Source organism: Caulobacter hibisci, assembly GCF_016135805.1.
GTDB lineage: Bacteria > Pseudomonadota > Alphaproteobacteria > Caulobacterales > Caulobacteraceae > Caulobacter > Caulobacter hibisci.
Map to the genome: position 1 here is coordinate 112631 of NZ_JADWOX010000002.1, position 57289 is coordinate 169919.

Annotated in this window: 46 protein-coding genes and 1 pseudogene (2 of these 47 cut by a window edge); 16 read left to right on the plus strand and 31 right to left on the minus strand. The window is 69.8% G+C overall.

The window, feature by feature from the left end:
• From I4Q42_RS03725 to I4Q42_RS03740, 4 genes are all read left to right on the plus strand, one after another.
• Nucleotides 1–20, plus strand: partial view of a helix-turn-helix domain-containing protein gene (locus tag I4Q42_RS03725; protein ID WP_198574722.1) — the final stretch only. It extends 565 nt beyond the left edge of the window; only the last 20 of its 585 coding nucleotides appear in the window; its start codon lies off the left edge, out of view; the stop codon is at nt 18–20.
• Between the two features lie 214 nt (nt 21–234).
• Nucleotides 235–756 carry a Dps family protein gene (locus tag I4Q42_RS03730; protein ID WP_198574723.1) on the plus strand — a complete coding sequence of 174 codons (522 nt, stop codon included), beginning with the start codon at nt 235–237 and terminating at the stop codon, nt 754–756.
• Nucleotides 757–813: 57 nt separating this feature from the next.
• A complete protein-coding gene (locus I4Q42_RS03735; RefSeq protein ID WP_198574724.1) occupies nt 814–960 on the plus strand; it encodes a hypothetical protein in 147 nt (48 codons plus the stop codon).
• Between the two features lie 21 nt (nt 961–981).
• Nucleotides 982–2637, plus strand: a complete 1656-nt coding sequence (locus I4Q42_RS03740; protein ID WP_198574725.1) for an FAD-dependent oxidoreductase — start codon at nt 982–984, stop codon at nt 2635–2637.
• Between the two features lie 83 nt (nt 2638–2720).
• Here the strand turns inward: I4Q42_RS03740 and I4Q42_RS03745 are convergent, their stop codons facing one another.
• The 6 genes from I4Q42_RS03745 to I4Q42_RS03770 all read right to left on the minus strand — a co-directional run bounded on the left by I4Q42_RS03745 (nt 2721) and on the right by I4Q42_RS03770 (nt 9209).
• Entirely contained in the window at nt 2721–3431 is a 711-nt protein-coding gene (locus I4Q42_RS03745; protein WP_198574726.1) for a hypothetical protein, read from the minus strand.
• Nucleotides 3432–3524: 93 nt separating this feature from the next.
• The gene (locus I4Q42_RS03750) at nt 3525–4034 is read right to left on the minus strand and encodes a hypothetical protein (protein WP_198574727.1); all 510 of its coding nucleotides are present in this window, start codon (nt 4032–4034) and stop codon (nt 3525–3527) included.
• Between the two features lie 120 nt (nt 4035–4154).
• A complete protein-coding gene (locus I4Q42_RS03755; protein WP_198574728.1) occupies nt 4155–4463 on the minus strand; it encodes a UBP-type zinc finger domain-containing protein in 309 nt (102 codons plus the stop codon).
• 143 nt (nt 4464–4606) lie between these two features.
• Entirely contained in the window at nt 4607–7051 is a 2445-nt protein-coding gene (locus tag I4Q42_RS03760) for a TonB-dependent receptor plug domain-containing protein (RefSeq protein ID WP_198574729.1), read from the minus strand.
• Nucleotides 7052–7149: 98 nt separating this feature from the next.
• Entirely contained in the window at nt 7150–7626 is a 477-nt protein-coding gene (locus tag I4Q42_RS03765; protein WP_198574730.1) for a RidA family protein, read from the minus strand.
• A complete protein-coding gene (locus I4Q42_RS03770; RefSeq protein ID WP_198574731.1) occupies nt 7623–9209 on the minus strand; it encodes a flavin monoamine oxidase family protein in 1587 nt (528 codons plus the stop codon). Before I4Q42_RS03770 ends, I4Q42_RS03765 begins: the two co-directional genes overlap by 4 nt.
• Nucleotides 9210–9696: 487 nt before the next feature.
• Between I4Q42_RS03770 and I4Q42_RS03775 the strand changes: the two genes are divergently transcribed.
• Nucleotides 9697–11013 (plus strand): O-acetylhomoserine aminocarboxypropyltransferase/cysteine synthase family protein, encoded by a 1317-nt coding sequence (locus tag I4Q42_RS03775; RefSeq protein ID WP_198574732.1) that lies wholly within the window; start codon nt 9697–9699, stop codon nt 11011–11013.
• A gap of 252 nt (nt 11014–11265) precedes the next feature.
• On the opposite strand, the gene I4Q42_RS03780 is transcribed toward I4Q42_RS03775, so the two are convergent.
• The 12 genes from I4Q42_RS03780 to I4Q42_RS03835 all read right to left on the minus strand — a co-directional run bounded on the left by I4Q42_RS03780 (nt 11266) and on the right by I4Q42_RS03835 (nt 23679).
• Nucleotides 11266–11790: a flavin reductase family protein gene (locus tag I4Q42_RS03780; RefSeq protein ID WP_198574733.1), complete on the minus strand. Its 525-nt coding sequence runs from the start codon at nt 11788–11790 to the stop codon at nt 11266–11268.
• Entirely contained in the window at nt 11790–12896 is a 1107-nt protein-coding gene (locus tag I4Q42_RS03785) for an LLM class flavin-dependent oxidoreductase (protein ID WP_198574734.1), read from the minus strand. Before I4Q42_RS03785 ends, I4Q42_RS03780 begins: the two co-directional genes overlap by 1 nt.
• A 45-nt stretch (nt 12897–12941) precedes the next feature.
• Complete coding sequence (locus I4Q42_RS03790; protein WP_198574735.1) at nt 12942–13589, minus strand: glutathione S-transferase family protein; 648 nt, start codon at nt 13587–13589, stop codon at nt 12942–12944.
• 11 nt (nt 13590–13600) lie between these two features.
• The gene (locus tag I4Q42_RS03795; protein ID WP_198574736.1) at nt 13601–15181 is read right to left on the minus strand and encodes a rhodanese-like domain-containing protein; all 1581 of its coding nucleotides are present in this window, start codon (nt 15179–15181) and stop codon (nt 13601–13603) included.
• The gene (locus I4Q42_RS03800; protein WP_198574737.1) at nt 15178–15792 is read right to left on the minus strand and encodes a cysteine dioxygenase family protein; all 615 of its coding nucleotides are present in this window, start codon (nt 15790–15792) and stop codon (nt 15178–15180) included. Before I4Q42_RS03800 ends, I4Q42_RS03795 begins: the two co-directional genes overlap by 4 nt.
• 4 nt (nt 15793–15796) lie before the next feature.
• Complete coding sequence (locus I4Q42_RS03805; protein ID WP_198574738.1) at nt 15797–17977, minus strand: TonB-dependent receptor; 2181 nt, start codon at nt 17975–17977, stop codon at nt 15797–15799.
• Nucleotides 17978–18109: 132 nt separating this feature from the next.
• Entirely contained in the window at nt 18110–19123 is a 1014-nt protein-coding gene (locus I4Q42_RS03810) for an ABC transporter substrate-binding protein (protein WP_198574739.1), read from the minus strand.
• Nucleotides 19123–19965, minus strand: coding sequence for a class II aldolase/adducin family protein (locus I4Q42_RS03815; RefSeq protein ID WP_198574740.1), 843 nt, complete (start codon nt 19963–19965; stop codon nt 19123–19125). The genes I4Q42_RS03810 and I4Q42_RS03815 overlap by 1 nt, the downstream gene beginning before the upstream one ends.
• 18 nt (nt 19966–19983) lie before the next feature.
• Entirely contained in the window at nt 19984–20934 is a 951-nt protein-coding gene (locus I4Q42_RS03820; RefSeq protein ID WP_198574741.1) for a D-isomer specific 2-hydroxyacid dehydrogenase family protein, read from the minus strand.
• Nucleotides 20931–22133: an acyl-CoA dehydrogenase family protein gene (locus I4Q42_RS03825; RefSeq protein ID WP_332873014.1), complete on the minus strand. Its 1203-nt coding sequence runs from the start codon at nt 22131–22133 to the stop codon at nt 20931–20933. Before I4Q42_RS03825 ends, I4Q42_RS03820 begins: the two co-directional genes overlap by 4 nt.
• Nucleotides 22130–22957 carry an ABC transporter ATP-binding protein gene (locus I4Q42_RS03830; RefSeq protein ID WP_408611048.1) on the minus strand — a complete coding sequence of 276 codons (828 nt, stop codon included), beginning with the start codon at nt 22955–22957 and terminating at the stop codon, nt 22130–22132. Before I4Q42_RS03830 ends, I4Q42_RS03825 begins: the two co-directional genes overlap by 4 nt.
• Complete coding sequence (locus I4Q42_RS03835) at nt 22954–23679, minus strand: ABC transporter permease subunit (protein ID WP_332873015.1); 726 nt, start codon at nt 23677–23679, stop codon at nt 22954–22956. The genes I4Q42_RS03830 and I4Q42_RS03835 overlap by 4 nt, the downstream gene beginning before the upstream one ends.
• Nucleotides 23680–23915: 236 nt before the next feature.
• On the opposite strand from I4Q42_RS03835, the gene I4Q42_RS03840 reads away from it, so the two are divergent.
• Nucleotides 23916–24752: a LysR substrate-binding domain-containing protein gene (locus I4Q42_RS03840; protein WP_198574744.1), complete on the plus strand. Its 837-nt coding sequence runs from the start codon at nt 23916–23918 to the stop codon at nt 24750–24752.
• A gap of 338 nt (nt 24753–25090) precedes the next feature.
• On the opposite strand, the gene I4Q42_RS03845 is transcribed toward I4Q42_RS03840, so the two are convergent.
• Complete coding sequence (locus I4Q42_RS03845) at nt 25091–26092, minus strand: hypothetical protein (protein WP_198574745.1); 1002 nt, start codon at nt 26090–26092, stop codon at nt 25091–25093.
• Nucleotides 26093–26321: 229 nt separating this feature from the next.
• Here I4Q42_RS03845 and I4Q42_RS03850 point away from each other — a divergent pair, with 229 nt between their 5' ends.
• A complete protein-coding gene (locus I4Q42_RS03850) occupies nt 26322–26633 on the plus strand; it encodes a hypothetical protein (protein ID WP_198574746.1) in 312 nt (103 codons plus the stop codon).
• Between the two features lie 68 nt (nt 26634–26701).
• On the opposite strand, the gene I4Q42_RS03855 is transcribed toward I4Q42_RS03850, so the two are convergent.
• Nucleotides 26702–28051, minus strand: a complete 1350-nt coding sequence (locus tag I4Q42_RS03855; protein WP_198574747.1) for an FAD/NAD(P)-binding protein — start codon at nt 28049–28051, stop codon at nt 26702–26704.
• Nucleotides 28052–28350: 299 nt separating this feature from the next.
• Between I4Q42_RS03855 and I4Q42_RS03860 the strand changes: the two genes are divergently transcribed.
• The 4 genes from I4Q42_RS03860 to I4Q42_RS03875 all read left to right on the plus strand — a co-directional run bounded on the left by I4Q42_RS03860 (nt 28351) and on the right by I4Q42_RS03875 (nt 35005).
• On the plus strand, nt 28351–30987 hold the full coding sequence (locus tag I4Q42_RS03860; protein ID WP_232792843.1) for a TonB-dependent receptor plug domain-containing protein: 2637 nt from the start codon (nt 28351–28353) through the stop codon (nt 30985–30987).
• Between the two features lie 12 nt (nt 30988–30999).
• Entirely contained in the window at nt 31000–31950 is a 951-nt protein-coding gene (locus I4Q42_RS03865; protein ID WP_198574748.1) for an ABC transporter substrate-binding protein, read from the plus strand.
• Nucleotides 31951–31979: 29 nt separating this feature from the next.
• Entirely contained in the window at nt 31980–32657 is a 678-nt protein-coding gene (locus I4Q42_RS03870) for a peroxiredoxin-like family protein (protein WP_198574749.1), read from the plus strand.
• Nucleotides 32658–33670: 1013 nt separating this feature from the next.
• Nucleotides 33671–35005, plus strand: coding sequence for an LLM class flavin-dependent oxidoreductase (locus I4Q42_RS03875; protein ID WP_198574750.1), 1335 nt, complete (start codon nt 33671–33673; stop codon nt 35003–35005).
• Nucleotides 35006–35020: 15 nt separating this feature from the next.
• On the opposite strand, the gene I4Q42_RS03880 is transcribed toward I4Q42_RS03875, so the two are convergent.
• The 6 genes and pseudogenes from I4Q42_RS03880 to I4Q42_RS03905 all read right to left on the minus strand — a co-directional run bounded on the left by I4Q42_RS03880 (nt 35021) and on the right by I4Q42_RS03905 (nt 47710).
• Nucleotides 35021–37177 (minus strand): TonB-dependent receptor, encoded by a 2157-nt coding sequence (locus I4Q42_RS03880; protein ID WP_198574751.1) that lies wholly within the window; start codon nt 37175–37177, stop codon nt 35021–35023.
• A 78-nt stretch (nt 37178–37255) separates the two neighbouring features.
• Nucleotides 37256–40110, minus strand: a pseudogene (locus tag I4Q42_RS03885) (M16 family metallopeptidase).
• A gap of 209 nt (nt 40111–40319) precedes the next feature.
• Nucleotides 40320–41663 (minus strand): LLM class flavin-dependent oxidoreductase, encoded by a 1344-nt coding sequence (locus tag I4Q42_RS03890; RefSeq protein WP_198574752.1) that lies wholly within the window; start codon nt 41661–41663, stop codon nt 40320–40322.
• Between the two features lie 168 nt (nt 41664–41831).
• The gene (locus I4Q42_RS03895) at nt 41832–44132 is read right to left on the minus strand and encodes a molybdopterin guanine dinucleotide-containing S/N-oxide reductase (protein WP_198574753.1); all 2301 of its coding nucleotides are present in this window, start codon (nt 44130–44132) and stop codon (nt 41832–41834) included.
• 8 nt (nt 44133–44140) lie between these two features.
• Nucleotides 44141–46531 (minus strand): TonB-dependent receptor, encoded by a 2391-nt coding sequence (locus tag I4Q42_RS03900; protein WP_198574754.1) that lies wholly within the window; start codon nt 46529–46531, stop codon nt 44141–44143.
• A 228-nt stretch (nt 46532–46759) separates the two neighbouring features.
• Nucleotides 46760–47710, minus strand: coding sequence for an aliphatic sulfonate ABC transporter substrate-binding protein (locus I4Q42_RS03905; RefSeq protein ID WP_198574755.1), 951 nt, complete (start codon nt 47708–47710; stop codon nt 46760–46762).
• Between the two features lie 330 nt (nt 47711–48040).
• On the opposite strand from I4Q42_RS03905, the gene I4Q42_RS03910 reads away from it, so the two are divergent.
• The 5 genes from I4Q42_RS03910 to I4Q42_RS03930 all read left to right on the plus strand — a co-directional run bounded on the left by I4Q42_RS03910 (nt 48041) and on the right by I4Q42_RS03930 (nt 53781).
• Complete coding sequence (locus tag I4Q42_RS03910) at nt 48041–48538, plus strand: RNA polymerase sigma factor (RefSeq protein WP_332873029.1); 498 nt, start codon at nt 48041–48043, stop codon at nt 48536–48538.
• Between the two features lie 97 nt (nt 48539–48635).
• On the plus strand, nt 48636–49583 hold the full coding sequence (locus I4Q42_RS03915) for a FecR family protein (protein ID WP_198574757.1): 948 nt from the start codon (nt 48636–48638) through the stop codon (nt 49581–49583).
• A gap of 190 nt (nt 49584–49773) precedes the next feature.
• Complete coding sequence (locus I4Q42_RS03920; protein ID WP_332873016.1) at nt 49774–52092, plus strand: TonB-dependent receptor; 2319 nt, start codon at nt 49774–49776, stop codon at nt 52090–52092.
• A 103-nt stretch (nt 52093–52195) separates the two neighbouring features.
• Complete coding sequence (locus tag I4Q42_RS03925; RefSeq protein ID WP_198574759.1) at nt 52196–53029, plus strand: glycosyltransferase family 2 protein; 834 nt, start codon at nt 52196–52198, stop codon at nt 53027–53029.
• A complete protein-coding gene (locus I4Q42_RS03930; RefSeq protein ID WP_198574760.1) occupies nt 53026–53781 on the plus strand; it encodes a polysaccharide deacetylase family protein in 756 nt (251 codons plus the stop codon). Before I4Q42_RS03925 ends, I4Q42_RS03930 begins: the two co-directional genes overlap by 4 nt.
• On the opposite strand, the gene I4Q42_RS03935 is transcribed toward I4Q42_RS03930, so the two are convergent.
• The 5 genes in view from I4Q42_RS03935 to I4Q42_RS03955 are tightly spaced (at most 14 nt apart) and all read right to left on the minus strand, a layout consistent with a single transcriptional unit that may run on beyond the window.
• Nucleotides 53778–54470, minus strand: coding sequence for a sugar phosphate nucleotidyltransferase (locus I4Q42_RS03935; RefSeq protein ID WP_198574761.1), 693 nt, complete (start codon nt 54468–54470; stop codon nt 53778–53780). The genes I4Q42_RS03930 and I4Q42_RS03935 overlap by 4 nt on opposite strands.
• On the minus strand, nt 54467–55561 hold the full coding sequence (locus I4Q42_RS03940; RefSeq protein ID WP_198574762.1) for a GHMP family kinase ATP-binding protein: 1095 nt from the start codon (nt 55559–55561) through the stop codon (nt 54467–54469). The genes I4Q42_RS03935 and I4Q42_RS03940 overlap by 4 nt, the downstream gene beginning before the upstream one ends.
• A complete protein-coding gene (locus tag I4Q42_RS03945; protein WP_198574763.1) occupies nt 55558–56559 on the minus strand; it encodes a GHMP family kinase ATP-binding protein in 1002 nt (333 codons plus the stop codon). The genes I4Q42_RS03940 and I4Q42_RS03945 overlap by 4 nt, the downstream gene beginning before the upstream one ends.
• A 10-nt stretch (nt 56560–56569) precedes the next feature.
• Nucleotides 56570–57190 carry an SIS domain-containing protein gene (locus tag I4Q42_RS03950; protein WP_198574764.1) on the minus strand — a complete coding sequence of 207 codons (621 nt, stop codon included), beginning with the start codon at nt 57188–57190 and terminating at the stop codon, nt 56570–56572.
• Between the two features lie 14 nt (nt 57191–57204).
• Nucleotides 57205–57289, minus strand: the 3' portion of a protein-coding gene (locus tag I4Q42_RS03955) for a D-glycero-alpha-D-manno-heptose-1,7-bisphosphate 7-phosphatase (protein ID WP_198574765.1). 467 nt of this gene lie beyond the right edge of the window; the window shows 85 of its 552 coding nt (coding positions 468–552); its start codon lies off the right edge, out of view; its stop codon occupies nt 57205–57207.

Consider the following 57289-nt stretch of genomic DNA (forward strand, 5'->3'; position numbering starts at 1 on the left):
GCTCGCTGAAGCGGGCCTGAGCCGGCGGGCAAAGCGTTCGGCGAGGTCTGATCGGGGCGCATGGACCTTGCGTGACCACGCCGCCGCCGGACGTCTTGTCGAAACCCCGCATCCCGGCGCCGCCCCGGCGCGCCCGTCCGAGAGAGCGCGGCCGTACAAGCCGGCCCACGCATCGCCAAGAGATCATCCCCGTCCGGCGCCAGACTGGCCCCACGACCTTTCCAGGAGAAGACCATGGACATCGACACCGCGCGCTCGCGCCGCCTGGCCCCGCTGACCACGCCCACGGGCCTGGGCGAGGCCGCCGCCAAGGACATCTCGGCCGCCCTGACCGCGCTGCTGGCCGACGTCTTCGCCCTCTATCTGAAGACCAAGAACTTCCACTGGCACGTCTCGGGCCCGCACTTTCGCGACTATCACCTGATGTTCGACGAGCAGGGCGACGAGCTCTACGCCATGACCGACCCGATCGCCGAGCGGGTGCGCAAGCTGGGCGGCACGACCCTGCGCTCGATCGGCCATATCGCCCGCAGCCAGCGCGTGCTCGACAACGACGCCGACTATGTGGAGCCGCACGACATGCTGGCCGAGCTGCGCGAGGACAACGGCGGCCTGGTCGCGGCCATGCGCGCCGTCCACTCGGCCTGCGACGAGCATGGCGACATCGCCACCGCCAGCCTGCTGGAGAACTGGATCGACGAGGGCGAAAAGCGCGTCTGGTTCCTGTTCGAATCCGGCCGTCGCGACCGGGGCTGAGTGTCCGGCGCCGTCCGCCCACGCGGGCGGCGCCGACCGACATCGGGAGCCGTCGCCATGAACGACATCCAGAAACTGGCCCTGAGCACGGCTACCGCCGCCATGCTCGCCCTTGCGGCCTTCGTCGCGGTGATCCCTCATGGCCGGGCGGCCGGTTCCGGCGTTTCCGTTCAAGACGCGGAGACGTCACGCACCCCGCATTAGGGCCGCCGCCAGGAAGACCCCATGACCAAGCCGCTCGCCGCCGACGATCCCTACGCCCGCACCGCCCAGATCTTCCCGGTGCTGGCGCCCGAGCAGGTCGAGCGGCTTTCGGCCTATGGCGCCGTCGAGACGATCGCGCCCGGCCAGGTGCTGTTCCGCCGCGGCGACCGCCGGGCCGACTTCTTCCTGGTGCTGGAAGGCCAGGTCGGGATCACCCGCACCGGCGAGCACGGCGACGACGAGATCCTCACCGTTCACGCTCCCGGCCAGTTCAGTGGCGAACTCGACCAGGTCAGCGCCCGCGCCCTGCTGGTCGGGGCGGTGGCGCTGGTCCCCGGCCGGGTGGTGCGTGTCGCCCACAAAGACGTCGCCCACATGATGGCCGCCGAGCCGGACATCGGCGAGATCATCATGCGGGCCTTCATCCTGCGGCGGATGGGCTTCCTGCATCACGGCCACGTCGGCATCGTGCTGATCGGCCGGCCGGACGATCCCGACACCCTGCGCATCGAGCGCTTCGCCGTTCGCAACGGCTATCCCCTGCGGCTGGTCGATGTCGACAACGACCCGGACGCCTCCAGCTGCCTTGGCCAGCACGGCCTGACCCTGGGCGACCTGCCGGCGGTGGTCACGCCCGACCGCGTCGTGATGCTCAATCCCCAGACCGCCGTCCTGGCCGACCGCCTGGGCATGACCGAGCGCTTCGATCCTGACCAGGTGTTCGACGTCGCCGTGGTCGGGGCGGGGCCGGCGGGCCTGTCGGCGGCCACCTATGCGGCCTCGGAGGGGCTGTCGACCGTGATCATCGAGGGCCTGGCGCCCGGCGGCCAGGCCGGCGCCAGCTCCAAGATCGAAAACTATCTGGGCTTTCCGACGGGAATCTCCGGCCAGGCCCTGGCCGGCCGCGCCCAGGTCCAGGCCCAGAAGTTCGGCGCACGGCTGGCGGTGTCGCGCGCCGTGGTCGGCGTCGACTGCGAAAGGCATCCCTACCGGCTGAAGCTCGAGGACGGCCAGACCCTGCAGGCCCTGTCGGTGGTGATCGCCTCGGGCGCCCGCTACCGCAAGCTCGACGTGCCGGATTACGACCGTTTCGACGGCCAAGCCATCCACTACGCCGCCACGGCCATGGAGTCCGACCTCTGTCGCGGCCAGTCGGTGGTGGTGGTCGGCGGCGGCAACTCGGCCGGCCAGGCGGCGATGTTTCTCTCCCGCACTGTCGGCCACGTGCACATGCTGGTGCGCTGCGAAGGGCTGGCGGCGACCATGTCGGACTATCTGGTCCAGCGCATCGAAAGCTCGGCCCGCATCACGCTGCATCCGTTCAGCGAGGTCACCCGCCTGGAGGGCGACCGCACCCTGCGCCGCATCGGCTGGACCCATCGCAAAACCAAGGCGGAGACGGTGGTCGACGCCGGCGCCCTGTTCGTGATGATCGGCGCCGAACCCAATACCGACTGGCTGCGCGGCTGCTTCGACCTCGACCAGCAGGGCTTCGTCCTGACCGGCGAAAGCGGCGTCGCCGGCGCCCGCTCGGCCTACGAGACCGAGAAGCTGGGCATCTACGCCGTCGGCGACGTGCGCTCCGGCTCGATCAAGCGCGTGGCGGCCGGTGTGGGCGAGGGCTCGGTCGTGGTCTCGGCCATCCACCGGCACCTGGAGGAGGCGCGGGCGCGGTAGGGGGGAGGGCCCATACTTCTTGCCCTGGACCAATAAGCATCGACCTGCGGCGACAATCGTCGAACAGGCGACGGAGGCAGGGTTCAGCGAGGCGTCAGGCTCCCGGTAGCGCCCGTCAGTTTGCCCTTGGCGTCCTTCACGGCCGTCAGGGTCATTGTTCCCAGGTCGCCAAGCCAGATGCTCTGCCCCCAGAAGTAGGTGCGATCGCTCGACTTTTCGATCGCCCCTTGCGTCCTGATCGTCGTCACGGTCACGCCGGTCGGCTCGATCGATTTGACAACCATCAGCTCTTCGCCGGGGTCGATTGAAGCCTTTTCCTCGACGAGTTTTGGTTCTGGCGCCGCTATCCAGCCGCGGACGAGTGGGCTCCGATCCTGGATCGGGTCGTCGGTGGCGGGCGAATATTCCACCCGCCCCACGCCATTCCAGCGGAAACACGCATGGGGCGGCGTGGTGGCCGCTGCGCACCATGTCAGATCATTGTCCCGCCGCTCTGGCAGCGGCGAGCTCCCGACACCCTGAAGGACGGGGAAGAAGTACGCAAAGAACGGGGCGCCGGCCGGAATCACCAGACCTTCGCCCAGGCTGTAGGTCTCAACCAGTCGCGCCGATCGAGACGGTCGAGCGACCTTTTTCACCAGGACATCGCCTTGATGAAGCTCGCCGGATTTCGGGAGGATGAGCGTCGTGGACACGAAGCCGGCGCGGCCCGACCAAAGCGGAGGCGGCTCCTGGCTCGATGAACCGGGCGCGGTCGCGGCCAACAGGGCAGAGATCATCAAGGCGCTCGCCATCCGCACTCCTGAACATTCACGATCGAACTCTGGCCGCGCCGCTCCTCTACATCGCGGCGTCGCTTGGAGTATGCTCAGGGCTGGCGACGAGCGCTACTTCTTCCACCCCTGGATGTCCTTCGCCGCGTCCCAGCCCATGTCGATCGTCACGTCGAGCACCTGCTTCAGGTAGGCCCGCGTCACGCCGCCGTAGGTGAACCCCATTCGCCAGACGATGTAATCGTCGTCGATGGCCGCGTCGGCCAGGAAGAGGGGATTGCGCTCGGCGGCGATGGCCTTGGCCGCCTTTGGGCTAGCGGCCCGCAACGGGATCTCGATTTCGTATTCGGTGCAGGCCTGATCGGCGCCCTCTCCCTGGCATTGCATGCCTTCCCAGGAAAGCGGCATGCCGTCAGGGATCTCGACCTCAATGCGCCAGCCGTGCTCGTCGGTCTGCTTCTCGGCCTTGATCTTCGCGCCCGCCTCGATCAGCAGAGCCTTGGCGTCGGCTTGGCGCAGGGCTTTCCAGACGACGGGAGGATCGTTCAGCGCCTGACTCCACGCCGCCGCCGGCACGCCCGCCAACATCAGGGCCAGCAGCGCCCCGCTTCCGATCCGAACCATCTACGCCCCTCAGAGGACGGGCGCCGCACACACAGCCCCGCCTTGCACTTCTTGGAGCCGCAACTTGCCGGTCTGGGCAGGCCAGTCAAGGAGGACGCCCTGGCCGGCGCGGCGTAGCCGCTAGCCCTCCACCCATCGCTTGATCGGCCGGGGATGCGGGGTCTTGTAGTCGCTCAGATCGAACGACACCTCGTCGACATAGCACCAGCCCCAGCCCTCGGGCGGGTCGTAGCCTTCGATGATCGGGTGCTCCGTGGCCTTGAAGTGGGCGGTGGCGTGCTTGCCGGGCGACTGGTCGCAGCAGCCCACATGGCCGCAGGTCCGGCACAGCCGCAGGTGCACCCACCAGCCACCAGTCTTCAGGCAGTCCTCGCAGCCGTCCGCGCTGGGCGTGACGACAACGATGGTCGAAAGGTGCGAGCAGCTCATCGGATCAACCTTTCCCGAGCATGGGGCGTCGCCGCCACCATGCACCCAGGATCGGCCGCGCGCTTGCGCGATGTCGCTGCGTCTTGCGCCAGGCGATCCGGATGCTCTCCCTGGACGCTTTCGCGCCCAGGGAGGCGTCAGCGTCAGAAGTCGTAGGTGACGCGGGCGTAGTAGTAGCCGCCGTTGATCCCGAACGGCGAGAAGCTGGGATACTTCGCCACCCCCGGATTGCCGGCGGCGATCGAGGCGGCCGTGCCGGCGGCGTTCAGCTCCTCGGGATAGACGTCGAACAGGTTGTTGGCCCCGAGCGCCAGCTTCAGCCCGTCGGTGACCCGGTAGGACAGCTCCAGGTCGGTGATCAGGTGCGACTTGATCTCGTCCTTGAAGTAGGTCCCGTTGACGTTGGTGTAGGCCCAGGCCTTGCCGTACAGGGTGTTGACGAGGTTCACCGTCCAGCGGTCCTGGGTGTAGACCGCCGACAGATTGGCCTTGTAGCGCGGCGAGGCGTGCTCAAGGAACGCGATGGCGGCCTTGTCGTAGAGCACCGATCCGCCCAGGCCCGAGGGCGGGGCGGCGATACGGGTGACCTTGGTCTGGTTGACGTTGACGCCCAGGGTCCAGTCGATCTTGCCGAGCTCGCCCAGGTCGGTCCAGGTGCTGGCCAGGGCCTCGATCCCGCGGGTGCGGGTGTCTAGGCCGTTGGAGAACAGGTTGATGCCGGTGGTGCCGACCGACGGGTCGAGCACGTTGCCGTTGGCGGCGATGGCGTTGGTGATCGCCGCGTTGACGACCGTCCCGCTGATCTTGCCGTACAGCGCGCCGCTGCCGACGATGCGGTCCTCGACCTCGATCTGGTAGGCGTCGAGGGTCACCGACAAGCGGGGCAGGGGCTCGGTCACGATGCCGAGGCTGAGATTGGTCGACTTCTCGGGATCCAGGCCGTCCACGCCCAGCAGCTTGGCCCCGGCCGAGCCCGGCGCCAGCTGCACGAAGGCGGTGGTCGGCGAGACGTTGGTGGCCGAATAGTAGAGCTCGGCCAGGGTCGGGGCGCGGAAGCCGGTGCTGACCGTGCCGCGCACCGCGAAGGCCGGAGTGAAGTCGTAGCGACCGGTCAGCTTGGCGATGTCGGCCGAGCCGAAGTCGCTGAACTTCTCGTGGCGCACGGCGAAATCCAGCTTCAGGTTCTCGACCGGCGAGACGGCCACATCGGCATAGGCCGCCCAGCTGTCGCGATCGTGCTCGCCGGCGTCGGTCAAGGCAAAGCCCGGATAGGACTGCGAGCCTGACTTGTAGCGCGAGGCGTAGTCGCCGGCCTTGATCTCGTAGGTCTCGTTGCGCTGCTCCAGGCCCAGAGCCAGCGTCAGGGGCGAGGCCCAGCCGACCTCGAACTCGCGGCTGAGATCGAGGTTGTTGGTCCATTGGCTGAAGATGAAGTCGCCGGCGTGGAACTGGGTCGGGGTCGCGCCGGTGTCGGTATAGAGCTGGATGTTGGCCGAGTTGCGCACCCGCACCTCGTGGTCGTCGCGGCCGTAGGTGCTGGACAGGTCGTAGCGCCAGCCGCCGAGGACCTCGCCCTTGATGCCGCCGGTCAGGGCGCCGTCCTTCTCCAGCGTCCCCAGCAGCGGGCTGAAGCCCTTGGGATAGACGGCTGGCAGGCGGTTAGGCAGGCGGTAGTTCTCGTAGGCCGTGGCCTTCTTCACGCCGTAGGTGCCGAAGGCGTAGACCTCCAGGGCGTCGCTGGCCTTCCAGCCGGCCGAGACCGTGCCGGAGGTCAGCTGGTAGCGGGCGTCGCCGGCGATCTGGTTGACATAGGGATAGCCGGGCAGGGCCGATGGCCAGGTCGGATTGGCGGTCACCGCCGCGGTCGAGATCACCCGCGCGTCCGGATTGCCGCTGAAGCTGAAGTCGTGGAAGCGGTTCTCCAGCGTCAGGTTGACATAGGCGCCCGGCGCGGGCGCGAAGCCGGCATTGGCCGACAGGCTGTAGGTCTCGCCGTCGTTCTTGTAATAGGCGCCGCCGGTGGCCGAGGCGCTGCCGCCGTGGTCGGCGTCCTTGAGGATGATGTTGATCACCCCGGCGATGGCGTCGGTTCCGTACTGGGCCGCCGCGCCGTCGGTCAGCACCTCGATGCGGGCGATCGAGGCGGTCGGGATGAAGTTGAGGTCGGCCCCCGCCGATCCCTGGTAGGCGCCCGACAGCACGGCGAGGTTGGCGGTGCCGTGGCGGCGCTTGCCGTTGATCAGCACCAGGGTGTGGTTGGCGCTCAGCCCCCGCAGGCGCGCCGACAGGGTCAGGTTGGCCGCGTCGCCGCCGAAGGCCTGGGCGGTGAACGACGGCACCAGGTTGCTCAGCGCCAGGCGCAGGTCGAGCTGGCCGGTGCGGGCCAGGGCGTCCTCGGCGATCACCTGCACAGGCGCGGGGCTGTCGACGGCGCGGACGCCGGTTTGGCGTGTGCCGGTGACGATGACGCCTTCGACCGAGGCGGCGTCGAGCGCGGCGGGATCCGGCGCGACCGGATCGGCCCAGGCGGCGCTGGAAAGCGCTGTGGTCAAGGCGAGCGCCGACGCGCCCAGAATTTGGGTTTTCATCTTATCCCCCGATGAAAGTTCAGATTGTTGGGAAGGGTGCGCGATAGGCCGGGGATCCGGCCCCCGTCGCGCGGCGGGGTCTGTTGCGCCCGCGAGCCCTAGCGGACCTTGGCGGCGACGAATTCGATCTCGACCAGGGCGCCGGGCAGGACGAGGCCGGCGACCTTGACCGTGCTGCGGGCCGGCTTGTTCGGCTGGACGGGCGTGCCGAACACCTCGCTCCAGGCCTTGTTGAGGCCCGCGAAGTCGATCTCGCCGCCCTTGGCCGGGTCGCCGACCAGGAAGACGGTGGCCTTGACCACATCGCCATGGCCCAGGCCCTCGGCCTTCAGCGCCGCTTCCAGCTTGGAGAGCACCGAGCGGGTCTGGGCCTCGGTGTCGCCCGGGGCGGCCTTGTCGGCGATGCTCGGCAGGGCGCCGCTGAGGAAGATCAGCTCTGTCCCAGCCGGCACGGCCACAGAGGGTGTGATGGCGATCGCCCCCGACGAGGGCGCGCGGCGGATCTCGGCGGCCTTGGCTGAACCCGCCGCGAAGGCGGCGGTCAGAACAAGGGCGAAGGCGAGCTTGCGGATCATGGGTGGGTCTCCGTTCGAGAAAGGATGAGGCCGTCGGCGCGAACGCGCTGGGCGATCAGGCCGACCGTGCGGCGGGCGGCGGCGACGCCGCCCTCCTGCCAGCTGGGCAGCTGCGAGAGATGGGCGCCGGACAGGAAGATCCGGCCCTGGGGCTGGTTCAGCAGGCGGTAGGCGGCCGGGTCATTGCCGTCGGCCTCCCAGTGGATCCAAGGGCCGAGGTTGAAGGCCTGGCGGTTCCAGTCGATGACCAGGGGCGCGGCCAGGTCGCGGCCCTTGCCGGGATGCAGCTTGTCGATCGCCGCCCGGGTCAGGGCGACCTGCTCGTCGAAGCCGCGGGCCTGGAAGGCGCGGGCCGGCGCGCCGACCGTATAGGCCCCGACCAGCAGGCCGCGCGGCTGGTGGAAGCCGGCGCTGGGATACCAGACCAGGGTGGTCTCGCCGCCGACGAACGACAGCCCGCCATAGATCTGCTCGGCCTCCCAGAAGCGCGGCGCGTCGAAGGCCACCTTGGTGGCGTTGTCGTATTTCGCGCCGGCGATGGCGGCGGTGACCTCCCCCGGCAGGTCGGTGGCGATCTTGGCCAGGATCGGCAGCGGCACGGTGACGACCAGATAGTCGGCGGTCAGCTTGCGCGAGGCGCCGGTCTTGCGGTCGCGGATCGCCACCTCGGCGATCTTCGGCGTCTGGCGGAAGGCGGTGACCTCGGCGCCCAGCAGCACCGGACCCTTCAGCGCCTTGTGCAAAGCCTTGGGGATGGCGTCCATGCCGCCCGTGGGCTCCAGCATGGTCGCCTGCATCAGGATGTTGTCCTCGAACAGGGCGTAGGGCAGGGCGTCGTCGGCCAGCAGCTCGCGCAGGGGCAGGGCGGGCCTGGCCACGCCGCGCTGGTCGGCCGCGCCCGGCGTCGTCAGATAGCCCGAGCGCTCCGAGCCCCTGTAGGCGCCGCCGGCGTCGAGATCGCCGTAGGTCTTCAGGAAGGCCAGCAGCCGTTCCTTGTCAGGACCGGTCAGCTCGGCGTCGAGGCCGCCGCCGCGCGTGGCCTTGGCCAGCAGCTCGGAGAGCCCGCCGCGCAGGTCGTTGATCGCCTGGCGCTGCTGGATCGGCTTGCCGCCGAACGCGCCGTCCGATTGCAAGAGGCTGCTGCGGCTGGAATTGACCTCGACCTCCAGCGGCACGCCCAGGGCCTTGGCGTAGGACAGCACGCCCTGGTGATGGCTGGGCAGGCGGGCGGGGCCGGCGTTGAAATAGAGGCCGGGCGAGAAGCCGGCGGTCTGGCTAGGGCGGTCGATGGTCTCGACGCGGTCGCCGCCACGGATCGTCCAGTTGCGGCCGCCGACCCGCTCGCGGGCCTCGACGACGGTGACGGCGAAGCCGGCGCGTTCCAGCTCATAGGCCGCGACCAGGCCGGCGATGCCGGCGCCGAGCACGACGACCGAGCGGCCCTTGCCGAAGTCGCGCGGCAGGTCGGGGGCCTCTTGGGCGAAGGTGCTGGAGGCCAGGCCGAGGCCTTGCAGGGCCGCATAGCCGGCGGCGAACCCGCCGATGGAAAACGCGCGGGTGATGAACGAACGACGACTGACCAAAACCGAAAACGCCCCCGAAAGACCCTCCCCAAGAAGCGGCCGCCGCCGAGGCGGCGGCCAAGAGTGAACGCGGGGAAGTCGCCAAAGAAGGAAGCGTCGGCATGCGTCGCCTCCAAGGACGATTGCTGGGCGCCGGCTACCACTTTCGGTATTCAGAAAAACTACGACGGCTTGCCGTTGTTCTCCCGGTCAAGTTTCATAAGTCGCGTTCGTGATTGATTTTTATGGATTATCGATCTGGATCAGTCGTGAGTTTTCGTTGCGTTTCGGCTTATGAGTAATTGCGTTCGATCTATTGCGATCGATGCAGTTTCGCCGGGCTCATCGGGCGTATTGAGCCGGGCTTGAGCTTCGGCGCGTGTTTGGCGAGCCCGCAACCTTCGGTAAGAGTTTTTCTGCCCGCGTGGCGAGATTATCGGCCGTGCGGACGCCGCGGCGGCGGGTCTAGGTTTTCGCCATCGACGCGAAAAAGCTTCAGGAGAAGCCGATGTCCGACCGCAAGCTGCACCCCGAAACCCTGGCCCTGCACGCGGGTTGGCGGGCCGATCCGACGACCGGCGCGGTGGCCCCGCCAATCTACCAGACCACCTCCTACCAGTTCCAGAGCGCCGACCACGCGGCCGACCTGTTCGCCCTGCGCCAGTTGGGCAACATCTATACCCGCATCGGCAACCCGACGATCGACATCCTCGAGCAGCGCCTGGCCGCGCTCGAAGGCGGGGCCGCCGCCCTGGCGGTGTCGTCCGGCCAGGCCGCCTCGGCCTTCTCCATCCAGAACCTGGCTCGGGCCGGCGACAACATCGTCAGTTCCACCGACCTCTATGGCGGCACCTGGAACCTGTTCGCCAACACCCTGCGCGACCATGGGATCGAGGTCCGCTTCGTCGATCCGGAGGATCCCGAGGCCTTCGCCCGCGCCACCGACGAGCGCACCCGCGCCTACTACGCCGAGACCCTGCCCAATCCGAAGCTGACGGTCTTCCCGATCGCCGAGGTGGCCGCCATCGGCCGCAAGCTGGGCGTGCCGCTGATCGTCGACAACACCGCCGCGCCTCTGCTGGCCCGGCCGCTGGAGCACGGCGCGGCCATCGTCGTCTATTCGACCACCAAGTATATCGGCGGCCACGGCACCTCGATCGGCGGGGTGATCATCGACGGCGGCAATTTCGACTGGGAGGCCCATCCCGAGCGCCATCCGTCGCTCAACACCCCCGACCCCAGCTATCACGGCGCGGTCTGGGCGCAGGCGGCCAAGCCGCTGGGACCGATCGCCTACATCCTGCGGGCCCGCACCGTGCTGCTGCGCGACCTGGGCTCGGCCCTGTCGCCGTTCAACGCCTTCCAGATCCTGCAGGGGCTGGAGACCCTGCCGCTGCGCATCGCCCGCCATTCGCAGAACGCGCAAGCCGTGGCCGACCATCTGGCCCGGCATTCCGACGTGATCCGGGTGATCCACCCCTCGGCCCAGGACGGCCTGCGCCGCCAGCGCGCCGACCGCTATCTCTCGGGCGGCTATGGCGGCCTGGTCGGCTTCGAGCTGGCCGGCGGTCGCGAGGCCGGGCGGCGGTTCATCGACAGCCTTGGCCTGTTCTACCACGTGGCCAATATCGGCGACGCCCGCAGCCTGGCCATCCATCCGGCCTCGACCACCCACTCCCAGCTCAGCGCCGAGGACCAGGCCGCCACCGGCGTCTCCGACGGCTATGTGCGGCTGTCGGTGGGGCTGGAGCACATCGACGACATCCTCGCCGATCTCGACCAGGCCCTGGCCTCGGCCCGTGAACTGCCCGCCGCGGCGGAGTGATCCACCGAACATGAAGAAGCCCCGCCACGCGGATCGCTTGGCGGGGCTTTTCTGTATTTGGAACAGACCTCTAGCTCAAAATCCTCGTCATTAAGAACCTTGGTTGTTCTAAACCGAGCATCCCCGCGAAGGCGGGGATCCAAGCCGAGTCCGCAGGTGATCCGCGGCCTCGCCTCATCCTGAAAGTCAGCTTGGATCCCCGCCTTCGCGGGGATTTTACGGATTTGGGGGTGGTGAGCCCGTGAAGGCCGTTTAGCCCCCAGCGACTTCGGGCGTCCCCAACCCCGCCAGCCCCCGGTTCCACGCCACCAGCGGCGCGGCCGGGGTGAAGGCGAAGTGTTCGGCCTCGACGATGAAGACCGAGTGGCTGCCGGTGTCGATCACCGCGTCGACGAAGCAATCGGCCCGCGCGATCCCGCCCCGGAAGGCGGGCGCCGCGCCCGGCGCCAATCGCCAGCGTTCGGGCGCGAACCGTTCGGCCGCACGCGATCCGCTGGCGAAGCGCAGGGCCTCCTCCTTGTCGCCGGCCGCCAGCAGCGACACCGACAGGGCGGGGCGGCGGAGGAGGGCGTCGTGACACCCCGCCTCCTTGCGCACGCAGAACAGGAAGCGTGGCGGCTCGACGGACAGCCCGGTGATCGAGCTGACCAGCAGGCCGCGCGGCGCCTCGCCGTCCCAGCAGGAGACGATGGCGACGCCGCTCGCGAGGTGCGCCAGCACGTCGGTGAAGGTGGCGGGCGGGGCTTCCCCCGCCGCCGCGGCGTCGTAGCGGGCCATCAGCCGACCGCCGCCGCCGGTTGGGCCTCGATCTGGGCCTCGCGCTCGGCCACCAGCTTGCGCACCAGCGGCAGCAGGTCGCGGCCGTAGGCGATGGCGTCCTCGACCGGATCGAAGCCGCGGATCAGGAAGGTGGTGACGCCCAGGTCGTAGTAGTCGAGCAGGGCCTCGGCCACCTGTTGCGGCGTGCCGACCAGGCCCGTCGAGTTGCCGGCCGCGCCGGTGACGGCGGCCACGCCCGTCCACAGCCGCTTGTCGAGGCGCGAGCCTTGGGCGGCCGCGTCCAGCAGGCGCTGAGAGCCGGCGTTGGGCGGACGGTGGCCGCTGGTCGGCAGGCCGGCGGCCTCGCGGATGGCCTTGGCCTTGGCGACGATCTCGTCGGCGCGGGCCCAGGCGGCCTCTTCGGTGTCGGCGATGATCGGGCGCAGCGACAGCGAGAACTTGACCTGGCGGCCGTGCTTGGCGGCGGCGTGGCGCACGCGGGCGATGGTCTCGGCGACCTGGGCCTGGGTTTCACCCCACAGGGCGAAGATGTCGGCGTGCTTGCCGGCCACCGGGATCGCCGCTTCCGACGAGCCGCCGAAATAGACCGGGATCTGGGGCGCGCGCAGCGGCTTCACCGCGCCGAAGCCCTGGTCGACCTGGTAGTATTCGCCCTTGTAGTCGAAGGGCTTTTCGCTGGTCCACTCGGCGCGGACGATGTCGAGATACTCGCTGGTGCGGGCGTAGCGCTCGTCCTTGGTCAGGTGGTCGCCGTCCTTGGCCAGTTCCTCGTCCGAGCCGCCGGTGATGATGTGCACGGCCACGCGGCCGCCGGTGAAGTGGTCCAGCGTCGCCAGCTGCCTCGCCGCCAGGGTCGGGGCGGTGAAGCCCGGCCGGTGGGCGATCATGAACTTCAGGTTCTTGGTCACGGAAGCCGCGTGCGCCACCACCAGCTGGCTTTCCGGACCGGTCGAGTGGAAGGCGACGAGGGCGCGGTCGAAGCCGCCTTCGTCATGGGCGCGGGCGATCGTCTCGACATAGTCGACGTCGATCACCGGCCCGGCCGGCGGATGGATCTCCGAGACGTTCTGGGTGTGGATGATACCGATGAATTCGACGCTCATGGGGAAAGCTCCTGAGGGTTCGAGAATGTGAAAACGAAAGACAGGTCAGTGGGCGTGGGTGGTCGCCTGGGCCGTCTCCTTGCGCAGGGCGCGGACGACGGAGGGACGGGCGAAGGCGCGGGCGGCCTTGGCGCTCCAGGCGGGATAGGCGGAAAGGTCGATCTGCCGGCGCTCGCCCCAGCGCCAGATCACCAGGGCGTAGGCGTCGACGGCGCTGAAGTGCTCGCCCAGCAGCCACGGACCCGGCGCCTGGGCCAGGCGCTCGATGTCGGCCAGGGTGCGAGCGAAGCGGGCCTCGCCGGGCGTGGCGAGCGCGGCCTTCACCGCCTCGTCGTCGGCGTAGCGCTCGGGCCGGGCGATCTGGGCGAAGGCCACGTGCACCGTGCTGGCGAACCAGCTCATCACCTCGTAGGCGTGGGCCAGCTTCAGCGGCTCCAGCAGCGGCAGGAGCTCGCTGTGTGGGTAGCGATGGGCCAGATAGGTCAGGATCGCCAGCACCTCGGTGACCGGTTCGCCGTCGACCGCCAGGGTCGGCACCCGGCCCTTGGGATTGACCTTCAGGTAGTCGGGCTTGCGCTGGTCGCCGGCCGCCAGGTCCAGGCGCTGGATGTCGTAGGCGACGCCGATCTCCTCCAGGGCCACCAGGGGGGCGAGGGAGGAACTGCCGGGCGCGATATAGAGGGTCAGGGGCATGGGGCTGGACCTCAGATCACGAAGAAGCCGTGCGACCCGTCGCGGGCCAACTGGTCGACCAGGCCAAACTCCCAGTCCAGATAGGCCTGCATGGCCTCGGCGGCGTTGTCGGTGCCCTCGTAGGGGCGCTTGTAGACGTCGGTCGGGTCGCTGGCGGCGCGGGTCAGGCCCGTCTCCAGAGCGCGGCCGGCGGCGACCCAGGCGGCCGTGCCGCCGTCGAGCACCCGCACCGGCTGGTCGGCGATGTCCTCAAGCTCCGGCGCGGCCAGCCGGGCCAGCACGCCGTCGGGCGAGGTCAGGACGATCGGCTTGCCTTCCGGGATCCTCTCCAGGGCCTCGGCCAGCTGGGCGCGGATGGCGAACCAGGCGCCGGGCACGTGGCCCTTGCGGTGAGCGGGGCTGGCGGCGAGGTCCAGCACCACGACGGCCTCGTTGGCCAGGGCCTCGGACAAGGCGCGCGGCAGGATGGTCTCGACCACCGGCAGGTGCGGCGGCGCCGTCGCGGCCCACGGACCGGCGGCCAGTTCGGCCTCGAAGCCGCCTTCCAGCACGTAGACCTCCCAGCCCAGCTGGGCCAGCCACGAGGCGGTCATGTCGGCGCGCGGGCCCAGGTCGTCGGCCAGCACGATGCGGCCGCCGCGCACCGGGGCGAAGACGTCGGTCTCCTGCACCAGCTGGCCGCCCGGCGCGCTGCGGAAGCCGGGCAGGTGGCCCTTGGCGTATTCGTCGGGCGTGCGCACGTCGAAGCGGTAGAGGGTGCGCTTGCGGTCGGTGGCCAGATCGGCCAGCCCCTCGGCGTCGATGCGGCGCACGCCGGCGCGATAGGCCACGTCGCGAGCCTTGGCGCGGGCCTCTTCCAGGGTCTGGGTCGAGACGTCGGGGAACTTGCGGCCCTGGCCGTGCTCGAGGCTCTGCTGGGCCAGGGTCCAGCCGATCGTGCCGTTGCGCAGGGCGAAGACGGGGTTGGGCACCCCGGCGTTGACCAGCGACTGGGCGCCGATCAGGCTGCGGGTGCGGCCCGCGCAGTTGACGATGATCGTGGTCGATGGATCGGGGGCCAGCTCCCTGGCCCGCAGCACCAGCTCCGCGCCCGGGGTGCTGACGCCGCCCGGGATGCTCATCACCGCATATTCCTCGAACCGGCGGGCGTCGAGGATCACCTGGTCGGCCTTGGCGTCGATGCGGGCCTGCACCTCCTGGGCGGGCAGGGACGGGGTGTGCCGCCGGGCCTCGACCAGTTCGCCGAACGCCTTGCTGTAGGAGTTCACATCCTGGAACAGCTCGTAGCCGGCCTCGGTCCAGCCCTGCAGCCCGCCCTTCAGCGCGCGAACGTCGGTATAGCCCAGGGCCGCCAGCCGCTTGCCGGCCGGCGAGACCAGGCCCTCGCCGTTGTCGTACAGCACGATCCGCGTCTCCTTGCGGGGCACGCGGTCGAGGATCTCGACCTCCAGCCGGGAGAGCGGCAGCTGCGAGGCGAACAGCGGGTGGGCCTTGGCGAAGGGGTCTTCCTCGCGCAGGTCCAGAAGGGCGATCTCACGGCGGGCGATCAGGTCCTGGCGGACCTCGCGGGGCGTGACGACGGGCAGGGTCATGGCGCGGCCTCGGCGGGGACCGGCTTGGAGCGGTCCCACAGGTTTGGAAGGGTGTCGTTGGAGTAGCCGGAGACGAAGGGCTTGGGCCGCCCGTCGGCGTCGTAGGTGGCGCGGCGCACCGCCCCGATATTGGCCCCGTAGACGTGGATGCTGATCGAGGGACGGTCGTCGAAGGCGTTGGTCACCCGGTGCACGTCGCCGACCGTCGGCGAGACGGCCTCGACCTCGCCGCGTTCGAGCCGATGGATGGGGCCGTGCGGGACGAGGGCGTCGCCGTCGCGCCGATAGCCCTGCGAAAGCTCGGCCCCGCGCAGCACGCCGACCAGGCCCCAGACGGTGTGGTCGTGCACCGGCGTGGCCTGGCCCGGCCCCCAGACGAAGCTGACCACGCTGAACCGCTCGCGGCTGTCGCAATGCAGCAGGTATTGCTGATAGCGGGCCGGACTCGGCTGGGCGTAGGCCTCCGGCAGCCAGTCGTCGTGAGCGATCAGTCCGGCCAGCAAGGCCTCGCCGTCGCGCAGGATCTCGGCCTCGTCCGAGGTGGCGTCGAGCAGCGCGCCGAGGTCTCCGACGAAGCTGGCCAGACGATGGAGGTTGGGCGCGCCGGTCATCGGATCACAGCGCGTACTTCAGCGTGACCAGCCAGGTCCGCGGGTCGGGATAGTTCTTGTAATAGACCCCCGTGGCCGGCGTGTAGGTCGAGGTCACCGGCTTGTCGCTGTCCAGCAGGTTGCGGCCCGACAGCTGCACGGCCCACTGCGGGTTGGGCGCGGTCCAGGTGATCGTGCCGTTGAGGAAGCCCTGGGCGGGCGCCTCGTCCTGCGGCCGCTGCAGGGCGCTGAAATAGGTCTTGGTCTGCCACTGGGCGTTCAGGTTGGCGCGGATCGAACCGGGGACTTCGACCGGCACGTCCCACGTCACCCCGCCCGACAGGCTCCAGCGCGGCGAGTTCAGCAGGCGGTGGCCATCGGCGTTCACGCCCACGCCGCCGGCGTTCTTATAGGTATCGTAGACGGCGTACAGCCAGCCGACCGAGCCCTGAAGGCTGAGCCGCTCGGTGGCCCGCACGTCGCTTTCCAGCTCGACGCCGTAGGTGTGGGCCTCGCCAGCGTTGCCGCGGATCGAATTGCCCGGATAGGCCGGGTCGCTGTAGCTGACCTGCAGGTTTTCATAGTCGTTATAGAAGGCCGCCAGGTTCACGCGCGCCCGGCGGTCGAACAGCTCGGTCTTAAGGCCGGTCTCGTAGGTGTTGACGTCTTCCGGCGCGAAGGGGCGGGTGGCCAGGTCCAGGCGCGTGGCCCGGTTGTCGAAGCCGCCCGACTTGAAGCCCTTGGAATAGGTCGCGTACTGCAGGACGGCCGGCGTCCACTGATACTGCACCGACAGCTTCGGCGTGATCGCCGAGAAGGTCTTGTCGGCCGTGCCGGCGATCGACTGGCCGGTGACGGCGCCGGCCAGGTTCAGCACCTTGTTGTCGAAGGTGAATTCCTTTTCCTCGTTGGTCCAGCGCAGGCCGCCGGTGACGCTGAGGCGCTCGCTCACCGCATAGGTCGCCTCGCCGAACAGGGCGTAGGCGTCAGTGTTGGTGATGTTGTGGGCCCGGGCGAAGCCGTAGTTGCTGGGCGTCGTCACCGGATCGGTGACCGTCGCGCTACGGCGGCTGTAGCCGTCGCGCTGCACGAAGAACCGCTCATGCAGGTAGAACAGGCCGCTGGTGAAGGTCAGCTTGCCGTAGTCGCCGTTCAGCTGGATTTCCTGGGTGGCGTACTGGTCGTTGTAGTGGATCAGGTTCTTCTGGATCAGCGCCGCCTGGCCGTCGTTGTCGTAGTAGACCGGGTTCAGGTTGAAGCCGCCGTAGGTCGTGATCGACTTGAGTTTCAGATTGTCGTTCAGGGCGTACTGGACGCGGATCGAGCCGCTGATCTGGTCGAGGTCCTGCTTGGGCTCGACCTCGGAATAGGAGCGGCGGATGTTGGACTCGCCGTTCGGCTGGGTGACCGGCACGTAGCTGCGGCTGTCGCTGCGGTCGCGCAGGGCGTTCAGCGTCAGCAGCACGTCCAGCTTCTCGGTCGGCTTCCAGCGCAGCTTGGCGCGGTAGGCGTCCAGGTCGATGCGGTTGACGTCGTGGTTCAGCGTCGGGTCGAAGGTCACCCCGTCGCGCTTGTGGTGGATGTAGGACAGGCTGCCCGACAGCTTGCCTTCGACGATCGGCCCCTCGACCAGGGCGCGCACGTCGACGGCGCCGTAGCTGCCCAGGCCGACCTCGGCCTTGGCGCGGAACGCCTCGCCGGGATCGCGGGTGATGATGCGCAGGGCGCCGGCGCTGGAGTTGCGGCCGTACAGCGTGCCCTGCGGCCCGCGCAGCACCTCGATGCGCTCAAGGTCGTTGAACTCGACCATCGAGCCGATCTGGCGCGGGATGTAGACGTCGTCGACATAGACGGCCAGCACCGGCTCCTGGATCGGATCGGCCTCGCCGACGCCGCGCAGGGCGTAGGTCTGGGTGGTGTGGCTGATGGTGACGCGGCTGATGCTGAAGTTCGGGATCTGGCCCGACAGGTCGCGGATGCTGTCGACCTTGCGGTCGGCCAGGACCTGCGGGCCGAAGGCCGAGATGGCGATGGCGGTCTTCTGCAGGTCGGTGGCGCGGCGCTCGGCGGTGACGATCACCTGCTCGACGGCGGGGGAGGCCGCATCGTCGGCATTGGCGGTCGGCGCCGGTTCGGCGGCCAAGGCTCCGCCAGCGACCGCGAGGCCCGAAGTGAAGGCGAGAAGTTGAAGCTTGAAGGTTCGCACGATTTTATCCCCGACTTGTTCGGTGGGGATTTGCCGTGTCGCCGCCCTTCATCTCAACGAATATAAAATGATCGAGCGAATAGCTCCGCTCATATCGCCCGAAGTCATGGGCTATATTAGCGGCGCTCAGCATTACTTCAGGAACGATGAGAGGCGATCATCCCACAGCGGCCGCACGTCGACGGCCGAGGGAATGATCTTGGCGGCCGCGAAGGTGTCGGCCACGGCCTGCTCGGAGGCGATCGCCGCCTCGCTGACCGGCTCCAGGATGTAGGGCGACGACTTCTCCCGGAACTCCTGGGCGTAGTATTCCGCCTTGACGCCGGTCGCCTTGGCCCGGGCCTGGGCCCAGCGCTCGCCGTCGGCGTTGATCCAGTCGAAGATCTTCTTGTAGCGGGCCACGTAGTCGCCGACGGCCTGCAGCCGCACGGGATCGTCCAGCGCCTCCTTGGCCGCGGCGATCAGGTAGTTGCCCGACAGGATCCCCAGCGCCGTGCGCAGCACACGCGCTCCGGCCTCGCGGGCCTGGTAGACGATGACGCCGTAGATGATCCAGGCGTCCAGCGCCCCGCTCTGGAAGGCGGCCAGGCCGTCCTGCGGGCTGAGCGCCACCGGCTGGATGTCGCTCCAGCCAAGGCCCGCCTCCTGCAGCAGGCGCAGCAGGATGTAGTGCGAGGTCGTGGCCTTCACATAGCCGATGCGCTTGCCCTTCAGGTCCTTGAAGTCCCGGGCTGGCGAGCCCTTGGGCACCAGCAGCACCTGGTTGTTCACGTCGCCCTTCAGCACGCCGACGATGCGCACCTGGTTGCCCGGCTGGGCGGCGACGAAGATCGGCGGGATCTCGCTCATGCCGCCGAAGTCCAGGGCCCGGGCGTTGATCGCCTCGGCGATCAGGTTGCCGCCGGCGAACTGGGTGCGCGCGATCTTGTACGGCGAGGGCGGCACGCCGGCCTCGGCCCAGAAGGTCTCGGGATTGCCGCGATAGGTCGCCACGCGCAGGGTCAGGTCGGCCAGGGAGCCGGCCTTGTCGTCGCCCTTCGGAGAGCAGGCGGCGAGGTTCAGGCTGGTCAGGCCGGCCAGCGAAAGGCCCGCGATCGAGAGGCCGCCCGACATCAGGTCGCGGCGGGACAGGGAGATGCCGGTCATCAGTCGAACAGGTCCGGCTCTTCTTCGGTGACGATGTCCCAATAGGGCTGGAACGACCACAGGCCGCCCAGCTCGGTGCCGACCTGGCCGGCGGTGTGCTTGGCGACCTCCGGCGACATCGGCTTGGTCGGGCCGGCGGCCTCGGCCAGCAGCTGGGCCTGGCAGGCGTTTTCGAGGGCGAGGTAGCGCCAGACGGCGGCCTCGACCGATTGGCCGACGGTCAGGATCCCGTGGTTCTGCAGGATCACCGCCTTCTTGGGGCCCAGCGCCTTGGCGATCTTCTGGCCCTCGCTGGTGTCGAGCACCACGCCCGAGAACTCCTCGAACAGGGCGTGGTCGTCATAGAAGGCCGCCGAGTCCTGGGTCAGCGGATCCAGCAGCCGTCCCAGCGCCGACCAGGCCTTGCCGTACAGCGAGTGCGAGTGGGCCGCGGCCACCACGTCGGGCCGGGCCTCGTGCAGCTGCGAGTGGATGGCGAAGGCCGCGCGGTTTAGGCGCGCCGGCGCTTTCTCGGGCGGCTGGACGATCTCGCCGGCGTGGCTGACCAGCATCAGGTCGCTGACCTTGATGCGCGAGAAGTGCACGCCCAGCGGATTGACCCAGAAGTGGTCGGTCAGCTCGGGATCGCGGGCGGTGATGTGCCCGGCCCCGCCCATGTCGAAGCCATAGCGGCCGAAAAGCCGATAGCCGGCGGCCAGGCGCTGCTTGCGATAGAGCCGCTCCAGCTCGAGCGTCGGCTGCTGCGGGATATCGCGCGAACCGAACGGCGGCAGCACGCTGTCGATCTTGGCAGGATGCGGGCCGGCGGCGGCGAAGCTGCGGGCGGCGGGGATCGCGGTCATCGCGAAGAGTCCTTGTTGTCAGTAGCCGCGCGACAGGTCGACGACGTCGGCCAGGGGCGCGCCGGCGCGGAAGCGGGCGAGGTTCTGGGCGAAGCTGGTCGCCAGGTTGATGCGGGTGTCGGGCGTGTGCACCGAGGTGTGGGGCGACAGCCGAACCTTCGGATGGCCGTAGAAGGGGTGGCCGTCGGTCAGGGGCTCGGGGAAGGTCACGTCCAGGCTGGCGCGGGAAACCCGGCCGTCCTCCAGCGCCGCCAGCAGGGCGTCGTCGTCGATCAGGGCGCCGCGGGCGATGTTGATCAGGTGCAGGCCGGGCTTGGCGGCCGCCAGCACCTCGCGGCCGATCAGGCGCTCGGTCTCGGGCGTCGCCGGTGCGGCCAGCACGACGTGGTCGCTGCGGGCGAACAGGGTCTTCAGGTCGGCGACCCGCTCGACGCCGGCCACCGGGATCGGCTTGTCCGAGCGGCGGGTGGCGATGACGTTCAGGCCCAGGGCCTGGGCGCGCGGGGCCAGGGCCTCGCCGATCGCCCCGAAGCCGACGAGGCCCAGGGTGGTGCCGGAGATCAGCTTCAACGGCTGCGGCGACCAGCGCTCGGCTTTGTCGATCCAGATTTCGGGCAGGCGCTTGGCCTCGGCCAGGATCGCCGCCAGGGCGAACTCGGCCAGGGCGACGGCCGAAGAGCCGCGCGCCGAGGTCACCACCGGGCCGTCGAACAGCCAGTCCGGATAGAAGTCGATGCCCACCGACACCAGCTGCACCCAGCGCACGTCGAACGGCCAGCCGGGCGGCGCCTTGGCCGGCAGTACGCCGCCGGCCTTGCGGAACGGCGCGGCCACCAGGACCTTGGCGTCCTGCGGCAGGGGCGTGGTCAGGCCCGGCGGTACGGCCACGATGTCTGCGTCCGCTGCATGCTGGGCGAAGACGGTGTTGAACACCTCGGGCAGTTGGCTGGCGACGATCAGGCGGCTCATTGCGCCGACTCGCGGCCAATAGGTTCTCGGCTCGCGAAGGCGAGCTTGCCGGCGCCGGTCAGCACCACGTCGGCCTGGGGCGTATGCACCCGGCCGCACAGCACGTCGCGGTGATGGCGCTCCAGCGGATTGTTGCGGGTCAAGCCCGGATTGCCGGTCAGCTTCAGGGCCTTCTCGACCACGGTGATGGCGTTCTCGGTGACCAGGTGCTTGACCAGGCCGCTCTCGCTGGCGGTGGTGTCGCCGCGCGCGGCGCTGTCCAGCAGCACGCGGTTGGAAAACAGCAGGGCGTCGATCTCGCCGAGGGCCTCCTGGAAGCGGGGCAGGGTCGAAAGGCTGGCGCCCAGGTTGGCCGGCTTGCGGCTGATCAGGAAGTCGGCCAGCCAGTCGCGGGCGGCGCGGGCTACGGAATCGTAGATCGCCGCCGTCAGCACGGCCGACCAGGTTCCGAACACCGGTGAATAGGGCGGCGGCGCGCCCGGGGGCTGCGGGTCCAGGGCGTGGTCCAGCGGGACCAGAACGTCCTCGAAGATCACGTCGTGGCTGGCGCTGGCGCGCAGGCCCAGGTGATCCCAGGTCTCCTCGATGACGACGCCGGGGCTGTCGGCCCGCACCAGCCAGCCGCCCACCAGCGGCCCCCCTTGAGCGGGTTCGTCGTCGCTGCGAGCCCAGACCACGAACCAGGTTAGGGCCGTCGAGCCGGTGGAGTAGATCTTGCGGCCGCTGATCCGCCAGCCTTCCGGCGTGCGGCGGGCGATGGTGGCCGGCAGGCCGCCGCGGGCGGGGGTGCCCAGGTCGGGCTCGACCCGCAGGGCGTTGATCAGGGCGCCGTTCTCGACGGCGTCGCCGATCACCTTCTGCTTTAGGTGCTCGGGCCAGCCGGAGCGGCCCTCGACCGAGGCGTGGAACAGGTACTGCATGACCAGCACCAGCGCCGTGGCCGGCTCGCCCCGGGCGACGGCCGAGACTACCTTCAGGGCGGTGGGCAGGTCGCTTTCGAGGCCGCCCAGCCGGGCCGGCGCGGTCAGGGCCAGCAGGCCCGCCTCGTGCAGGGCGCGGAAATTGGCGAAGGGAAAGCTGGCTTCGCGATCGTGGCGGCCGGCGGTGGCGGCGAAGGCCTCCGTCAGGCCCGGCAGCACCGCGTCGAGATCAGGCAGGCGGAGCGACGGCTCCAGGCGACGGACGGCGATGGTGCTCACTGCACGGCCTCGCCGGTGGGGAAGGCGATCAGCGCGCCTTCGTGCGGCGCGGGCGCCTCGACGCCGAGATGGCCGAGCAGGCGGCGACGGATGGCCTGGAAGCGGGCGTCCGGCGCGCGCGGGCGCTCCAGGGTGATGTGCTCCTCGGCGGCGATCTTGCCCTTGTTGAGCACCAGCACCCGGTCGGCCAGCGAGATGGCCTCGTCGACGTCGTGGGTGACCAACAGGACGGCGGGTTTGTGCTCGCTCCACAGGTTCAAAACGAGGTCGTGCATCTTCAGCCGGGTCAGGGCGTCGAGGGCCGCGAACGGTTCGTCGAGCAGCAGCAGACCCGGCTCGCGTACGAGCGCCCGGGCCAGGGCCGTGCGCTGGGATTCGCCGCCCGAGAGGGTGGAGGGCCACGCGTCGAGGCGGTGGCCGAGACCGACCTCCTTCAGCGCCGCCTCGGCGCGGGCTCGGACGTCTTTGTCCTTCAGGCCCAGCGCCACGTTGCGCCAGACCTTCTTCCACGGCAGCAGGCGGGCGTCCTGGAACACCACGGCGCGGGCGCCAGGCGTCGTGACGTCCTGGTCGCCGATGGGGTCGAGGCCGGCCAGGGTGCGCAGCAGGGTGGTCTTGCCCGAGCCGCTGGCGCCCAGCAGGGCGACGAACTCGCCCGGCGCGATCGAGAGGTCCAGGCCGTCGATAACCCGGTTCTCGCCGAACTGGCGAACGAAGCCGGTCAGCTTCACGGCGGGGGCGACGGCCGGCGAGGCGATCGGCGTGGAGGACGGCGCGGCGGTGTCGAAAGCGCGGCGACGGATGCGCGGCTGGACCATGGTCATTGCTCCACGAGGCTGGGGCGCCAGGCCAGAGCGCGGCGCTCCAGCGTGCGAACGAGGGCGTCGGCCGACAGGCCGAGCAGGGCGTAGACGAGCAGGCAGACGACGATGATGTCGGTCCGCATGAAGTCGCGGGCGTTGTTGATCAGGTGGCCAAGGCCCGCCTGGGCGTTGATCTGCTCGGCCACCACCAGCACCAGCACCGACACCCCCAGGGCGTAGCGCAGGCCGACGAAGAACGAGGGCAGGGCGCCGGGCAGGATCACCTCGCGCACCAGGCTCCAGCCCGACAGGCCGAAGCTGCGGGCCGCCTCGACCAGCCGCACGTCAATGCCGCGCACCCCGGCGAACAGGTTCAGGTAGATCGGGAAGGTGGTCGCCACGGCGATCAGGGCGATCTTCGGCGTCTCGCCGATGCCGAACCAGACGATGAACAGCGGGGTCAGGGCCAGGGACGGAATGGTCCGCTTGATCTGCATCAGCGGGTCGACGACGGTTTCGCCCCAACGCGACAGGCCGGCCAGCAGGCCCAGACTCACGGCGACCGCCAGGGCGATCGCCAGGCCGGCGGCGGCGCGGGCCAGCGACACCAGCAGGTTGGCGGGCAGCTCGCCCGAGGCCGTCAGGGCCCAGAAGGTTTCGGCCACCGTCGAGGGCGCGGCCAGCACGCGCTCGGGGATGAAGCCCAGCCGCGAACCCAACTCCCACAAGGCCAGAAGCACCACCGGAGATAGCCAGCGCGCACGGGAAAGACGTGGCCATCGCCACCCTTTCGGGAATGGTCTGGCTAGAGAAATTCTATCGGCGGTCGCCAAAGACATCGGGTCGCTTCCATCGCTGTGACCGTTGCGGCGGGGGCGCCGTTGCTTCACAGAGATGGACGCTGAATTCCTACTCGATCAATAGACTTATCCTCAGGGGTCTTATTAGAGTTCCTCAACGGGGTCAGACGGGACGCCAGATGCCGACCAACCTTCCGACCGAACTTCTCCGCAGTTTCGTGGCCATCGTCGACAGCGGGTCGATGCTGCGCGCCACCGAGCGTGTCTTCGTCACCCAGTCGGCCCTCAGCCTGCAGATGAAGCGGCTGGAGGAGACGGTGCTGACCCCGCTGTTCCATCGCGAGGGGCGGCGGCTGTCGCTCACGCCGGCCGGCCAGACCCTGCTCGGCCACGCCCGCGATATCCTGGCCCTCAACGACCGGGCCGTCGTGGCCCTGACCGGCGACGCCCTGGCCGGACCCGCCCGGGTCGGGCTGGTGCAGGACTTCGCCGAGACCCTGCTGTCGGGCGTGCTGGCCCGCTTCGCCCAGCTCAATCCCGACACTCAGCTTCAGGTGCGGGTGGCCGGTTCGCCCGAGCTGCTGGAGCTGCTGCGCAGCGACCGCCTGGACGTCATCCTGTGCATGGGTGCCTATGACGATCCGGCCGCCGCCCGCACGGTGCCGATGGTCTGGCACGGCGAGCCGGACCTGACCCAGCTGCCGGTCCTGCCGCTGGCGATCCTCGAGTCCCCGTGCCGGTTCCGTGACGCGGCCCTGGCGGCGCTCGAGCGGGAAGGGCGCTCCTACCGCGTGGCCCTGGAGACCCCCAGCCTCTCGGCCCTGCGCGCGGCCGTGCAGTCGGGCCTGGCGGTCACCTGCCGCACCAGCCTGTTCCGCCCCGACGCCCAGCCGATCGCCGACGGGGCTTTACCGAGCCTGCCGAAAGTGGCCTATGTTCGTCGCACCGGAACCGCGCCGCACCCGTCGATCGCCAAGCTCTCCGAGCTGATCCACACGGCGGCGCTCGAACTATGAGCTGGGCGCTCTGAGAGGCGCTAGAGCAGGTTGCGTTTCTTGCGGAAGGCCTCCAGCCACGACTTCCTGAAGTAGGGCGTGCGGTTGGTGTCGCCGAAGCAGGCGCTGCCCGGGCCGCCGTCGCGGATGCGGGTGTTCGTGCGCTTGAGGGCCGTGGAGGCGTCCGTCGTCCAGCGTTCGTCGGCCAGGGCCTCCTGCGCGGCGAAGAACGGCGATCTGGTCGTCCGACGGCGGCGTGTCTTGAGTGTTCAGTGTGCGGATCGCCTCGCGGATCGTGTCCCGCCGCGCCGGCGCCGGCTCGGAATATGTTGGCATCGAGGACAGGTCGCTGAAGGTGCTCAATCCGGAGAGGCGACGCGGTCGGGCGCGCGAGGACTCAGGCGGGCGGCGGCGTCCAATGGACTGGGCGCCTCCCGATCGCCATGCCTGTTGTCGCCGCGCCTGAAACGCGCCCAGGCGCGGTTGATGTAGAGCTCGTAGTCGCTGAGATCATGGTCCATCCACAGGATCGGCGCCATGGGCTCCTGGTAGAACGAGGCGCGGCGCGCGATCAGCCGGCACGGCCGACGTGTGTCGAGACAGTTCCAGGCGTCCAGGCTGGCGTATTGGCGTCGACCGAGCGCCAGCGGGTTCAGCCGCCAGGCGGTTCCATTCTCCCGGGCCGAGGGAAGGAACCTCGTCTCCCTCATGCGCAGGACCAGGTCGGCGCGCACGCCGGTCGCGGCGCTCTTGATGATGCATGGCCGGCGATTGGTCGCCGTAAGGGGCCTGCCGCTGGCGCGGGCGCAGGTCTCGGCGTCTCCGAGCCTGTAGAGCGACGCGGAATCGAAGGTCGGATCCGGGGCTCTCGCGCCGGCGTTGTTTTGAAGCGTGGGAATGATCACGGCGTCGAACCGGCGCTCCGCCAGGAGTGTGGCGCAGGCCATTTCGCAATCCAGGCGGCCGGGCGTCAGGCTGATGGTCCGGGCGCCGGCGACCGGAGCGAACTCGCCTCGCGTATCGGCGCCCATCTGGCTGACTTCCAGCTTCAGCGCCGTGTTGACGATCAGGCCGGGGCCGAAGGCCACGAGGACGGCCAGGCCCAAGGCCGCCGCGAAAAGCTTCCGGGAGCCGGTCCGCCAGGCCCGGTGCGCCAGAGCGGCCAGCACCGCGTACAGCAGCACCGTCGGGGCCAGGTACAGAACCAGGCCCGGTAGGAGGAGCATCAGGAAGCCGAAGACCAGCAGCACGTTCGACATGCCGGCCAGGGCCAGCACCGTCAGCACGATCCAGAACGCATAATGCAGGACGCGCGACGATGGCCTCTTGCCTTCCGTCGAAGTCGCTGGTTCGATCGTCATCCTGTTCACGGCCCCCGCACGTCCCGGTCACCTTTGCGGGAGATGCGTTTAATTGTCCGTGAAAGTTGTGCCGGGGCCTTCTTCTGTCGGTCTCCGTGAGCGAATTGCCCTCGGACGGCACCGCATTAATCATTTTCAGAAAAGATTAACCGCAAACCTTGGGTCTTCGTTAGCGGCCTCCTGCGAAAACGTCGCCATCAAGTTTCTTCGCCAAGAGGGATGGGCGGTAATGAAATTCTCGATCGCGATCGCCGCGGGTATCGCCGGCAGCTTCTTCGTCGCTCAAGCGGCTTCGGCCGCCGGTGGTTTCGAAGACCAGATGGGCCGCTGCCTGCAGCAGTTCGCCAACACCAAGGACGCCGCTCAGGTGATGCTCGAGTGCACCGCCGACGCCGGCAAGCTCTCGGGCTGCAAGGTCGTCGACAACAGCGCGGCCGGCAAGGGCTTCGACAAGGCGGCCATGTGCATCGCCGAGAAGCTGCCGATGGGCGCCAAGACCGGCACCGTGAAGGTCCCGTTCCGCTTCCCGGGCGGCGCGTAAGCCTTAGCGCTCAGGCGACTGAAAACACCCCCGTCGGCCTGGCCGGCGGGGGTTTTTCGTATTTGGGCTCAGCGCACCGCCGCTAGGGCGGCCTTGGCCACCCGGGCGGCCTGGCCGCGGATGTCGGGCACGGCGTTGATCTCCCACCAGGCCCCGCGCGTCGCCGGTCCCACCGCGAACAGGCTGGCCGCCGCCGCGCCGGCCACGTCGACCAGGCGGTTGTCGACGTCGACGTCCAGCCCCAGCCGCAGCGGGTCGGGACGCGCCAGGCCCCGACGGATCAGGTCCAGCACCAGCGGCTCGCGCGAGCGGGCCACGTCGCCCGTGGGTCCGGTGGCGTTGATCACCGCCCGCACCGTGAACGGCTGGGCGTCCATCTCGCCGCGCGGCCGCCAGGCGCCCTCGACCCGGCCGTCCGCGCCCTCGTCCAGGCGCACGATCTTGCCGGCGGCGACCTTCAGCCGGCTGGCCTGGCGCAGATTGGCCAGCCGCGCGGCCACCTCCGGCGACAGGCGGTGGCGGTGCACGTCCCAGAACGGCCGGGCGTGCCGCAGGAAGGCCTGCTTGCGCGCCACGCTCCAGCCGCGCCACAGGTCCTGGGTCGCCGGCCGCAGGGCGTCCACCGCCGTCCGCCAGCCGTGCACCCCCGCCGTCCGCCGCAGCCAGGCCGCCGCGCCGAGCGGCGAAAGGTCGGAAGAGGGGGCCGCGGGCGGATGCTCGGGCGGCTCGCCCTCGTGCTCGCGCGGCGTCAGGCCCCGGCGCGACAGGGCGATGATCGGCCGTCCGGGCAGGGCGTCCTCCAGGCTCAGCGCCACGTCGACCATGGTCAGCCCCGTGCCCAGCAGCAGCACCGGTCCGGGCGGCAGGGCCTTCGGATCCCAGCGCCAGGGATCGGCGACATAGGCGGGGGAGGCGGCCAGGGCGTCGTCGACGCCGGCCGGCCGGCAGGGCGGCGGATTGCCCAGGGCCAGGACCACGGCGTTGGCCGGGATCGGCCGGCCCATGGCCGTGGTCAGCCGCCAGCCGTCGCCGCCGGGCTCCAGCCCCACCACCTCGTCGGGCGCGATCACCAGCCGGCCGGCCGCCTCCGGTCCCGACGCCGCCTCGGCCAGCAGGCCTTGCAGATAGCGCCCGTAGTCGCCACGCGTGGCGAAATCGCCGGGACCGACGTCCAGCCCCTGGCCGCGCATCCAGGCCGTGAAGTCGCCCGGCCGGTCGGGCCAGGCGCTCATGTTGCCCGCCCGCACGTTCAGCCGGTGGCTGGGATTGTGGGTGGCGTAGGCCGCGCCCAGGCCCACGGGACTGCGCCACTCCAGCAGGATCACCCGCGCGGCCCCGCCGTCCCGCAGCAGGTGCAGGGCGGTCATCACGCCGCTGAAGCCGGCGCCGACCACGGCGATGACGGGGGGCGAGGCCATGCGAAGCAAACTCTATGAAATCGATAGGGGTTTCTTCGGCGATCCCCCTTCGGGGCGCAAGCACGCTGTCGAGCCGGGCCGGCGGTTTCCTCTCGCGGCGCTGAAACATCGCGTCGGGGCGGACGGACTATGCGCGCCAGCAATGCCGCATATTGCCTGCGCAGATATATAAATCTCTGAATTCTTTCGAAGAAATACTCGTTCGCCCGATTTGTACGCCGTCGCCATGGTCGCCTCCGCCGACGACTTTCCTTCTAGGACCATACAACGACGCGGAGCACCGCGCGGGGGATAGACTTTTGACTCGTGTTTCCCAGACCCTGACTTCCCAGGCCCTTTCCCAGACCCTGAAAGGCTCCGCCTTCGCCGGCCTGCTGCTGGCCTGCGCCTCGGGCGCGGCCCTGGCCGCCGAGCCCATTCCTACCGTCGAGGCGCCCGACGCGGCCGCCGACTCCGTGGACGGCGTCGTCGTCACCGGCGTGCGCGGCGTGCGCCGCACCGTCGCCGACAGCCCCGCGCCGATCGACGTCATCTCCTCCGAGCAGCTCACCGCCACCGGCAAGGTCGGCCTGAAGGAGGTGCTCAACACCCTGATCCCATCGTTCAACCTGCCCGGCGTCAACGGCGGCGGCACCTCGTGGACGGTGCGGGCCATCACCCTGCGCGGCCTCAACGGCGACCAGGCCCTGTTCCTGGTCAACGGCAAGCGCCGCCACACCACCTCGCTGATCAACAACCTGGCCCGGGTCGGCCGCGGCGGGGTACCGGTCGATCTCGACCTGATCCCGGCCTCGGCGATCGAACGCATCGAGGTGCTGCGCGACGGCGCCTCGGCCCAGTACGGCTCGGACGCCATCGCCGGCGTCGTCAACATCATCCTGAAGAAAGACACGGAAGGCGGCGAGTTCTCCTACACCGGCGGCCAGAACTATCTGGGCGACGGCGACACCCGCGCCGCCAGCCTGACCTGGGGTCGGCCGCTCGGCGAGGACGGCGGCTTCCTGCAGCTGGCGATCAACTGGAAGAACAACGAGGCCGCCTCGCGCGCCGTGCCGTCCCGCGCCCAATACCTCTACCAGCCCACCATCACCACGGTCGGCGGCGTGACCACGGTCACCCCCGACGCCCGCGACGCCACGGCCGACCGCTACAGCTGGGGCGCCAGCTACGGTCCGGGCGAGGAAGACATCATCGCCACGGCCTACAACGCCGAACTGCCCTGGCGCGACCTGACGCTCTATTCCAGCGGCACGGTCAGCCACCGCGCGTCCAAGAAGGTCACCGGCAGCTTCCTGCCCAACCTGGCCCCCGTCACCGGCGTCACCGCCGGCCGGCCGTTGAACCGCAACTCGCTGCCCGAGGTCTATCCGAACGGCTTCAACGCCCAGCGGCGGATCTTCGAGCTCGACTGGCAGACCAGCTTCGGCGCGCGCGGGCAGACGGCCGGCTGGGCCTGGGACGCCTCGACCACCTTCGCCCAGGACCACGCCCAGCTCGACGGCGAAAACACCCTGAACGCCACGCTCGGCCCCGACAGCCCGACCTATTTCCACCTGTCGACCCACCAGTTCCAGCAGTGGACCAACAACCTCGACGTCACCCGCCAGTTCACCGGCGTCCTGCCGCATCCGCTGCAGGTGTCGTGGGGCCTGGAGCATCGCTACGAGCACTTCCTGATCGAGGCCGGCGACGAGGCCTCCTACGTGGTCGGCGACTACGTGATCCCGGCTGGCCAGCCCTTCGCCGGCCTGCGCCCCAATCCGGGCCTGGCCTCCTACGCTGGCACCGCGCCGGAAGACGCCGGCTCCGCCACCCGCCATTCCTACGCCGCCTATGTCGACGTCGGGACCGACCTGACCGAAAACTGGTACGTCGGCGTCGCCGGCCGCCACGAGCGCTACACCGGCGATGTCGGCGAAACGACCAGCGGCAAGCTGACCACCCGCTGGGAGTTCCTGCCCGGCTACGCCCTGCGCGCCACGGTCAGCAACGGCTTCCGCGCCCCGTCCCTGGGCCAGAGCCTGTTCGCCACCTCGACCATCTCCGGCAGCCTCTGCCCGGCCGCGCCCAACAACACCTTCCGCGGCGCGGCCTGCACGCCCGGCGAATACCTGACCTATCCGACCAAGGTGCTGCGTCCGGGCAGCGCCGAGGCCAAGGCCCTGGGCGCGACGCCGCTGAAGCCCGAAACCTCGACCAACTACAGTTTCGGCATCACCGCCGAGCCCCTGGCCCGCCTGCGCCTGACGCTCGACGCCTACCAGATCGACATCGACGACCGCATCGTCGACACCAGCAATCTCGACCTGTCGGTGACCCAGCTCTCGTCGCAGCCGGCGCTGGCGGGTCTGCTGACCCGCTTCCCGCAGGGCTTGACGGCGACCTACTACACCAACGCCGTCTCGACCCGGACCACGGGGATCGACTTCGTCGCAGAGTACGGCTTCGACCTCGGCGCGGCCGGCAAGCTGAACCTCAACGCCGCCTACGCCTTCAACAAGACCAAGGTCCGCGAGCTGGCCGAGACCCCGGCCATCCTCAAGGCGGTCAATCCCAACCTCGTCCTCTTCGACCGCCAGAAGATCTCCGACCTCACCGTCGGCACCCCGCGCGAGAAGATCGTGCTGGGCGCGGTCTGGGGCCTGAAGGCGGTGTCCTCCAGCCTGCGGGTCACCCGCTACGGCGAATATACGGAGGCCGGCACCTCGGTCAGCCTCGACCGCACCTACAGCCCCAAATGGGTCGCCGACCTCGACATCGCCTGGGACGTCCGGCCGAACACCAATGTCGCCATCGGCGCCAACAACCTGTTCGACCAGCACCCCGACAAGATCGGCATCGTCAACGCCGACCAGGGCACCCTGCAATTCGGCATCTTCTCGCCCTTCGGCATCACCGGCGGCTACTACTACGCCCGCCTGACCCAGCGCTTCTAAGGGGAGGGCGCGATGCAAAGACGCCAGCTCATCATCGGCCTCGGCGCGCTCGCCGGTCTCTCGGCGGGGCTCTCGGCCTGTGGCAAGGGCGACGCGCCCGTCCTGAAGGTCGGCAGCCAGCGCGGCGGCACCAAGGCGGTGCTGGTCGCCTCGGGCGCGCTGGAAGGCGTTCCCTACAAGATCGAGTGGAGCGAGTTCCCCGCCGCCCAGCCGCTGCTCGAGGCCCTGGGCGCGGGAGCGGTCGACCTGGGCGAGGCCGGCGACGCGCCGTTCCTGTTCGCCTATGCCAGCGGGGCCAAGATCAAGGCTGTCCAGGCCGCCCGGAGCGGCGGCGGGGCGACCGCCATCCTGGTTCCCAAGGACTCGGCCATCCGCGCGCCCGCCGACCTCAAGGGCAAGAAGATCGCCACCGGCCGCGGCTCGATCGGTCACTACCTGCTGCTGCGGGTGATCGAGAAGGCCGGACTGAAGCCGTCCGATATCTCGCTGGTCTTCCTCAGCCCCGGCGACGCCAAGGCCGCCTTCACCGCCGGTTCGATCGACGCCTGGGTGACCTGGGGCTCCTATGTGGCCCTCGCCCGCCTGCACGACAGCGCCCGGATCCTGGTGGACGGCGAGGGGATCCTGCTCGGCGCCGGCTACGAGGCCGCCAGCCTCGAGGCCATCGAGACCAAGCGCCCGCAGATCGAGGACTTCCTGCGCCGCCTGGCCCGGGCCCGGCGCTGGGCGATCGCCAATCCCGACGCCTTCGCCGCCGTGCTGTCGAAGGAGACGGGCCTGTCGCTGGACGTGGCGCAATACACCGTCCGCTACTACCGCTTCGCGCCCGTGCCGATCGACGACGGCTCGGTCGTCGAGGCTCGCGCGGTGCTCGACCATTTCCGGGGCGCCGGGGCGATCACCTCGACCCTCGATCCCGCCAACGCCTTCGACCGCTCGTTCAACGCGACGGTCGCCGGCTGAACCTCAGAGACGACCAAAGGGAGGACTAGATGAGCCAACAGACCCTGCGCGAGCGCCTTGCCGCTCTGCATGCCGAACGCGTCCGTACCTGGGAGCCGGCCGCGCTGAAGATCAATATCGACCAGCGCGCCCGGCTGGTCGAGGCCGCCGACCCCGACGCCTGGGTCAAGGTCGGCGACAAGGTCGCGCCCTTCGTGCTCAAGGACGTCGAGGGCGGCGACCTGACCCTGGCCGGCCTGACCGCCAAGGGCCCGGCGGTGCTGATCTTCTTCCGCTTCGCCGGCTGTCCGGCCTGCAACATCGCCTTGCCCTATTATGAAGAGACCCTGGCCCCGGCCCTGAAGGCGATCGGCGCGACCCTGGTCGCGGTCAGCCCGCAGGTGCCCGAGCGCCTGGGCGAGATCCGCGAGCGCCACGGCCTCAGCTACAAGGTCGCCGCCGACCTCGGCAACGATCTCGGCCGCCGGTTCGGCGTAACCTACACCGCCGACGAGGCCAGCCAGGCCGCCCAGCGGGCCAAGGGCAGCTTCATCGGCGACGTCACCGGCACGGGCACCTGGGAACTGCCCCAGCCGGCCGTGGTGGTCATCGACCGCGCCGGCGTCGTCCGCTTCGCCGACGTCAGCCCCGACTGGCTGGTCCGCACCGAATCCGACCCTATCATCGCGGCGGTGCGCGCCCTGACCCCGGCCCCGGCGGCGGTTTGAGGACCAAAGCCCTTCCCCCTTGATGGGGGAAGGGTTGGGATGGGGGTGGAGCCGCGCGTTCCACCTGCAAGTCTTTTCAAGCTGAACCGCCGCAACCACCCCCAACCCCGGCCCTTCCCCCATTAAGGGGGAAGGGAGAAGAGGCCCTACGCACACTGCTCGCACGGCGAACTCGAAAAAGAACCCAGCAAACTCAACGCCCTGAACTTTCTCGACCCTTCGCGATCCCCACCCACTCAAACCACCCCCATACTCAAACCCATCCCAGCCATGGGGAGGGCTCTTGGTACCGGCCCAAGTTGCGGCTGTGATCGCATCGAGCGGGGCCGCTGGTTGCGTTGCGGGAAGGGCGGGTTTGCAGGATCGCTCAGAAGGCGTGATTGGGCCGTCAGCCGTTCCGTGACGCGACAAGCGGGTAGACAGGCCGGGAACGTTCAAACCGGTTCAACAGGATCAGCCGAGGCCGCGCCGGATTACCGCGGGGCTGTCGATCCTGCCCGTCCGAGGGCTAGCCGGGCCAATGGCTGAAATAGCGCCTACGCCCCCGGTCCTTCGAGCCAACGATGCGGCGGAGCGGTCTGACGAAGCCGAAACGCTAAAACCCATCACGGTCTCCGGGCTCCGCCCGGCCGCTCCGCGCCTCCCCATCAGCTTTCGTGAGTTTTCACGGGAGGATGCGAGCCCGTGCCTGCGCTACCTCCTCCGGCCCTTCGGGCCACCTCCCCCAGAGGGGGAGGATCTAAGCGCCAAGATGCTCCCCCTCTGGGGGAGCTGTCGCGGAGCGACTGAGGGGATCCGCCGCAGGCGGATCGGCCTGGAGGGCGTCTCATGTCAGCGCGCCCCTCATCCGACGGCCTTCGGCCGCCACCTTCTCCCGCAAGGGGAGAAGGACGACACCTCCGAACCGTCTCCTATTTCCCATCCTGATCAACCGCTTGAGACCATCTCGTTGGATCGCCTCGGCCCCGCCGCCGTAAGCAGGATCACCTCCTTCAGCCCACGGAACGGCTCCGATGTCCCAACCCCGCCAACTCAAGCTCGGCTTCATCCTGCACGGGGTCGGTCCCGGCTGGGGCGACTGGCGCCATCGCGACGCTCAGCCCAGCGCCAGCACCGACTTCCAGTTCTACAAGCGCCAGGCCCAGGTGGCCGAGGCCGGCAAGTTCGACTTCCTGTTCGTCGCCGACAGCGTCTACATCACCGAGAAGTCGAGCCCGCACTACCTGAACCGCTTCGAGCCGCTGACCATCCTGTCGGCCCTTGCGGGCGCCACCAGCAACATCGGCCTCGTGGGCACCCTGACGGTCAGCTACAGCGAGCCGTTCAACGTCGCCCGGCAGTTCTCCTCGCTCGACCACATCAGTGGCGGCCGTGCCGGCTGGAACGTCGTCACCTCCTGGCTCGAAGGCAGCGCCGCCAACTACAGCCGCGAGAAGCACTACGCCCACGACGTCCGCTACCGCCTGGCCGGCGAGTATCTCGATGTCGTGCAAGGCCTGTGGGACAGCTGGGAGGACGACGCCCTGACCTTCGACAAGGCTGGCGGCGAGTTCTTCGACCCCGCCAAGCTGCACGCCCTGAACCACAAGGGCGAGTTCTTCTCGGTGAAGGGGCCGCTGAACATCAGCCGCTCGCCCCAGGGCCAGCCAGTGATCTTCCAGGCCGGCGCCTCGGAAGACGGCAAGGCCTTCGCCGCCAAGCGCGCCGACGCCATCTTCGTCTCGCACGAGGACCTCGACGCCGCCCAGGCCTACTACAAGGACATCAAGGCCCGCGCCGCCGCCTTCGGCCGCGATCCCGACCAGCTGCAGGTGCTGCCCGCCGCCCGTCCGGTGGTCGGCAAGACGGCCGAAGAGGCCGAAGCGCTCTACAAGGAACTGACCGAGCTGGTCTCGCTGGGCAACGCCCTTTCCATGCTGGCCCGGCCGTTCAACGAGTACGACTTCAGCCAGCACGACCCCGACGGGCCGTTCCCGCTGGAGGCCGCCGAATTCGGGGCCAATTCCAACCAGAGCGCGGTCAATCGCATCGTCGCCGCTGTCAAAGAAGATAGTCTGACCCTGCGCGAGACGGCCCTGCGCTTCGCCACCCCGCGCGGCCACTTCGTCGGCGCGCCGGAGGCCGTGGCCGACAGCCTGCAAGCCTGGTTCGAAGGCCGCGCCGCCGACGGCTTCGTGCTGTTCGAAAGCCTGCCGGGCCAGCTGGAGGCCTTCGTCGAGCTGGTCGTGCCGATCCTCCAGGCGCGCGGCGTCTATCGCACCGACTACGAGGGAACGACCTTCCGCGAGAACCTCGGCCTCGACTTCCCGGTCAACCGCTACGCCGGCGCCCTCGCGGCGGCGGAGTAGCCAGCGCTGGCGGCCCTAGAACCTGCCCGCCAGGCCGATCCTCACGACCCGCCCGAGCGGGTCGCGGTCGTCGCGGCCGTAGCCGGGGGCGGGGCGTCCGTCGCCGAGGCGGGCGCGGGGCCGCGCGTCCAGCAGGTTGTCGACGTCCGCGGTCAGGGTGAAGCCGCGATTGCGGCGTCCGGCCGGGCCGGCCACGGGATTCTGGGCTTTGGACTGGGGGGCCGCCTGGCGGCTCACCAGATAGCTGATCTTGACGCTGAGCGAGCCGAAGTCGTCCACCAGCAGGTCGCCGTCGCCGTTGCGGCCGCTTTCGTTGCGGATGCGGTAGCCGCCGCGCCAGTTGGCGCCGGCGTTGAAGCCCCAGGGGCCACGGCGGGCGTTCAGCGACAGGGTCAGGTCCTGGCGCGGCGCGCCGCCGCCGTCGCCCGCCAGGCGGTCCATGCTCGGCAGGCCCTCCCTGATCACGGTGGCGTCGCTGAGCCGGATGCTGTGGTTGAGGTAGATCTGGACCTGGCTGATCGGCCCCGGCGCGCCTTCCTTGTCGAGCGGGATGGCGAAGTTCAGGTTGGACGACAGCGAGGTCGACCGGGACGAGGCGATGTTGATCGACCGCTGGTCGATGCTGACCAGGCGGCCGTCGGCGTCGCGCTGGAAGCGGTCGGGAAAGGCCGCCTCGACGTCCGCGGTCGCCGGCGGCAGGGAGCCGATGCCGTCGACCGCCTCGCTGCGTTCGTAGTTCACCCCGCCGTACAGCTTCAGAGGCGTGAAAGGACCGCTCGAGACCCCGAAGGTGACCCGGTCGCGCCGCGACGTGCGCAGGTCCGGGTTGCCGCCGGTCAGGGGCAGAACCTCGACCGACTGGCCGGTGCGGAAGTCGAACACCACGATCGGGGCGCCATAGATGGCCGGGGCGAAGCGTTGGTTGTCCATCGGCACGTCGGTGGCGCGCGACCACGCCCCGACCAGGTTCAGGCTCTTGGTCGGGCTCCAGAACAGGTTGCCGCTCAGATTGTCGCCCTGGCCGGAATCGGCCCGGCGCATGCCGGCGCCGAGCCGCAGGGAGGCGTCGCCCAGGCGGCCGCCGAAGGGCGCGCCGCTGTCCGTACTGGCGTTGAGCAGCGGAACGGCCAAGGCCAGGTCGACATCCTCGCCGCTGCTGAAAAAGCTTCGCGGCGTTCCGCCCTTGGTCTCCGAATGGGAGCGGAACGCCCGCCCCGAAAGCTCCATCGTCATGCCCCCCGCGGGCAGGGTCAGCAGGGTGCGGTTGGCCGAGAGATTGAGATTGGCCGAGCGGTTGTTCGTGCGGGCGTCCGTCAGCCCGGAGCTCTCGTTGCGCGACGCCTGGCCGCTCAGGGAGGAAACGATCATCCAGCCGGCCGCCGAGCCGCCCAGCCCGCCGGTGAGGTTGAGGCTCTGGCCTTCGGATCGGTTCGCCACCGTGGTCCCGCCGGTCGCGGCGATGAAGCGGCTGCTCTGGGCCGAGGCCATGGCGCGCAGCGAGCCGCGCCAGGTTCCCAGCGAGCGGGTCCGGGCCGTATCGACCGACACGCGCCGCGTCTGCGGGCGCAGGGTGGCGCCGGCGCTTTCGGGGTGGCTCTCCAGATAGTCGGCGCGTTCGTCGGCGCGCAGCGAGGTGTCGCCGGAAACCCGCAGCCCCGAACGGCTGGTGTTGAGGTCGAGGATGCTGGAGCGCCGGATGTCGCCGATCAGGCTGGTCGCGCCGCCGGCGGTCGGGCCCGAGGCCGTAAGCGCGCCGTCATGGCTTCGGAACTGCTTCTGCAGGACGATGTTGATCACCCGGCGCGAGGGATCGGCGGCGCCGCCATAGGTCGCCGTCGCCGAGGGCGGCAGCACCTCCACCCGCGTCAGGGCGTCGGGCGGAAAGCCCAGGAAGGCCTCGGGATCGGCCACGCGCTGGCCGTTGACGATGACCACCGGCGGGGCTCGCCCGCCGAACTGGGCGTTCACCTGGCCGACGACCGCGGCGATGTCCTCCGCGCCCAGGGCGTCGATCTGAGCCCCGTCCAATTCGTGCTGCGGCGGCATGGCGGCAGCGCCCCGCCGGGCCGTGACCTCGACGCCCTCAAGCTGGACCGGCGTATCGCCCGGCGAGGCCGAGGCCTGCGCCGCGGCGACGTCGGAGGCGGCGAGAACGCAAAGCAACCAGAACATCGATCCGCCGTCAGGGACGCCGTGGCGAGGCGTGGGGTGATGAGGAGGTGGAGCGCGCTCCACCTCCGCGAGCAAGTCCTATTTGCCCTTGGTCAGGGTGGTGTTGTCGAGATCGAGCTTGTCGATGGGGATCGTGACGGCTTTCGGCGTGGCGGCCTTGACGCCGTCGCCCATCGCCTTGGCGTCGCCGACCACGATCACGCTGGCCTTGGCCGGGTCGAGTTCGGCCTTGGAGAAGGCCTGCACGTCCTGGGCGCTGACCGCAGAGACCTTGTCGGTATAGGACTGGATCTCGTCGAGCGGCACGCCGTAGACGGCCAGGCCGCCGAGGATGTCGGCCAAGCCGCCGGAGGTGCCGAGGTCGCGGCCGTAGTCGCCGATCAGCACCGACTTGCGGGCCTGCAGCTCGGCCGGCGAGGCCGGTTCGGTCCCGAGGCGGGTCAGCTCGCCCTTGATCAGCTCGACCACCTGGCCGGCCGACTGGTTCTTGGTCTGCACGGTCGCCGCGAAGCCGCCGGACGCGGCGCGGGGCGTCAGGCTGGAGCCGGCGCCGTAGGACAGGCCGCGCTTGATGCGGATCCCTGGTTCAGGCGGGCCGAATAGCCGCCGCCCAGCACGCCGTTGGCCACCAGCCCGGCATAGTAGCGCGGGTCGGACCGCAGGATGGTCGGCTTGGCCACCACGACGGCCGCCTGGCCGGTGCCGGGCAGGTCGATGACGACCTCGCGCGGTGCGTAGTTGGTGGGGCCCTTGGCCGGCGCGGGCGGCGGGCCGGCGGGCTTGGTCCAGCCGCCGAAGGCCTGCTCGGCGAGGGCGAAGCCCTGTTCGGGCGTCAGGTCGCCGGTCAGCACCAGCACGGCGTTGTCGGGCCGCCAGTAGGCGGCGTGGGTGCGCACCAGGGCCTCGCGGGTGATCTTGGGCAGCGAGCCCGGCGTGCCGCCGGCCACGTGGCCATAGGCCGAGCCGGCATAGATCACCGGCGCCAGGGCGAAGTTGGCGACGCCGCCGGGACGCTGGTAGCTGACCGACAGGCCATCCAGCGCCTCGGCGCGCACCCGGTCGAGCTCCTCGGCCTTGAAGGCCGGCTTCTGGGCGACGTCGGCCATGATCGACAGGCCGGCGGCGGCCTTGTCGGAGATGACGCTGAGGGTCAGGGACGAGCTTTCCCAGCCCGAGCCGGCCGACAGGTCGGCGCCCAGGGCTTCGGTGGCCTGGGCGATCTGGGTGGCGGTGCGGTTTCCCGCGCCCTCGGTCAGCAGTTCGGCGGTCAGGGCCGAGACCCCGGCCAGGCCCGTCGGATCGGCGCTGGAGCCGCCCTTGACGGTCAGGTCGGCGGTGATCAGCGGCAGGTCGCTGGACTTGGCGACGATGACGCGCAGGCCGTTGACCAGGGTCTTTTCGACCGGCGAGGGCAGGACGGGCGCGACCGGCTGACCGGGGGCGGGCGGGGCGATCCGCTCGGCTTCCGGCGCGAGGGTGGTGACCGGCCCGTCATAACGCACCGAGGCGACCTTGGGCGGCGCGGGGAAGGGATCGGACTCGCCCTTGGGCTTGGCGCTTTCCGGCAGATAGCGGATGGCGGTGCGGCGATCGTCGGCCAGGTATTTCCTGGCCACGCGCTGGACGTCGGCGGCGGTCACGGCCTGCAGGGCGGCCAGATCGGTATTGGCGCGGCCGGCGTCGCCCTCGGTGCGCAGGGCGTAGCCGAGCGCGCTGGCGCGGCCGTCGATGGTCTCGCGCTCGCGCACGGCCCCGGCCAGCAGGCCGGCCTTGGCCTCGGCCAGTTCGTCGGCGGTGGGCGGCGCGTCGCGCAGGCGGGCGACCTGGGCCAGCAGCGCCGTCTCGCCCTGCTGGGCCGTCTTGCCGCCGGCCATGATCGCGCCGACGTAGAACAGCCCTTGCTGGGCGCTGTCGGGCGCGGCCGAGAAGATCGATTGGGCGATCTTCTGGTCGTAGACGAGGCTGTCATAGAGGCGCGACGACTTGCCGGCCGACAGGATGGCGTCGAGCACCGACAGGGCCGGCACGTCCGGATCGGCGGCCGGCGGGGCCAGCCAGGTCACGGCCACGGCGGGCAGCGGTACGTTGGGGCCGTAGGTGGTCACGGTCTTCGGACCGGTGCGCGGCGGCTCGACCGTCGTGACGGGCCTGATCGGCGCGGCCGGGGTCTTCAGCGGCGCGAAATACTGGTCGATCCAGGCGTCCAGTTGCTTGTCGTCGAAATTGCCGACCACGATCAGGGCGGCGTTGTCGGGGCGGTAGTAGGCGGCGTGGAAGGCGCGCACGTCGTCGACCGTGGCCGCATCCAGCTCCTCGATCGAGCCGATGCCCGGGCGCTGGTAGGGGTGGACCGCGTAGGAGGCCTTGGGGATGTTGATGAAGAACCGGCCGTAGGGATTGGCCAGCACCCGCTGGCGCAGCTCTTCCTTGACCACGTCGCGCTCGGACTTGAACACCGCCTCGTCGATGACCAGCGAGCCCAGGCGGTCGGCCTCGGCCCACAGCAGGCGCTGCAGGTGGTTGGCCGGCACCACCTCGAAATAGTTGGTGAAGTCGTCGGCGGTCGAGGCGTTGTTGAAGCCGCCGACATCCTCGGTCAGGCGGTCGAGCATCTCGTTGGGCATGTTGCGCGTCGACTTGAACATCAGGTGTTCGAAGAGGTGCGCGAAGCCGGAGCGGCCGACCGGATCGTCCTTGCTGCCCACGCCGTACCAGACCTGCACCGTGACGTTGGGCGTGGTGACGTCGCGCGAGGTGTAGACCTTCAAGCCATTGGCCAGGGTGCGCTCGCGATAGACGATCGGCGGCACGGCGATCGCGGCCGCTTCCGCCGTCTTGTCCGCCCCCTGGGCCTGCGCGGCCGTGATTGGGGTGAGGGCGGTCGTGGCGACGGCCAGCGCCGCGAAAGCGGCCAGGGCGGCGGGACGGATCATCTTGAGACTCCGGGAGAGGACGCCGAGTGCTTAGCACCCGGCCGTCGCTCGGTAATATTTACAGTCCTGTCATTGTGTCGCCGGTCGCCATCGCCGAAGTCAAGCGGAGCGTCCGGTCTTCCTGCGCTTCATAGGCGGAGCGCGGGTCCGCGGGCGGTCGCGGCGACGCTACGATCGAGCGCCGCCGCGAAGGTCTTGCGATGTCTTGGCTATTCCGCCGCGATCTGGCCGGGCGCCTGGGTCCAGCGGTTCTCGGGAACCGGCAGGCCCAGGTGGCCGCGCAGGGTGTCGTGCTCGTACTCGGTGCGGAACAGACCCTTGGCCTGCAGCAGCGGCACGACCTTCTCGCGGAACCGGGCGAAGTCGTCCGGACCGGTCACGTGCAGGATGAAGCCGTCGACCGCGCGTCCGACGAACCAGCGCTCGATCTCGTCGGCGACGGTCTGGGGCGAGCCGACGAAATTGGCTTTCCAGCGACCGAAGCGTTCGGCCGCCTGGCGCACCGTCAGGTTCTCGGCCTGGGAGATGCGGACGATGCGCTCGGCATGGCCCTTGTAGCTGTTTAGGCTGAGCTGGCTGACATCCGGGAACGGGCCGTCCAGCGGGTACTGCTTGAAATCGTGATAGCCGAAGGCCCGGCCGAGCTCGACGAGCAGCTTGTCGATCTCGCGGCTGCCGGCCCGGGCTTCGGCTATGGCCTGGGCTTCCTCGTCGGTGTCGGCGATGATCGGCGAGATGCCCGGCAGGACGCTGAGGTGATCCGGATCGCGGCCCTGGGCCGCCGCGCGGGCCTTGAGGTCGGCGTAGTACTCCACCGCGTCCTCGAAGGTGTCGACGCCGGCGAACACGCCCTCGGCGATGCGCGCGCCGAGATCCCGGCCCGCGCCGCTGACCCCGGCCTGGAAGATCACCGGCTGGCCCTGCCGCGAGCGGCTCAAGGCCAGCGGCCCGGCCACCGAGAAGTGCTTGCCCTTGTGGTTCAGCGCGTGCTGCTTGGTCTTGTCGAGGAAGACCCCGGCGGCCTTGTCGCGCGGGAAGGCGTCGTCCTCGTAGCTGTCCCACAGACCCTGGACCACGTCGACGAACTCGCCGGCCCGCTCGTAGCGCACGGCGTGGTCGAAGTGCTCGTCGCGGCCATAGTTCCTCGCGGCGCCCTCCAGGCCCGTGGTCACCACGTTCCAGCCGGCGCGGCCCTTGCTGATATGGTCCAGCGAACCGAACTGGCGGGCCACGTTGTAGGGCTCCCAGTACGAGGTGGTCAGGGTGCCGACCAGGCCGATCTTCGAGGTCGAGACCGCCAGGGCCGACAGCAGGGTCAGCGGCTCCAGGCGATTGAGGAAGTGCGGGGCGGTGTCGGGCGTGATGAACGGGCTGTCGACGATGAACACCAGGTCGAACTTGGCCGCCTCGGCCAGGCGGGCGTTCTCGATGTACCAGTTGATGTCGATGCTGGCGTCGCCGGCCAGGGCGGGATCGCGCCAACGGGTGTGATCGGTGCCCACGCCGGCCAGAATGGCGCCGAGCTTGAGTTGACGGGCAGGTTGCTGCGTCATGTCGAGGTCCTCGAATTTGAAGGTTCAAGGCTAGGACGGGCGCGGGCGGGCGAATAACGAGCAGTACTGAACAGTTCCATTGTGGCTGATCAATCCAGCTCGGAAAATTCAATGAAATCAGATGGCGTCGAGATTTCTCGCGCCTGTTGGAGAAAATCTGCCCCCGCCTCAGGCTGGGGCGAAGGGCGGCGGCGCGTAGACCTCGACGGCTGGGATGGGCCCCTCGTGCCGGCGGGCCTCGACCAGGCAGGTCTGGGCCGCGCAGCCCTGGGCGAAGGCCGAGGAGCCGCGATCCAGGGTCAGGACGTTGGGATTGCCGTTGCGCTCCAGGTCCGCGCCCGGATCGAACCAGGCGCCGGTCGCCAGCCGGGCCACGCCGGGCATGATGTCGTCGGTGACGATGGCCCCGGCCAGGCAGCGGCCGCGATCGTTGAAGAGCTCGACCAGATCGCCGTCGACGATGCCGCGCGCGGCGGCGTCGCCGGGATTGAGATAGACCGGCTCGCGCCCGGCCACCTTGCCGGCCCGGCTGTAGGGGCTGTGGTCCAGCTGGCCGTGCAGCCGTCGCTTGGGCTGGTCCGACAGCAGGTGCAGCGGATGGCGGGCGGCGTCGGGATGGCCCAGCCACTCGAACGGCTCGAACCACGCCGGATGGCCCGGGCAGTCGTCGAGGCCGTAGCCGGCGATGCGCTCGGAGAAGATCTCGATCTTGCCCGACGGCGTGCCCAGGCGATGGGTCTCCGGATCGGCGCGGAAGGCCTGGTGCATGATCAGTGGCCGGTCGTGCGGCGCCAGATCGATCAGCCCCTGGTCCCAGAAGCCGTCGAAGGCGGGCAGGTCGAAGCCGGCCTTGGCCACGCGCGCGGCGTTCTCGTCATACAGCCGCCGCAGCCAGCCCTCGGCGTCGAGCCCTTCGGTATAGGCCTCGCCGACTCCCAGCCGGCCCGCTAGGTCGGCGAAGATGGCGTAGTCGTCGCGGGACTGGCCCCGCGGCTCGACCGCCTTCTTCATGGCGATGAAATAGCCCTCGCGGCCGGCGAAGCCGATGTCGTTGCGCTCCAGCGAGGTGGTGGCCGGCAGCACGACGTCGGCGAAGCGGGCGGCAGGCGTCCAGTACTGCTCGTGGACGATGATGCTGCGCGGCTTGCGCCAGGCCCGGGTCAGGCGATTGAGGTCCTGGTGGTGGTGGAACGGATTGCCGCCGGCCCAGTACAGCAGCTGGATGTCTGGATAGGCGTGGGTGACGCCGTTGTAGGTGAAGGGCGCGCCGGGCTGCAGCAGCATGTCGGCGATGCGGGCCACGGGGATGAAGGCCGGCACCGCGTTCTGGCCCTGCGACAGCACCGGTCCCGACAGCCGCGCGTGGGCGCTGCCTTGCGTGTTCATCGCGCCGTAGCCCAGGCCGTAGCCGCCGCCGGGCAGGCCCACCTGGCCCAGCATGCAGGCCAGGGTCACCAACGCCCAGAACGGCTGCTCGCCGTGGGCGGCGCGTTGCAGGGCCCAGGCGACGTTGATCATGGTGCGGGCCGACAGCATCTCGTCGGCCAGGGCGACGATGCGGACGGCCGGCACGCCGGTGATCGCCTCGGCCCAGGCTGGCGTCTTGGCCACGCCGTCCGTCTGGCCGGTGAGGTACGGCTCGAAGCGGTCGTAGCCGACCGTGCAGCGGTCGAGGAAGACGCGGTCGAAGCGCGGATCCTGGCGGATCACGAAGGCCAGGGCCAGCATCAGGGCGGTGTCGGTGTTGGGACGGATCGGGATCCACTCGACAGGACCGCCGGTCTCCAGGTTGTCGCGCACCGGGCTGATGTTGACGAAGCGCGTCCCGGCCTTGGCCATGGCCGCCAGGCCGTCGCGGGTGCGATGACGGCCCGAACCGCCGGACGAGACCTGGGTGTTCTTCAGCGGCACGCCGCCGAAGGTCACGAACAGTTGCGTATGCTCGGCCAGCACGTCCCACGAGGTGTGGGACAGGTTCGACTCGTCCATCGAGGCGACGATGTGCGGCATCAGCGCCCGGCCCGCGCCCAGGCTGTAGCTGTCGACGCTCCGCACATAGCCGCCCAGCAGGTTCAGGAAGCGGTGCACCTGGCTCTGGGCGTGGTGGAACCGCCCGGCGCTGGACCAGCCGTAGGAACCGCCGAAGATCGCTTCGTTGCCGAAGCGCGCGCGTACATCGCCGACTTCCGCCGCCACCAGATCCAGCGCCGTGTCCCAGTCGACCTCGACGAAGCGTTCCTGGCCTCGCAGCTCGGGCCGAGAACCTGGCCCACCTTCCAGCCAGCTCTCGCGCACCGCCGGCTTGGCGATGCGCAGGGCCTGGGTGGCGGGGTCCAGCTGGTCCAGGCCGATCAGCGACGGATCGCTGTCGACGGTCAGCGGGAAGAGGCGAGGGGGCGCACCATCTTGCCCGGCCTCGACCTCGTAAATCCCCCAGTGGGCGGCAGTGTAGGTGCGGGCCGGGCTCATGCGGACGTCTAGCGCTTGATCCGCAGGGTCGCGCCGAAGGTGCGCGGCTCGCCCAGCGTGCCCTGGACGATGCCGTAGGTAGCGTTGACCGACAGGGTGTTGAAGTACTCCTCGTCGAACAGGTTGCGCGCCCAGATCGAGACGTCCCAGCCCTTGTCCGACCGCACGCCGCCGTTCAGCCCGAACACCTGATAGCCCGGCACCAGGCTGAAGATGTCGTCGTTGACGGCCGCGAAGAAGTGCGAGCGGTGGCTGTAGTCGCCGCCGATATAGGCCTCGCCGCCGTCGCCGCCTGCCAGGGTGATCGGCTTGGCGTAGCGGAGCGTCGCGGCCACCGTCCAGCGCGGCGCGCCCGAGGCTTCCGCTCCCGACAGGTCCTTCACCCCCTGGTACGAGGTCAGGTACTGGGCCGAGGCGTTCTTGTAGGACTGGTAGCGAGCCTCGTTGTAGCTCGCCGACAGGGTGGCGGTCAGGCCGCTGAACGGGGCGGCGCGGGCGTCCAGCTCCACGCCCCGCGAGCGCAGCGTGCCGGTGTTGGCGATGTAGGTGACCGCGGGGCTGACCGTCGTGTTGACGTAGTTGGCCTGGTAGTTCTCGTCGGTGGTCCAGAACAGGTTGGCGTTCAGCTCCAGCCGGCGGTCCAGCAGGCGGGTCTTCACGCCCAACTCGTAGTCGTCGACCTTTTCGGGTGCGACGAAGATGTCCACGCCCGTGGTCTGGCGCACCAGGTTGATGCCCGCCGACTTGTAGCCGCGCGAATAGCTGGCATAGGCGTGGGCGTCGTCGCTGAGGTCGTAGCTGGCGCTGAGCAGGCCCGAGACGTTGTCGCCGTTCCAGTCGGCCTCATAGCGGCTGACCGGGGCGTAGGTGGCGCGGGCGGTGATCGCCAGGGCCTGCCAGGCCGTGGGCAGGTCGGCGATAGCGACGGCCGAGCCGCCGACCTTGGCGTCGTAGAGGCCGGTCTTCTCCTCGTAGGTGTAGCGCAGGCCCGCGGTCAGCCGCAGGTCGGGGCGCAGGTTCCAGGTCGCCTGGCCGTAGGCGGCATAGCTGTGGGTGGCCGGCACCACGTGCGCCACCGAGGCCAGGCCGTTCAGCACCGCGTCCGGATAGGTCGCGCCCAGCAGCCACTTGGCCGCGTCGCGACCGTAGGCCGAGGTCGTCCAGTCGTCGGCCTCCTGCCAGAAATAGTAGAGGCCGGCGGTGTATTGCAGGCGGCGCTCGTCCGGCGAGACTAGGCGAAGCTCCTGGCTGAACTGGGTCTGGACGGTGTCGACGATGCCCTGGGTCGAGACGTTGGCCCCGATCTGGTCGCCGTCGTAGTTGGGAATCCAGCGCCAGTCGCGATAGGCCGAGATCGAGCTCAGGGTGAAGCCGCCGACCTGCCAGTCGGCGCGCGACTGCACGCCCCAGCTGGGCATGCGGTCGAACTGGGAGTTGTCGAGGTCTATCTTGCGGGCGAACGGGTCGATGGCCAACGGCGTGTAGCCGACCGAGGCGGCCTTCTCGTAGAAGCCGCGCACGACCGAGCCGTTGGCCTTGGTGGTGGGCAGCACGGCCGTCACCACGTTGAAGCCCATATTGCCCTTCTGGATGCTGTAATCGGCCGTCACCCGCAGCTTGAAGTCGTCGGTGGGCTTGTACAGCAGGTCCAGCCGATAGGCGTTGTTGTCGAGGTTGTCCCAGCGCTTCTTGTAGACGGTGTTGTAGTAGAGGCCCTCGCGCTCGTTGCGCAGGTAGCTGAAGCGGATGGCCAGGTTGTCGGTGATCGGCCCGCTGTAGCTGCCGTAGGCGCGCAGGTACTTGTAGTTGCCGACCGAGACCTCGCCGCGCCATTCCGGCGTGAACGACGGCTCGCGGGTGCGAATGTCGATGGCCCCGGCCACGGTGTTCTTGCCGAACAGCGTGCCTTGCGGGCCGCGCAGCAGCTGGATGCTCTCGACATCGACGAGGTCGGTGATCGCCGTGCCGGTGCGCGGGCGATAGACGCCGTCGATATAGAGGCCGACGCCCTGTTCGAGGCCGTCATTGGTGCCGCCGGCGTTGGTGCCGATGCCGCGGATGGTGGTGGTCTGGTTGCGGCCGCTGAAGCCCTGGATGTTCAGGCTGGGCAGTTGCTGCATCAGCTGCTTGAGATTGAAGGTCCCGCCCAGCGCTTCCAGCTGCTGGCCGCCCAGGGCGGTGATCGGGATCGGCACGGTCTGAACGTCTTCGCTGCGATAGCGGGCGGTGACGACCAGGGCGTCCACCGCGGCTGCGTCGGCGTTGTCAGGAGCCAGCGCGGCGGCCGGCGCGTCGGCGGCGAGGGCATGGCCCGCCCAGCCGGCGCCCGGCAGGAGGGCGGAGGCGGCCAGCAGCAAGGCCTTGAAGGTCGGCGCGCCGTTGGCGCGTTGGGCAGGCATGGTTGTCATGAGGTCCCCGATCGAAGATCCCGCCAAGGCTTGCCTTGAGATATTGCGGGCCTGATTGTTTGCCGATGTTCGCGCGGCTTGAGTTGTTCAATGGCAACCGGGGTTCTGCCGAGCAAACGACTATTTGTTCTCTGGTTTATGAGGTCGGGAAATACTGATTTTAGGCTCAACTATACGTTTGTAGATGGCGCGTGGTTGGCGCCTTCGGACTGCTGCGGGTCAGGCCAGCTTGTCGAAGCCGTTGGCGACCTCGATCCGCTTGGCGATGACGCCGGCGCGCAGGTATCGGTCGGCCGTGCGCTGCTCGGTGGCGATCAGGGCCTCATCGATCTGCACGGGCAGGCGCTGGGTGCGGCCGATCATGGTCTTCAGCACCGCCTGGTCCATGCCGGTGTCGCGATACATCGCCTCGGCATAGATCGTCCGGTTGCGCGCCGCCCAGGTCCAGCCCTCGTAGAGCCGGTCGCGGTAGTCACGCAGATAGTCGGGCTTTTCGGCGATCGCACCGTCGCGGCCGAACATCAGGGTGTAGCCGGGATCCTCGTCCTGCTTGCCCTTCAGGATCCGCGCGCCCTGGCTTTCGGCCAAAGCGATGTGCGGGTCCCAGATCGCCCAGGCGTCGACCGATCCGCCCTGGAAGGCGGCGCGACCGTCCGAGGGCGACAGGAAGGCGAACTTCACCGCGTCATAGGGCAGGCCGTTGGCCTCCAGCACGCCCAGCACGTGGTTGTGGCTGATCGATCCGCGCGGCGTGGCCACGGTGTGCCCCGCCAGGCCGGCGAGGTCCTTGATGGTCGAATCTCCGCGCACGACGATGGCCGGTCCCATGCCCGTCGTGACCTGGGCGCCGATCGCCTTGATCTTGGCCTGCGAGCCGATGGCGAAGATGAAGGCCGAGTCGCCGCCGATGCCGGTGTCGATGGCCCCGGCGTTCAGCGCCTCCAGCAGCGGGGCCGCATTGGGAAACTGCGACCACTCGATGCGATAGGGCGTGCCGTCCAGCTTGCCGGCCCCGGCCAGCACCACGCGCGAGCCGCCGCGCTGGTCGCCGACCAGCAGCTTGCCGGCCGGCTTGGCGCCCTTGGGCGCGCAGGCTGCGGCCAGTCCGGCCGCGGCCAGGCCGAGCGCCGAGCGGCGGGTGGGCGTCGAAAGAAGGGAAAGCTTGGTCACGGCGGCGATGTCCTCGCTGAACGGCGCGTCGTGGCATGGCCCTCCTGGGACATGGAAACAAACGAGTTTCCTTAAAGCGTGGCCTTACGGATGGTGATGTGGCCGCCCTGGGGGGCGCTGACCAAGCAGAAAGCGGGCAGGGCGAGGCGATGCGCAAGTGGCTCGACAAGCCGCGGCGCGATCTGCATATCGCTTACCGTTCCCTTCATGCTTAAGGGGCAAGCAAGAGGGCGTCGAAGGTCGTTGACCGCGTCTTTCGAAGGTCGGTTCAACGAGGCGCTTGGGAGGTAGAGGCTGTCGGGGAGTTCGCAAGCTCCGTCGTTGCTGGCGTTGTACGAGGAGAAGCGGGTCAATCTCGTGCGCCTCTTCACCGCGCGGCTGCGCTCGCGCGCCGAAGCCGAGGATCTCGTCCAGGAGCTCTACTTCAAGGTCGCGGCGGTCGAGGGCGACACGGCCGGGTCCGGCGGTGGTTCGGCCCTGCTGCACCGCATGGCCGAGAACCTGATGCTCGATCGCCTGCGCAGCCGCCAGCGCGGCCAGGCGCGCGACGAGCACTGGCGTCGGCTCCAAGGCGGCGAGGCCACGATCGACGGCGATCAGGCCGCCGACGCACCGTCCGCCGAGTCGGTGGTCGAGGGCCGCCAGCGCCTTGCGGCGATGCTGAAAACCCTCGAGACCCTGCCGCCATCGGTGGCGCGGGCTTTCCGCCTGCACAAGCTGGAAGGGCTCAGCCACGCCGAGACGGCCGCGGCCATGGGCGTCAGCCGCAGCGCGGTCGAAAAGTATGTCAGCGCCGCCCTGAAGGCCGTGTTCAGGGGGGCTGCATGAAAAAACATCGCGCCGAACGCGAATTCTTGGGAGGCGATGGCGCGACGGCGCCGTCTACTTCATGGGCGAGCGCCGTCGGGCGCAGGGACAGGGTGGCATGAGCCGTTCGCGAGAGCACATGGACGAGGCCGTCGCTTGGCTGGTCCGCCTGCAGGGCGAGACGGTCACGACCGACGACTGGCTGGCCTTCGACGCCTGGCTCACCGCCGCGCCGGAGCACGGCGAGGCCTATGACGCCATCGCCGCCGAGGATGAGGCGCTGAAGGCCCTGGCGACGTTGGAGCCGGGCGCCGTAGTGACTCCGCTGCGTCGGCCTGCGTCGCGTCGCGCCGTGCTGTGGACGGGCGGGGCGGCCCTGGCGGCCGCCTTCGTCGCCGGCGCCGTGCTGCTGCCCAATCTGACGCGAGATCCCGCCGGAACGGTCTATTCCACCGGCGTGGGCGAGCGGCGGACCGTCGCCCTCGAGGACGGCTCGCGCATCGATCTCGCGCCGGGCTCGCGGATGACCGTGCGCTTCACTCGCGGCGAGCGCCATGTGGATCTGGGCGACGCCCAGGCCTTCTTCGATGTCGCCAAGGATTCGTCCCGGCCGTTCGTGATCGCCGCCGGCGACACCCGCGTGCGTGTGGTCGGCACCCGATTCGACGTGCGCCGGCGCGACGGCCAGGTGGCCGTGGGCGTCGAGCGGGGCCTGGTCGAGGTCTCGACGCAGGGGGCGAAGACCTATCGTCTGCCGCCGGGACGGGGCCTGACCCATGTCGAAGGCGCGAAAAGCGCCAAGCTGGCCGACCTAGTCCCGGGCGAGGCCGCGGCCTGGCGCGACGGCCGTCTGATCTATCGCGACCGTCCCCTGACCGAGGTGGCGGGCGATCTGAACCGCCTGTTCGGCAAGCCCGTGCACATCGTGGGTGGCAAGGCCGCTGACATGCGACTTTCCGGCGTGTTGATCGTCGACAGCCAGGATGCAATGGTCTCCCGGTTGGCCAAGCTTCTACCGCTCGAGGTCGCGACCGTGGACGACGCGGTCGAACTTCGCGCGCGATAGCCTCGCCGGCGAGGCGGTGCGCGTGGGCGCGCCGCTCGATCTCGAAGGCGGGTTCCGGGGGCGGGCCCAAGGGTGTGTCGTCGGTATGAATCGGACAGGGGGACGAGGGGCGCGGCGGCCGTGGCCGTCGCGATGCGCGCTCGTCTTTTCAGCGCCGCTCGCCGCCGTCAGCCTTGTCGGCGCGCCGGCCGTGGCCGCCGACCTTGTCCTGAACATTCCCGCCAAGAGCCGCAAGGAAGCGCTGATCGACCTGGGCGTCCAGGCCGGGATCAGCCTGGGCGGCGTCTCCAACTGTACCGGGCGCGCGCCGGCGCTCAAGGGCGGCATGAGCCTGCGCAAGGCGCTGGAGACCCTGACCACGGGCGGCGGCTGCGATTTCCAGATCGTCGATCGGTTCACCGTCCGCATCGTGGACGCGCCGCCCGTTGTGGTCCGAGCCGCGCTCTCCGAGCCCGAGGTCGAGGCCCCCGTCGAGGTCGACCGGGTGGTGGTCAGCGCCACCAAGCGCGCCGCGCCGTTGAACGCCGCGCCCGGCGGCGTCAGCGTCGTCCCCGGCGAGCGCCTGCGGGAGCTTGATGCGGTGGACACCACGGGCGTCTCGTTGCGCACGGCCGGTTTCCTGACCACCAACCTCGGCGCGGCGCGTAACAAGATCATGCTGCGGGGCCTGTCGGACGGCGCCTTCACCGGCCGCACCCAGCAGACCGTGGGCACCTATCTCGACGACATTCCCCTGACCTACAACGCGCCCGACCCGGACCTGCGGCTGATCGACGTCGAGCAGGTCGAGGTGCTGCGGGGACCGCAAGGGACGCTCTATGGCGGCGGCTCGCTGAGCGGGATCTACCGCATCGTCACCCGCCGACCGGTCCTGGGCGAATGGAGCCTGGAGACGCGGGCCGTGGCGGCGGCCACCGAATCCGGCTCGCCCAGCCGCAAGGTCGAGGCCGTGCTCAACGCGCCCCTGGCCGGCGACCGGGCGGCTCTGCGCCTGGCGGCGTTCGACGATGTCGATGGCGGCTATGTCGACGACGTGAACCTGCGCCTGTCCAATGTCGATCGCACTACGCGAAGGGGCGGTCGCGTGGCCGTGACGGCGCGGCTGAACGAGGCCTGGAGCCTGGACCTTTCGGCCGCCTTGCAGGACCTGGCCTCCACCGACACCCAGTACACGACGCCCAGTCTCGGCGGCCAACGCCGCGCCAACCAGGTGCGCGAAACCCACGGCAACCGCTTCCGCGAGGCCGCCCTCAACATCAACGGCGCCGGCAACTGGGGGCAGTTCGCCTCGTCGAGCGGTTTCGTGCGTCATCGCTTCACCAGCCGCTACGACGCCACAGCGGCCGTTGAGCGGGTCAGCGAGACCGCCGTCGACCTGGGCATGTTCGACGAGGGCAGCGACGTGCGGCTGTGGGTCGAGGACATGACCTGGACCTCGCCGTCCGACCGCCGGCTGACCTGGCTGCTGGGCATCTATGGCCTGGTCGGCGAGGAGCGCGGCCGGGGCGAACTGCGGGGCAGCACCTCGCGCCAGACACTGCGCCTCTACTACGACGAAACCCGCGTCGATCGCCGTCGCGAGGGCGCGCTGTATGGCGAGACGACCTGGGCGATGGGCAATGGCTGGTCGGCCAGCGCCGGCGCGCGGGCGTTCAGCAACCGTGTGCGCACGGTCTCGTCGGTGATCGCGCCGTCGCCGGGTCGCTCGCGCGACTTCGACAAGACGGCCGATTTCTCCGACGTCTCGACCAAGCTCTCGATCCAGAAGACCCTGGATGGCGGCGGCATGGTCTACGCCCTGACCTCGGAGGGCTATCGTTCGGGCGGGTTCAACTCCGGCGGCCTGACCGCGCCGTCGGCGAGCCTGGACCACTTCTCGCCCGACCATCTGCGCAACTACGAGATCGGCGCCAGCCTGCGACCGCTGGCCGGGGCGCTGGTGCTGCGCGCGGCCCTGTTCCACGACGTCTGGCGCGACATCCAGACCGACCAGTATCTGAGCTCGGGCCTGTCCTACACGGCCAATGTCGGCGACGCGCGCAACACCGGGCTTGAGTTGGAAGGCTTGGCGCGTCTCGGAGCGCGGTGGCAACTGCAGGCCAACGCCCTGCTGAACCGGCCGCGCATGGTGCGCATCGCGCCTAGCTTCGCCTCGGTCAAGGACGCGGCCCTGCCGGGCGTGCCCGACCTGTCGGCCGGCGCGACCCTGCGCTACGAGCGGCCGTGGCGCACGCGCAAGCTCGTGCTCACCGCCGATGTCGGCTATGTCGGCCGCTCGCGCATGACCTTCGATCCGCGCTATTCGCCCGAGATGGGCGGCTACGTCACCGGTCGCCTGGGCGGCCAGCTTCGGGGCGACGACTGGCTGCTGGGTCTAGCCGTGACCAACCCCGCCAACACCTCGGGCGACACCTTCGCCTACGGCAATCCCTTCTATTTCGGCCAGGTCCGCCAGGTGACTCCCCTGCGACCGCGAACCTGGAGCGTGGAACTCTCCCGGGCCTTCTGACGTTGTGTAAGGTTATCGCGCATTTTCTTTGAGGGGCCGTTCGATCGGCGCCGTCTGACCCATGATGGATCTGCGACACGCGATCCGATCGGGGGAAATGCCGATGATCGCACTCTCGGGCCTGGTCTGCGCGCACAACGAGGAAGCGCGACTGGCCGAATGCCTGGCCGCCTTATCCTTCTGCGACGAGATCGTGGTGGTGGCCGACCGCTGCTCGGACCGCACTGAGTCCATCGCCCGCAAGATGGGCGCGCGCGTGGTTTCCGGCATCTTCCCGGTCGAGGGCGCGCGCAAGACCGCCGGCGTCGCCGCTTGCCGCGGTCAATGGGTGTTCGAGCTCGACGCCGACGAAGGCGTGCCGCCGGAACTGGCGGGCGAGATCCGCGCCGTCGTTGACGCGAAGGACAGCGCTGATTGGTACCAGGTGCCGGTCGACAACTATATCGGCGAGCGCCTGGTGCGACGCGGCTGGGGCGGCTCGTTCGGGGCTTCGTCGGTGGCGCGCCTGTTCCGCAACGGCGTGAAGACCTGGAAGAACGACCGGGTTCACCCGGGCACCGTGTTCACCGGGACCTTCGGCGGCCGCCTGGACGGCGCGATCGTTCACAAGGTGGACGACGACGTCCCCGACATGATCCAGCGCCTGAACCGCTATACCGACCTGCGCGCCCAGGACCTGGCCGACAAGGGCAAGGTCAAGAGCCTGGCCGACGACTCCTTCCGGGCGCTGCGCCGGTTCCTCAAGTGCTACGTCTCGCGCCAGGGCTACAAGGAAGGCGACTACGGCTTCGTCATCGCCGTGATGGCCGGCCTCTATCCGCTGATCTCCAACCTCAAGGCGCGCGAGCTGATGGCCGCCCGCCGCGGCGTGGTCATCACAGCCGAGCCGATGGTCGCCCCGGCTGGCGAGCTGGCGCTCGGCCAGGCCGCCGGATGATCGACCGCTTCCTGATCCTGGCCATGCTGGGCCCGGAGCTGGCGCTGTGGCGCCGCGCCGGCCGCCGGCCCGTGGTCTGGTGGCGGGACGACGATGCACGCAAGCCGGGACCGGCCCTGTCGCTACTGCTGGCGCTGTCGGCGCGCCATGCCGCGCCGCTGACCGTGGCGGCCATTCCCGACGGCGACCTGAGCGCCCTGGTGCGCGCCTGCGCCGCCGTCCCCGGCGTCGAGCTGGCGATCCACGGCTTCCGGCACGAGAACCGCGCGCCGGCGGGACAGCCCTCCGGCGAGGTCAACGGCGAGGACCGCCTGGTCGACGTGATCGCAGCGCTGGAGGAGGCGACAGCCGCCTTCGCGCGCGCGGGCGCCAGGCCCAGCCTGTTCGTGCCGCCCTGGAACAACGTCCACCGCACCCTTGAAACGGCCCTGGCCGTCCGGGGGCTGAGCCTGTCCGGCTATGACGGCGCGATGGCCCCGGAGGCGGCGCCGCCGCGCATCGACGCCCATCTCGACCTCATGCGCTGGAAGCCGGTCGCCCGCTTCCGCGGCGCGCATCGTTTCCTGAGCCGCGCCCGCCGTCTGTTGGCCGAGCGTCGTCGCCAGCGGGCCTGGGGCGAGCCCATCGGCCTGCTGACCCATCACCTCGACCATGACGAGGCCGCCTGGCGGTTCCTCGACCTGATCCTGCCGGTCCTGGCGCCGCAAGCCAGGCCGATCCTCGCCGGCCACGTGGTCTCGGCGGCGGCTTAAGGCCGCGCCAGCAGGGCCTGGGCGGCGTCCAGGGCCTCGGGCAGGCCGATGTCGATGAAGGTCCCCTCGAACACCGCTCCGCCGAGCCGCGCCTGCTCGACCAGATCCGGCAGCAGCCTCTGCTCCAGCGACCAGGCGCCGGGCCAATCTGGGATCGTTTCACGCTGGATGCGATAGGCGCCGCCGTTGATCAGGGCGGGGCCGGCGCCCGCCGCATCGCGGGGCAGGAAGGTCTCGATCCGCCCGCCCTCCAGCACCGCGCGCTCGTAGCGGTCGGCGTGAGGGACCGTCCGCAGGGCGACGACGAACGGATGGGCCTCGATCTGCGCCAGGGCCCGCCAGTCGAAATCGAACCAGGTGTCGCCATTGACCAGCAGGAACGCCTCGTCGAGGACGGGCAGGGCGTGGACCAGTGCGCCGCCGGTGCCCAGCGGCGCGGGCTCGACGTTGATCGCGACCTCCAGGCCCAGGCGCTCGGCGATGCGGCTCTCGGCCAGCCAGGCCTCGATACGCTCGTGCAGATGGCCGGCCAGCAGCAGCACGCGGTCGAAGCCGTGGCGGTGCGCCTTCTCCAGCAGGTGCTCGAGGAACGGCCGGCCGGCGACCGGCATCAACGGCTTGGGCATAGCGGCGGTCAGCGCGCCCAGGCGCGTGCCCAGGCCGCCGGCCAGGACGACGACCTGCCTCAACGCGGCACGCCCCAGGCCTCGGCCCCTTCGAAGGTGATCTTGGCCGGGCTGGCCTGGCCGCCGGCGGCGTTCAGCGCCGTGATCAGCCGGTGGCGGTTCTCCGGATCGGTGAAGAACATCAGGAAGCCGCCGCCGCCCGCGCCCGACACCTTGCCGCCCCAGGCGCCTTCGTCGAGGGCGGTCTGGAACAGCCGCTCGACCGCCGGGGTGGCGATGCCCTTGGCGGTGCGCTGCTTGGCGGCCCAGGAGCGGGTCAGGATCTCGGCCAGGCCGCGCATGTCGCCCTGCAGCAGGGCCTCGCGCATCAGGGCCGCGTCGGCCTTCAGCTGGTGCATGCTGTCGATGGTGCGGGCGTCCATGCCGCGCAGGCCGTCGATCTGCTCCTGGATGATGGTCTCCGAGCGGCGCGACTGTCCGGTGAAGCAGATTACCAGAGAGGATTCGAACTCGTTGAGGAAGGCGCGCGGCACCCGAAGGGGACTTACCAGCACCTTCTCGCCCGGCAGGAACTCGATGAAGTTCACGCCGCCGAACGCCGCCGCGTAGTGGTCCTGCCGGCCGCCGGCCAGGCCCAGCTGGTTGCGCTCGATGTCGAAGGCCAGGCGGGCGATCTCGGCCGGGCCCAGCGGCAGGTCGAGCGCGGCGCGGAAGGCCTCGACCAGGGCCACGACCAGCGCGGACGACGAGCCCAGGCCAGAGCCGGCCGGGGCGTCGATGGTGGTCGAGACGGTCAGCGCGGGCATGCGACCGTCGAGATAGGTCTCGACCATGTGCCGATAGACGCCGCGATGCAAAACCAGGCCCTGGTCCAGCGCGATCGGCGCATCAAGGGCGTGGCTCTCGTCGGCGCCGATGTCACGGGCCCGAAAGACCACGCGGCCCTCGTCGTTGGGCGTCACGTGGGCGAAGGCGAAGCGGTCGATGGTGGCGTTCAGCACCGCCCCGCCGAACTGGTCGCAATAGGGCGAAAGATCGGTGCCGCCGCCGGCCAGGCCCAGGCGCAGCGGCGCGCGCGAGCGCACGTCGAACGGCCGCGCCTTGCGGCCGCGCCGATGCTGGACGCCGAGCAGGGCGACGTCCTCGGGGCTCATGCGGCGTCCTTCAGGATACGGGCGCCGCCGCGGTCGATGCCGTAGCGCAGGCGCGGCATGTTCTGTGAGGCCATGTAGGCCTCCAGTTCGTCGCCGCCCTTCGGGGTGAACAGCATCAGGAAGCCGCCGCCGCCGGCCCCGATCACCTTGCCGCCGGTCACGCCGAGGTCGGCGCGAACATGGTCGTAGAGCTGGTCGATGTGCGGCCAACTGATCTTGGACGATAGCTGCTTCTTGCTGACCCAGTGCTCGTGCAGCATGTGGCCCCAGCCCTCAAGGTCGCCAGCCACCCAGGCGTCGCGGATGCGGTAGCCCAGGTCCTTGATCGCGCCCAGGCTCTCGGCGGCGCGGCGCTTCTGATCGCCGTCGCCGAGCATGGCGCTGTTCTGGTCGTCGAGGATCACCGCCGCGTCGCGGCGCAGGCCGGTGTAGTAGATATGGGTGTGGTCGATGAAGGCCCGCTCGACCTCGGGATCGAGATCCACCGAGCCGACCTTCACCTGGCCGTCGGGCGCGATGTCCAGCGTGGTCAGGCCGCCGAAGGCCGCCATGTACTGGTCCTGCTTGCCGATGCCCTTGTTCAGGACGTTGATCTCCAGGTCGCAGGCCTCTTCGGCCAGCGCCTGCGCGTCGGGCGTGGAGCCCTTCAGGGCGTGCAGGGCGCGCAGGAAGGCCACCAGGAAGCAGCTGGACGAGCCCAGGCCCGTGCCGCCGACGATGTCGCCGATCGAGGCGGCCTCGAAGCCGGTGTCGATGCCGTGGCGCAGCAGGGCCGCGCGCACCAGTTCGTGCTTCAGCTGGTCGGCGCGGTCGACGTTTTCAGGATCGGGACCCATCAGCGCCACGTGCTCGTGGAAGGCCGGCCGGTGGGCGCTGACATGGATGTACTTGTCGAGCGCCATGGCGAAGATGAAGCCGCCGCCATGGCGATAGTAGCTTTCCAGGTCGGTGCCGCCGCCCCCGAGGGTGACGCGCAGCGGCGCGCGGGTCGAGATCATCGGGCCGGCCCTATTCGGCGGCGGCCGGAGCGGGAACCGGAGCGATCTGTTCCCAGTGACCCTTGCTCTGGGCGAGGGCGGGGTGGGAGACGAGGCCGTGCCAGACGACGGCGGCCAGGCCCTCGACGATCGGGGTGATCAGCTGCGGATCGACGGTCGGCACCACCACCACGGCGTCGGCGATCTGGGCGGTGAAGCCGCCGTTGCGGCCGACGATGCCGGTGACGGTCGCGCCGCGCTGCTTGGCCAGCTGCATGGCGCGCACCAGGTTGGCGCTGACCGGCGGCTCCAGGCTGCCGCCGCCGACCGAGAAGATCAGCAGGCCGTCCTCGGCGCGCAGGCGGCTGCTTTCCAGCCAGGTCGAGAAGGTGCCTTCCCAGCCCTCGTCATTGATGCGGGCGGTCAGTTCCGAGACGTTGTCGGTCGGGCAATAGGCCTCGAAGCCGCAGATCTTGCGGAAGTCGTTGGTGGCGTGGCTGGCGTGGCCGGCGCTGCCGCCGACGCCCAGCAGGAACAGGCGGCCGCCGCCGTCGCGGACGGCGGCGAGCTTGACGGCCATGTCCTCGACGGCCTGGCGGTCGATGGCGGCCAGGGCGCGGGCGGCGACGTCGAAGAAGTGGTCGGTGAACATGGGGGATGTCCTCGTCAGGCTGTCAGCGCGTAGGGGGCGCGCGTCATCAGGGCGGCGGCTTGCGCCAGGGTTTCAAGCGTATGGTCGGCCCCGGCCTCG

What these genes read in the sequence shown, in the direction of transcription:
- I4Q42_RS03890 (WP_198574752.1), bottom strand. Translation starts at nt 41,663, where the DNA reads ATGACGCAGCAACCTGCCCGTCAACTCAAGCTCGGCGCCATTCTGGCC.
- I4Q42_RS03775 (WP_198574732.1), top strand. Translation starts at nt 9,697, where the DNA reads ATGTCCGACCGCAAGCTGCACCCCGAAACCCTGGCCCTGCACGCGGGT.
- I4Q42_RS03795 (WP_198574736.1), bottom strand. Translation starts at nt 15,181, where the DNA reads ATGACCCTGCCCGTCGTCACGCCCCGCGAGGTCCGCCAGGACCTGATC.
- I4Q42_RS03855 (WP_198574747.1), bottom strand. Translation starts at nt 28,051, where the DNA reads ATGGCCTCGCCCCCCGTCATCGCCGTGGTCGGCGCCGGCTTCAGCGGC.
- I4Q42_RS03830 (WP_408611048.1), bottom strand. Translation starts at nt 22,957, where the DNA reads ATGACCATGGTCCAGCCGCGCATCCGTCGCCGCGCTTTCGACACCGCC.
- I4Q42_RS03870 (WP_198574749.1), top strand. Translation starts at nt 31,980, where the DNA reads ATGAGCCAACAGACCCTGCGCGAGCGCCTTGCCGCTCTGCATGCCGAA.
- I4Q42_RS03735 (WP_198574724.1), top strand. Translation starts at nt 814, where the DNA reads ATGAACGACATCCAGAAACTGGCCCTGAGCACGGCTACCGCCGCCATG.
- I4Q42_RS03945 (WP_198574763.1), bottom strand. Translation starts at nt 56,559, where the DNA reads ATGATCTCGACCCGCGCGCCGCTGCGCGTCACCCTCGGGGGCGGCGGC.
- I4Q42_RS03740 (WP_198574725.1), top strand. Translation starts at nt 982, where the DNA reads ATGACCAAGCCGCTCGCCGCCGACGATCCCTACGCCCGCACCGCCCAG.
- I4Q42_RS03865 (WP_198574748.1), top strand. Translation starts at nt 31,000, where the DNA reads ATGCAAAGACGCCAGCTCATCATCGGCCTCGGCGCGCTCGCCGGTCTC.
- I4Q42_RS03790 (WP_198574735.1), bottom strand. Translation starts at nt 13,589, where the DNA reads ATGCCCCTGACCCTCTATATCGCGCCCGGCAGTTCCTCCCTCGCCCCC.
- I4Q42_RS03765 (WP_198574730.1), bottom strand. Translation starts at nt 7,626, where the DNA reads ATGATCCGCAAGCTCGCCTTCGCCCTTGTTCTGACCGCCGCCTTCGCG.
- I4Q42_RS03925 (WP_198574759.1), top strand. Translation starts at nt 52,196, where the DNA reads ATGATCGCACTCTCGGGCCTGGTCTGCGCGCACAACGAGGAAGCGCGA.
- I4Q42_RS03800 (WP_198574737.1), bottom strand. Translation starts at nt 15,792, where the DNA reads ATGACCGGCGCGCCCAACCTCCATCGTCTGGCCAGCTTCGTCGGAGAC.
- I4Q42_RS03875 (WP_198574750.1), top strand. Translation starts at nt 33,671, where the DNA reads ATGTCCCAACCCCGCCAACTCAAGCTCGGCTTCATCCTGCACGGGGTC.
- I4Q42_RS03760 (WP_198574729.1), bottom strand. Translation starts at nt 7,051, where the DNA reads ATGAAAACCCAAATTCTGGGCGCGTCGGCGCTCGCCTTGACCACAGCG.
- I4Q42_RS03730 (WP_198574723.1), top strand. Translation starts at nt 235, where the DNA reads ATGGACATCGACACCGCGCGCTCGCGCCGCCTGGCCCCGCTGACCACG.
- I4Q42_RS03780 (WP_198574733.1), bottom strand. Translation starts at nt 11,790, where the DNA reads ATGGCCCGCTACGACGCCGCGGCGGCGGGGGAAGCCCCGCCCGCCACC.
- I4Q42_RS03820 (WP_198574741.1), bottom strand. Translation starts at nt 20,934, where the DNA reads ATGAGCCGCCTGATCGTCGCCAGCCAACTGCCCGAGGTGTTCAACACC.
- I4Q42_RS03895 (WP_198574753.1), bottom strand. Translation starts at nt 44,132, where the DNA reads ATGAGCCCGGCCCGCACCTACACTGCCGCCCACTGGGGGATTTACGAG.
- I4Q42_RS03785 (WP_198574734.1), bottom strand. Translation starts at nt 12,896, where the DNA reads ATGAGCGTCGAATTCATCGGTATCATCCACACCCAGAACGTCTCGGAG.
- I4Q42_RS03840 (WP_198574744.1), top strand. Translation starts at nt 23,916, where the DNA reads ATGCCGACCAACCTTCCGACCGAACTTCTCCGCAGTTTCGTGGCCATC.
- I4Q42_RS03940 (WP_198574762.1), bottom strand. Translation starts at nt 55,561, where the DNA reads ATGAGCCCCGAGGACGTCGCCCTGCTCGGCGTCCAGCATCGGCGCGGC.
- I4Q42_RS03755 (WP_198574728.1), bottom strand. Translation starts at nt 4,463, where the DNA reads ATGAGCTGCTCGCACCTTTCGACCATCGTTGTCGTCACGCCCAGCGCG.
- I4Q42_RS03815 (WP_198574740.1), bottom strand. Translation starts at nt 19,965, where the DNA reads ATGACCGCGATCCCCGCCGCCCGCAGCTTCGCCGCCGCCGGCCCGCAT.
- I4Q42_RS03930 (WP_198574760.1), top strand. Translation starts at nt 53,026, where the DNA reads ATGATCGACCGCTTCCTGATCCTGGCCATGCTGGGCCCGGAGCTGGCG.
- I4Q42_RS03745 (WP_198574726.1), bottom strand. Translation starts at nt 3,431, where the DNA reads ATGGCGAGCGCCTTGATGATCTCTGCCCTGTTGGCCGCGACCGCGCCC.
- I4Q42_RS03915 (WP_198574757.1), top strand. Translation starts at nt 48,636, where the DNA reads ATGAGCCGTTCGCGAGAGCACATGGACGAGGCCGTCGCTTGGCTGGTC.
- I4Q42_RS03845 (WP_198574745.1), bottom strand. Translation starts at nt 26,092, where the DNA reads ATGACGATCGAACCAGCGACTTCGACGGAAGGCAAGAGGCCATCGTCG.
- I4Q42_RS03850 (WP_198574746.1), top strand. Translation starts at nt 26,322, where the DNA reads ATGAAATTCTCGATCGCGATCGCCGCGGGTATCGCCGGCAGCTTCTTC.
- I4Q42_RS03750 (WP_198574727.1), bottom strand. Translation starts at nt 4,034, where the DNA reads ATGGTTCGGATCGGAAGCGGGGCGCTGCTGGCCCTGATGTTGGCGGGC.
- I4Q42_RS03900 (WP_198574754.1), bottom strand. Translation starts at nt 46,531, where the DNA reads ATGCCTGCCCAACGCGCCAACGGCGCGCCGACCTTCAAGGCCTTGCTG.
- I4Q42_RS03880 (WP_198574751.1), bottom strand. Translation starts at nt 37,177, where the DNA reads ATGTTCTGGTTGCTTTGCGTTCTCGCCGCCTCCGACGTCGCCGCGGCG.
- I4Q42_RS03950 (WP_198574764.1), bottom strand. Translation starts at nt 57,190, where the DNA reads ATGTTCACCGACCACTTCTTCGACGTCGCCGCCCGCGCCCTGGCCGCC.
- I4Q42_RS03810 (WP_198574739.1), bottom strand. Translation starts at nt 19,123, where the DNA reads ATGACCGGCATCTCCCTGTCCCGCCGCGACCTGATGTCGGGCGGCCTC.